Source organism: Acidocella sp., from assembly GCF_028687955.1.
Lineage (GTDB): Bacteria > Pseudomonadota > Alphaproteobacteria > Acetobacterales > Acetobacteraceae > Acidocella.
In genome coordinates this window covers 1-46,097 of the sequence record NZ_JAQTZC010000009.1, presented here as the reverse complement: position 1 = coordinate 46,097, position 46,097 = coordinate 1, and the positions used below count along the sequence as shown (strand labels likewise).

Genomic DNA, 46,097 nt, shown 5'->3' with positions numbered 1-46,097 from the left:
GCTGTCGCCCGATCTGCTGGCCCATGTCTCGCCGCTCGGATGGGAACACATCAATCTCACCGGAGAATATCGCTGGCCAAAACCTTAGCGTAGGATTTCGCCCCCTCCCGCAAACAACCCCAGCAAGATGTCCACCATCACGATGAGGATGCACAAACCAATCAGCTTGCTAACAAAGCGGTCAGCAACGCCCCTTGTGGCTGCAAATAAATAGCCTGGAAGAACAAACGGGCCTACGCATACCACGAGGTCCAAGAGAATTTTTGCCAGCTCATAGAACAAGAAGAGGACAATCGTGGGGATGACGGAAAGGACATCCAAAAATGCGAAAAGCACTGCGGCAGCAATATCTACCGCGCTGACTCCCTTGTTCGCTTGGGCAAAAACCTTCTGAGTATTTATCAGAATTTGATAGAAAGTATCCGGCCCCGTGTTGGCAGTGCCATTGCTTAGGGCTGTTCCGATGAAATCAGGAATGCCCTGGGTGAAGAACGACACTACATATTCGTTATAGAGTGTTACTGACATCAGCAGGCCGACAACAAGGCTTGTGCTGACGATCCTTGTTATGCCTGTGCGGACGCCAACATCCCCTCGCATCACCAGGATTCCGGTGACGATGATCCACAGCACCACCAATGCCGTTAACGGGCCTTGGATCGCTGACATGGCGCTTTGAATCGTCGTTGAAACGCCATTCGTAAAGGGTTGCTGAATGAACGCATCCCAATCGGCGAACGGGTCATTGGAGAGGGTGACGGCGACCATGACTTATTTCCCTGAAGTGCCGCTCGCCTGGTTGAGAGCGTGAAGAAAATCGTCAGAGCTGACTTCTTTGTCTGCTATGGCGACGTTGGCGCATAATCCTGGCGGCATAGTGGTGCCTTGCTGGGCGCAGCGTTGGTTGTCCGCCTTGAGGGCATCTTGATGCGCCTCGTACCAAGCGGGAGTTGGCACCGTCACAGAGGTTGGCGGCGGCGGCACGACCGTTACGGACGAACTGCCGCCATTTCCGTTGAAGTGGTTTCTAGCGATGATGTATCCGCCGCCGCCTAGCGCGACCAAGATAATCAAAATGCCGATGATTTTCTGGGTTCCCATTATTTTCCCTTTGTCTTTATGGCGACGCTGAATTCAGGGCAGCTAGGTAATCTGCATCACTTTGCTGATGCGCCTCTTGTTGCTGCTGGAGGTGCGAAGCCTGCTGTTCGCTGGCGAGCACTTGAAGATTTGTCGCCTGGGCCTGCTGAGCCTGGACGAATTGAGACTCCGCCGCGATCCGGCCATTGATCGCATTGACCTGCGTAATCGAGGACGCGGCGTTCAAGTCCGATTCGAGGTTCGGCAATTCCTGCAACCGGGTCTGAATCGCGGCAAGGTTGGTTGACGCAATTCCCTCGATATTCGCTATGCCCTGGGCATTGGCGGTAAGCTGGGTGGTATCGGTCGATCCGGTCGTTGGCGTGTAGATGTGGTTTTGATTGTAGAATGTCACACCCGCGCCGCTTGGCGCAGTCTGCCCCCCCGTGAGGCCGGCCAGGGCATTCGCCGCCGGCATCGGGTTTTCAAGGGTCGAATTCTCAAGGTTTGTCGCCATCCCCAGGACGTTCGTGGGTTTTGTGAACATCGCGTATGTCTGTTGAAGCTGCGTGAGCTGATTCTTCAACTGCTCGACCGTGGCAACGTCCTGCGCCAGCTCTTGAATGCTCTGGGTCAGGTTGGCGCTGTCGATTACGGGTATCTGGGCTTTGGCATTGGGCGTCAGGGCAAGGACGGCGCCCAAAACGGCCATGACTGCAAGAATCTTCCTCATGGTTGCTCTCCTCTCAATCTGTCGCTTCGCGGTAACGCCGCATGAACTCCGGTAGCCAACGGGCTGGGTCTTCGCCGTGCTGCTTACGCAGCTTCTCGGCGAACCGGACCGTATTCGCCCGGCCAGACAGGACCGCGACGAAATCGCGCATCTCACCGAGATCGAATTCACAAATGACGCTGCCCTGTTCCCGCTTCAGCAGAAACTTGCGCTTTCCGATCAGCATGTCCTCGCGCACGGCACGGAACTCGCCCTCGGTGCATTTGAGACCTTCGAGATATGTCTTCCGATCAGCCGTGGGCGACGGATACATGATCTTGGTCTGACACTGCGCGACGATTGAAGGGCCGAGCGGACTTTCAAGAATGTGCTCTGGCATTTGCAGGGCGAGGAACACCGCACCGTTGCTCTTACGCACGGTCAACAGCAGATCATCCACCACTTTCGCAAATTGCGGGTTTTGAAGGTAGAACCGGAATTCGTCGATGGACAGCACAACGCGGCGACCATCGAGGAGCTGCGTCACGCGATACAGCAGATAGGCCCCGGCGGGCGCGCACACCTCATGTTCTAGGAGCTGCGTCATGTCGAAGCCGGTGATATTGTCATCCACCCGGACTTCATCCTTGTCCCCGTCGAAGGCCCAACCCAGGGAGTTTCCCCGGCACCATTTCTCAAGGCGGGCACCGCACCCCATCGGATCGGAATGGCCGAGAAATTCTCGCAGGGCCGCGAGCGAACGCAGCTCGACCGGCATGTTCAGTTGGCGCGAAATCGCGCGGTCCAGGCGCTTTTCATCGTCAGGGCTGATCTCGCCCTTGTCGTCGCTCTGAATGAGCGCCTTGATCCATCCGCGTAGGAAATCCGCATCGGCAGACGTATTCTGGAGGCCGCGCAGGGGTGACATGCCGGAGGCTTCACCCCGGCGCAGCTCAAGGTATGTCCCGCCCGTGGCGCGGACCAGCAGTTCGCCGCCCCGGTCCTTGTCGAAGAACACGATTGACCCGCGCGAGCCGGACATGGCGTTTTCGGTAAGCATGGCCTGCTCGAACATCGCCAGGAGGAACATCAGCAGCGCCGTTTTGCCGGAGCCGATCGGGCCGAAGATGATGGTCATGGCGACATCGACCACATGGGGCACGTACTCGTAGGCGGTGCCGCCATCGGTCGGAAACCGCGCGATGGGTTTCCCCCAATGGCCGGAGGTCTGCCCCTTGGGAAAATTGTCGAAGCTCGACAGGCCCGCGAAGTTGCGGGAATTGATGTGGCCGGGCCGCGTGCGCCAGCCGAGATTTCCCGGTAACTGCGACCAGAAGGCCGCTTCCAGCCCAAGCCGTTCCTCGACCACCACAGCGCCGCAATCAGCGAGGCGGCCCCGTGCCCGGCCGGCGCGTTCCTCAACCTCCGGCAAGGAGCTGCCATAGACCGCGAGCGAAAGATGGTGCATCGCCATAACAAACTGATTGGACATGACGGCATCTGCCGCCTCATCCAGCCCGGCAATCTGCGACACTGCCTTATCCTGTGCGCCCACCATCTGCGCGGATTTCAGTGAGAGCTTGTCTTGCGCCTGAGCGCGCGTCACGAAGGCGAAGGACTGCGACAGCACCAATGGGAAGGGCGCCGAGAGCAGCGTGTTCAGCATCCCCGGCCTGGTCTTGGCGGGGTATTCTCGGAACGAGAAGATGGTGCCGAATGTGCTCTTGTCCGGCGACCGGATTTCAATGCCGCGGCGGCCACAAATCACCCGGTCAGTGTAGATGGAATCGCCCATGTGGCCGGAAACAACCGGCACCCGGAGCTGGCGGCCGGTGATGATGAGCCGCAGCGCCTCCGCGATTTCGGAGAACATGACGCCACCATGTTCATAGACGCCAAGGCGGCGGATACCGAAATTCTCAAAGCCGTTTTCGAGGATCACCCACAGATCCTCCAGCTCTCGCGCGAGGCCGTCCTGAACGTCAGGAAATTTCTTCCGAAAGCGCGCCATCTTGGTCGCAAAGCCTGCGCCAAGCACGCTGCGGGGCGACACGACCAGGCTGATATAATAGTCATTCTTGAACAGCCGGTCTTGCAGCACTACCCGGCGATAGGTGCGGTCAAGGTCAGCCGCGAATTGCGACCGGAATTGCCGTGGTGCTTCCGGCGCTTCATCCATGTGCCGGACGAGATGCGTGAAAATGGCTACGTTGTCGTCAGCCATATTCCGATAGACGGTGTTCATCAGCCGAAGGCGGGCGTTGCGCGCGGCATGGTCCGCCAGCTCAAAGGGCTGGCCTTCCACACGCGCCATGGCAAGCAGGCCGCCGGTTTCGAGCAAGGCGGCCTGGGGGCTGATATGACCCACAAACGGCAAATAGCGGTGCTGCGTAGGCGACCGCTCGCTGATTCCGCTATCACCCCACATCAATCATACCTCGCCCGCGATTTTTGACCCGGATCGGGAAGGGCGAGACCGACGACCCGCCCCATAAATGGCTGTCCACCGACCGGCCGGATGATCTGAGATAAAGGAGCATGACCCCAACCGCGTTGTAGTCGCGCGAGACCAGCTCGCGGGCGGCAAACCAGAGCGGCAGCATCACGCCGAGATAGAGTGGGTTTTTCAGCAATACGACGACGAGGCCGCAAAGCATCAAAAGGAGCGCACCCACGGCCAACGGCACGCCCATGAACATCGCCGGGCGTGTCGCAGCCAAGTAGAGAGTGTCGGTTTCCAGCGGCTCCACATCAGCCCCCGGTGAGCGTTTGGCCCAAGTAGGAGGCGCCAAACATGATGACGATGCCGCCGATAATGCCCGCGATCACGCCGAGAGATGCCCGGCCGAACATGAACAGAAAGCCGATGCCGATGATGCCGAGTACCGCAATCGTCTCGCCGAAGGGGCCGAGAATGAACGTGCAGACGTTGTTAATCATCGTCTGCGGGCTGGCGCCGCCGCTGACGGTCTGAGCATAGGCCGCGACCGGGAGCGCCAGGAGCGCGAGAGCGAGGCCCGTGCGTTGCATGAGCAATGGCATGACGGTCATACCGAACCGTCGCAGCGGCGATATTGTCGGCTGAATATAACGGTCAACGCGGGTAAGAATTTGCTTCATCATGGACTCCTCTGGGTTTGCTGGGTGGAGGGTGTGGCCTGAATTGCCGCGACCACGGTTGCAGCCGGGGACACGGGCGCCGGGGGGCCAGCCGGCGATTTCTGGGCCTGCGCGGATGCGAGCGCGGCCGGTGCGAGGGGGATGAGCCAGGGTGCCCCATGCGTCTGTGCATAGGCCGCTGTAGCCCACACGTTCCATGACGGCGGGGCGTTCGGGTCCGCGACGGCGACAGCCTGGGGCGGCGAGGCGGGCGGCTGAGCGGTCCCGCCGTTGGCGTTGGCGATCACGCGCCGCGCGTAGCCGTTCAGGATGCCCTTGAACGGCGAGCCAGTGTTGTAGCGTGACAACGCCATCAGGAGCGCCGCCTGTTGCTCGGCACTGGATTTCCCGCCGCCATAGGCCGCTTGCAGCACCGCAGCGCCCCCAGCCAACGAGGCGCAGGGGTCAAGCGCAGTGCGGGCCGTCATGCCCAGGGCGGACAGGTTCGCCGAGTTGATCTGCATGAGGCCCAAATCGACGGAATCGCCCCGGCTGATCCATTGCCAGGCATCCGACAAAGCCGCCTGTGCGGTTGCCGGCGCCTCGCTGACCTTGGTGGTGTTGTCATGCAGCGCCCAGGGATCGAGGCCGCTTTCCGTCTTTGCCACGGCCTCCAATGTCGCCACGGGCACCGCTGGCGCACAGCGGACCGCCAGGGTCGTAAAATCGGCCGTGGAGAGGGGTGCTGCCCCTGCGGCGCCCGGCACCCCACACGCCACCCAGGCCGCTCCAGCGGCGAAGAGGAGAGCGCGACGTTGCTCGAACAGCCTGACCATCATGTGTTTCCCAGCCACCGGAACACTCCGCAGGGGGCAGCGGCTTGCATAAACCGACAATCTGCCCATAATGTCAATATCGGGCGACCGAAACTATAGTTATAGGCAACCGTTTGGTGATTAGCGACACCCCCCGATACACTGGCCGGATGGCCCGGCCGAAGAAATTTGCACGGCGAATCATGGTTCGATTCGACGAAGACACCCTTGCCGCCCTTCAGCGGGTGATTGGCGAGAAGGAAGATCGTTCCGATTTTGTCAGGGCTGCCGTTGAGCTGGAGACGGCTATCCGTAGTCTCGACGTGTACGCCGACCTGAAAGCGCATCTCACGACGAGCGAGAGTATCGAGGAGTTTTGCGCGAAAGCCGTTCGCCGTGCTGTCCAGCAGCGCAAGGCGACGCTGGCCCAAGAGGACGCGCCGAATGAAGGCAAACCAAGCGCGGAATAACCGGGCCGCTGAGGCCCTGGATTTACTCTTGCCCTTCCGGCGCGGCGGTTTGGCACTTATCGCCCGGCCGGCGGCGCGTTGCACCGCGCGCTGCCGGAGGCGTGCGCGCATCGTCCTCATCATAGGCCGTGACCGGGCCAAGGTAGCCCAGGCCACGCAGCATCTTGAGAATGCGATCAAACGACCGGAAAATTCGGGGCTTCCCGGTGCGCGTCCCTTCCAGATAGGCGTAGTAGCCGCGCAGCCCCGTGATGTTGATGAAAAGGGAATAATCGAACGAGGGCGCAAACTCCGTCGAAATCGGCTTCCCGGCCCGGACGACGACGTAGGCGCCGACGATCCGTTCCCCTTCACCCAGAAATTTGGATATGTCCGCCTTCTCAAATCCTGTCCGCGCTCTGCGCGGCCGGTGAATCCTGCCCAACCGATCCCCCAATGGTGTCCCAGTAAGCGGGTATCATACCATTTTCGTTTCCGCCCGTACTTGACTTCGCATTGCATCATTTTGCCACCGCAGGTTACGCACTGGTTGCATTTCCGTGCCCCCGTTGCTTACGTGAGTCAACAAGAACCGCAGATAACGACGCACAAGGTTTTTGCCTTAATTATTTGTAATGTCCTTGAGATTCTACAAATCTGCGTTACCGGAAACGCGCTACAACCGGCGTTTCCGGTAATGGTTTCACAGAGTTTCAGTGGTGTTATCGGGGTTTGGCAGCGTCAGCCGCGCCAGCTCGGCCGCCGCCAGACCAACACGAAACTTTCATCATTCAAGCGGCTCAGCGTGCCCACGAGCGGCGCCGGGAAGGTTGGATCATCAATCCTCACTTTCAGCCCAACCCCCGCTTCCGGCCCGGCAGGCCAGGCCGTGCCGACCTCGACCCCATTGGCGACCACGACATGCGACGGGGCCATGCTCCCCTTCGATCCATACACCGGCACGAAGGCCAGCTCCGCGGTCATCGTCAGGGTCCGCAGCTCCCCCCTAAATTCCTCGCCCACAAGGCGAAATGTTCCAACCTGCATCGTAAATCTCCTTTCTCATCCTCACGCCGAAAGGCGCTCAACGCCTTTCGGCGGACGCCCCTGCGGCGAGCAGCGGGAGAGGTGGGGAAAGGGCCGGCGGGCACGGCCGGGCTGCGGAGCGTGCGGGGTTTACCCTGCGCGATACGCGGCCCTGCCGGGCTGTAGGCGGTGCTTTCGGGAGGGGAGGGCAGCGCCCTCCCCTCTATCATTGGCGCGTCTGCGCCAGATGTGCGTTTCTTAATGAGAACCGCACAAAACGATTGATATTCGACGGTTAAGGCTGTTAGCTCACGCAGATCAGAAAGGAGGATTCTTCCATGGCTGACATAAGCACTACCCAATTACTCGGCAGAATTGGCGCGGACCCGGAGTTTCGTACCACCCAAGGGGGCAAGGATTTAGCGATTTTCAGCCTCGCCACAGATACGGGCTGGTTCGATAAAGAGAGCGGTGAATGGCGGAAAAATCTGAATTGGCATCGCGTCGTTGTCTTCCCGCCGGGGTTGGTTGATCGCACCCGCCAGCGTGGCAAAAAGGGCGTGCGTGTCATCGTTGATGGCGAAATCAGCTACCACACCTACCGCAAAGACGGTGAGCAGACCGACCGGCGCGAAGCCGAGATTCACGTCAAGGGTGATGGCGGTTTGAATTTCATCGACGGCGACAAGGCGGATTAGCCATGCCTCCCCCCAATCAGCGCAGCGCCATGGACCGGCTAGAGGGCAGCGAGTCCGCCTTGAACCGGCTCCAGGCTCTTATGCAGAGCTGGACGCCTGAAGAACGCGCGGCCCAGAACAAACGGCTGCGGGAGCGTTTGCAGCCTATTGCCGACCAACTGCGCTACGCGCTGAAGGCGCAAGCCGTCTGGTATGACTGGCTTGCGACAACGCGACAGGCCGAGACACGGGATGAAAAGCCGCGATGAGTCACTACGGCCTGGCACATCTGATCGTCGCCACGATCATCAAGGGCGTGATCTACTCGACCATCTGGCACGTCATGCGCGGCCTGCCGGTGGTCGATGACGTGGTGATCGCCGGCGTCGTCATCGCGGCGGTGTGGATCTTCGGCATGAGCGGGCGTGCGCCTCGCCGCTGGCGGCCTTAGCCCGCCATGAACGATTTCGCCTTCATTGCCTTCAACCATGAGACCGGCCTGCCCTTGGCCCATGGCCGCACCGCTGCCCATGCGGCCGCGGCGGCCGACCAGCTCGCGCCGGATGCGGCGCTCTATGTGCTCGATGCGCACCATGCCGGCCCGTGGATATGGGCCGAACGAGTCGCCTTGGGGGCCGCGCTCAAATGGGACGCGATGCGGGCGCGTGATGTCGCGTAAACCCGCCCGCCGCGCCTTTGTTCATTCCGCGTTTGCTGTTCGCTTTTCCCTGGTTTTCACAGGGAGTTTCCATTCTGTCACACCGCCACGACAGGCGGACTTTCAGGGGCCTGGTACGCGCTTCGCGCTGAAAAGCGCAAACGTCGCTCGCCAGGCCGCCCCGTTTAGTGTGACAGTTCAGTATCGCCCCCCGATTCGGGAGGCGAGCCTTGATTCTTGAAGGAAAGGATACCGCTACCCAGCAGCGCCTAAGCCCATAAAAAAATCAACCCGCCAAGGGCGCCAACCCCGGCGGGACGATTTTCTGGATCGTGAAACTGAGAACACCGCGTCAACGGTGGAAAAGCGAACCCTAAGCTCTGGTTCGCACTCTCCCTCACGATCTGGAAAAAAGCAAGCCCAAACTTGCGGCGGGAAACTGCGCCCAAATTTTGGCGAGCTGGTCCTTCCAGGCGCCCCCGGTGGCTCATCAACCACTGAGGAATGAACGATGAATCACGCCTATCGACCGAGCTTCACGCCCAGGGCCGAGCACCGGCCCGTGACCTTGCCACCCCCGCCCCCGGCGGCGCTGGACGACCCGGACGCCGCCGATGGCTGGCTCAGCCAGGCCGTCAGCGATGCCGGGGAAATCCTGTATCGAGACCGGCCGGGGATGCCCCACAGGGCCGAGCATGACAGCCAGGTGCTCGCACGGGCCTACGCGGCCCGTGCGACCGCCAAAGGCTGGCTCAACAGCGTCTTGATGGCCGCCGGGCAGCTCCCCCATATCGCGGACGGGCCGGATGTTTCGGATGGCGCTGCGCGGCTTCTATACCGCCTCGCGGCCTTGCTCTCGCGCGAGGGCTGCAACGAGGGCCGATTCCGCGTCACGGTCTGCAACGCCACGCTGGCGCAGGAGCTTGGCAAGACCGAGCGCACCATTCGCCGCTATTTGGCGGAGTTGCAGGATGCAGGCTGGATTTACCGGCACTTCACAACCGGCCCGATTGGCTTGGCGCGGCCCGCCATCGACCTGGGGCCAACCGTGGAGCGGTTGGACGAGCTGGAAGACGCCATCTCGGATCGCGCCCAGGAGCGGGCTGATTTTCGCGCCGATCGCGCTCTTTGCGCGACCCTGCCGCCGGAGCCAGGAATAGTAATGTCAGGGGGGGAGGACATTTCTGCCCCCCTTAATACAGCCGATTCTAAATCTGTTTCTGAATCTGTAATTGCTAATGAGGGGTCCGTAGCTGGAAGGGTCTGTGGAAAACCCCAACAAGGTGCTGATTTGAATGGTGTTTACCATCCCGTAGGGCGGCCGAACTTCATCCCGAAGTCTGGCATGGTGCTCGATCAGTGTCCGTCACTCGCAGGATACGTGCAGAGTTTGAACCCGAGCTGGCCGGAGCTGATCGACGCGGCCTATCTGCTCGCGGCGAGCTGGGATCTGAATGATTCGGCGTGGAAGACGTTATGCGTGAATCTCGGCCGGGAATGGGCGGCAATCACGGTGGCGACGGTCGCGGAATTGCCCCCAGCCAGGTTTACAAGGTCCAGCGCGCCGAGAATCGAATTGCGCCGGGCGAGCTACGTGGCCGGAATCGCCAAAAAAATTGCCAAGGGCGAGGAGGCGAGTGTCACCGCGTCATGGTTCAGACACGTCAAGCAGCGGGCTTTGAAAGGCGCAGGGTATTCTAAAAGACTGAGCTAGACACAACAGATTTCCGGTTTTTTGTGGACGGGAATAAAGGCTGGCGGCTCGGCGAAGCCGACCGCGCTCTATTCCGCTAGGCGTAAGACGCCAAGCTCCACCGAGCCTCAAAGAGTCTCGGCCCATCCGGGTGACGATCGGCTGCCGCATCCCCACGCCGCCCCTCCGGCGCGGCCAGGCGAGGGGCACAGCCCCTGAGATCGGCGAGGAGTTGTCGCACGCTCCCGCGCGCCGGGGTGTCCCCGGCCTTCCCTCGCTCCGCTCTGTGCAGGCCAGGTGATCCCCCTCCCCGGCACCCGCCCTCGCCTATCTCGCCCCCTGCTCGCCGCGGGGCGTTCCTTCGGAAAGCGTGGGCTTTCCAAAGGAGTTTCAAAAGATGATCTATATTGCCGATATGATTCAACAGGGCGGATGCAGCTTGAGCCGTTCGGTACATACCTTCAAACCGACCCGCTTCTTTGTAAACGGGCAGCGAGTCAGCCGGGTCGTCTATGACCAGCTCGATTTGCTCGCGGAGGTGCGCGATGCCTTCTACACCCGATCATGCTCCGGCAAAGATGGCAGTGTGTACCACCAGCACGGGCACGCCGTCCGGTTCGGGTGAATTTTGGAAATCTACCCGCTATCGGATAGCGGGTAGATATTAGCTATCGTTAATTGAGCCGGTAGCACTCAGATGTTGCCGTTAAAATGTTGGCAGGCGTATTCACGGGATGGATGAGGCAGAAGAAATATTGCGCGCCGGCGTGAAGTATTACAGATGGACCGCTCCCCCCTTCAGACCCGGACAGCACTGTCGCGCCGCCTTTAATCAAATCCGTAAGAGATTGATTCACGGGTGCAAAGGTTGTTTGAACATTTTTCGCTTCTGACGATAGCTCAGGGAGCTGAGATTGCTGAGCTTTGGCGGTTCCCGCAACAAAACACAGGCCAAGGGCGAGTACGGCGAGGCGGCTAACTATCGTCATCTGATTCCTCTCTGTCGTTTCGTCGAAAAAATGGCCTCAAATCCGGGGGCGTCATCCTATGCCGGTGGCCGGAGCATCACGCGGCTTCGATCATGAAATCGACATGGATTGCGTCGTATGGAAACTTGATGCGCCCGGCTGCGTCTTTTTCAAGAACGCCCGCGTTCAGGAGGGCTTGCACATCGGCATGGATGGTCTTGATGTCCTGGCCGATGAGCCGGCCGGCGGCGCGCGTGCTCATCGTCCCCTTACCGGCCATGGCCCGGATCAATGCCCATCGGCGCGGCGTCAATGTCTTCCAAAGTTCTTCGACGGTTTCAAAGGAAATGTGTTCGCCCTGCGGCACGCCACGGAACGCTGCGGTCGCACGCTGCATCACGGCATCAAGGCTTGCTACGCCAATCGTCACAGTGCTCATTGCTTTGCCCTCCACGCTGTCACATCCGCCCTGAAATCCCGCAAGAGCTGGTCCAGATCGGTGAATGCGTAGGGCACTTCGCGTTCGCCGACATGCTTATGGTCGCCCTTTCCCGCCTCGTTGTCGTACCGCAGCACACATTCGCCGTTGACGACGAGCGCGAGGCGATACTTGAACCGATGGAGGCTGCCCGGAAGCATTCGGGGCACCTGCCAGATCACCAGCTCCACAACCGCATCGCCGCCGGAGAGCACCTGCTTGTCTCGCAGCAACAAGGTCGCTTTCATGATGGCGGCTTTACCATCATGGGCCGGTGATGGCAACTCTGCCATCAAAATCGAGGCTGGTAGGCTAAATAGGGCAGACTCGTAGAGCTAGGCTAAATGAAGCTGGGGTATTCCCATTATGAGCCTGTCCATGTATGGGTGGCTCATCAGGTATGCCCAATTTAGCCAGGGAGACACACCATGACCGAACCGACGCCGCTCCGCCCCCTTCCCCCGTCCGAACCCCAGACCATCACCCGCGAGGAGCTGCGCGCCATGTATCCCCCTCCCCGGCCGATGACCGAAGAGGAAGACGCCGCGTTGCGGCGCTTGCTCGCCATCGCCAGGTGCGACACCGGGCAAAGCCGCCGGGTGGCTGATTTTTTGCTGGCCTGGTGGAACGCGGGCGATTGCGGCGGTTTCGACCTGACCAATCTGTGGGGTGTCGATACCGCCATCTCCGATGACATGGCGACGGTGTTCAAGCTCATTGCCCGCGTCCATGAATATCCTGAGCAATACAAAGAAGATTTTGTCAGGGTTGTCGAAACGTGGAGGCCGGAGCTTGTCAAATAAGCAGGCCCGCAGCACCACGCGGGCCGGGCCATCCGGGCAACATCCTCTCAAAGTGGCGCGGGTCTATCTCCGGGTGAGCACGGGTGAGCAGGATCTTCGACGGCAGGAGAAGATTGTCAGCGATGCCCGCGCCGCCGGGTATTACATCGCCGGCGTCTATCGGGAATTTGCATCCGGGGCACGGCCCGACCGCCCGGAGCTGCTACGCATGGTCGCGGACCTGCAACCAGGCGAAGTCATCATTGCGGAGAAGATCGACAGAATCAGCCGCCTTCGATTGGAAGAGGCCGAGCGCCTGGTTGCCGCGATCAGGGAGAAAGGCGCGCGCCTTGTCGTGCCGGGCGTGGTTGATCTGTCGGAGGTGGTTTCCGAATCGTCGGGCGTGCCGCGTGTGGTGCTTGAGGCGGTGCAAGAAATGATGCTGAAGGTGGCGTTGCAAATCGCCCGTGAAGATTACGAAGACCGGCGCGAGCGGCAACGGCAGGGGATTGACCTTGCCAAGCAGGCCGGAAAATACAGGGGCTGCAGAACGGATGGGACAACCCATGCGCGCATCATCGCCTTGCGTAGTGGCGGGAATTCCATAGCCACGACCGCTCGCCTCGCAGGATGCAGCACGGCCCAGGTAAAGCGCGTGTGGCGAGAACATCAGCAGAAGGTTGTTCCAGCTCTACACGGCAAGCAGACCGTGACAGGGGCAATAATTTAGCGCGGAGGGACCACGGTTTTATGTTGACCTGGCTAGATCATCTTTGCCGCAAGGGTGTCGATTACAAGGACGGGAAAGAGCATAGTAGCGATCCGCGCCGTGCTTTCGCAGATGTCATCGGCCGGATTTTTCACGGCGCTAAGACAGGGCGAGCGCCAGTTGAAAATATGCTCGACGAAATTTTTTACACAATATTGATGTCGATTGTTGCCCCCTATCTGCCGGACGGAAGTAGCCTTCTTCTTAACGGTCAGCCCCCGGACCGGACTTTGGGAATTGTTCTGACGCGAGAAACTGCAAATCTTCTCTCTGACGCACGACCGATTGAGATTCCAGATGCCGTATGGCGCGAGCGGCTGCGCCCTCTTCAAACCGTGTATGTGGACATTCCGCATGGTGCGCTGACATTTAATACCGACGGAGATCAAGGCGAGGTCATAGAGCTACGGGCGATCCTAGCCGCGCCGTACCTACCGCCGGACATGCCGGGGCACACTCAATTCGTGGTTCAGCTCACAGATAGGGGCACCGAGCGCGGGCGCGGGCGCGTGGCAGGCGTTTTGTGCCCGGACGGCACGATCAGCCTGCAAGCTGGGGATAAGAGCGGGTTGACGGTTGATTTCACCGTGCAGGAGCCTTTCGCCCATCCGCTCTTGCATAAAGCTGTCCTGGGCCGTGCCGGGGTGTTCCTTCGGCTGGTGCTGGCCTATTACTTTTTCGGCCCGTCCGAAGCGAAGCAGCCAATTCCTGAAACCTCGCCGGAGCGCCTTCGCGCTGGCAAACCGAGAAATGGCGAAAGTCTGTTTGCGATGACTCGGCTTCACCCATCGGGGAAAGTCGGCAGACCTGCCAACACGATTCCATCGACGTGGAATCTATCGGAACGCCAGGAGGTGGCCGGGCATTTCAAACTTCAAGCCTATGGCCCGCAGTGGTCCGAACGCCGCCTGATCTGGGTTTCCGGCTATGAACGCGGCCCGGACGATATACCGCTTCGGCCCAAAGCCGTGCGGCTCTAAATCATCTAAAACACGGGGGAGAATTTAGGTCTTGAGCCGGAAACAACGCCAACATGCTCAGCACACCCGCCAGGTGGCGGCGTTTGCGAAAGCCCAAGCCGACAGGACCGCCGCTCCCGCACATGCGCGATTCAATACAATGCCCTTGAAAAAGGGGCTTCTCGGCTGTCTCATCCTTTTAGCGTTTATTTGTGTCGGCCTGAACTGGCACCTCGATGCGCAAATCCAGGCTCTCCTTGTGAAAGGCGGATTTGTCCCGTTTCCAGGGCCGGCGGACGGTGACTCACCGCTATATTGGGTTGATAAACCCGGCCACTTGCTCCGGATCGTCACTGTTCCAAACTCGGAGATCGGCGCGGCCTGCATTCTTCTCGGCTTTGCTTCGTTCATGGCATTGCTCGGCTGGTGGCAACGGGAAACCTTTTTGCCCTATCTGGTCGTCATTTTGGGCAGTGGCTTTTGCATCCTTGTGTCGGGGGCTTTTTTTGCGCGCGTGCAATTCCCGCTGGATTTCTCAATCAATGAGGATGCCGGGGTTGCCGCCTCATATACACCCATCGCCAGCCTAGCGGACATTGCCGGCGTTACGATTGACGAGCGGACGGGGGCGCGGAGCAGCCCGAGTTATTGGTTGGTCGCGCACCTGAAATCGGGGGGCACGGCGGACCTCACGGTTTTCGACACGCGGGTATCTGCGGCGGCTGTGTTGGCGCGTGTGTTGCCGGCGATTGCCAGCGCACAACGCTGAGAACGGTTGCTGAAAGTCAGGCGGAGGACTGCCCGCCAAGCTGGAGACCCGGCGGCGCGGGCGGCCGGGGGCCTTCGCGGTCAGTCTGGTCGTTCTAGTCGTCGTGGATCGGATATTCTTCGTATGCTTCCTTGATGGTGTCCACGATCAAAGGCCACCCTGGATAGGCGGCGGCGATACGATCCTCCACAGTGGGGTCGCGTTCCATCTTCTCGATAAGCATCGTTCGCCATTCGGTGGGGGCGATGCACATAAGGGCCTGGCACTCGATAAGATCAGGATCGGGAGGCAGTTTCTCAAAGACGGCGGCGACGATGGCCGGCCATAATTGGTAAAGACCTGCCTGCTGATCCCAAGTTGGAGCGGATCGCAATTTAAGGGCCAGCCATCCGAGCAGATGTTCAAAGCGGGTGGGCCAATCCATCGGCTCAAGCTCTGCGATGATCTCATCAACCAGCTTTTGAAGTCTGTCAGAGAGATTTGGGTAAAATTTTTCAGACATCTCCTTTCCCCTATTCCGCCGATTCCTTATCGCGCGAAATAGAGGGGCGCGCACCTGCATGAATTTGCATCACGCATGGCTCGCCCGTGCATCACCCAAGGTCCGCGAGCGGTGCCAGCAGCTCCGGGTTGTTGTTGCGTGGCGTGTTCACGTCGCGGCTGACCGCCCACGCCTCGACAAGCTCATCCGGGGCGGGGCGGAGAAGCGCGCCGGGATCGCCGGCCGCCTCCCCCAGCCATACGGGCCAATCCGCAGGCCGAAGAATGACAGGCATCCGGTCATGCACGCGGGCGGCCGGTGTGTTGGGGGCCGTGGTGAGGACCGCGAAGGTGCGGAGCACCTTTCCCGTTCCCTCGGCCTTCCAGCTTTCCCACAGACCCGCGAAGGCCATGGTTTGGCGGTCAGGCCGGGCGAAGGCGTAGGGCCGCTTCCCGGCGGCTGTGGTCTGCCACTCGTACCACGCATCGACAGGCACCAGGCAACGCCGTGAGGCGAACGCCCCCCGGAACATCGACGAACTGGCGACACTCTCGGCGCGGGCGTTGATCGGCCGGCGGGCTGCCTTCAAATCCTTCGTCCAATGCGGCACCAGGCCCCAAATCAGCAGATCAAGGTGCCGATCGCCGGTTTCAGGGTGGCGCCGAACGGCCAAAGCCGGTTGTGACGGCGCGACGTTCCATGACGGCCGTGCGTCTTCCGGCACCGGGTTGACGGTGCGAAAGAGGGCGCGGATAGCCTCCGGGGGCTGAAAACTCGCAAAACGGCCGCACATAGCCCCTCCCCTATACATTCCCCTTGCCCCGCTGGCATGTTCTCATTATGTTCCGCGATCCTGCGGAGGGGCTATGGTTGGGTACAATGGTGGGAACACTACGGGTTTTGTCAGTCCCGCCGGCGATAGCCTGGAGGGGCCGATTGACCTTGCCGCTATCCTCGACCTGCGACAACCGAGCCGATACCCCGTGCGCGTCCTTGGGGACGCGCTGGCGGGCCGGGGCATCCTGTCCGGGGATATTCTGATCGCCGACGCGGCCCAGCCGCCTGCGGCGGGCCATGTGGCTGTCGTGATGCTCGCCGGCGACGTGTTGGTGGCGCAGCTCGCGTTCCGGCACGGCCATTGGTGGCTGCTTTCAGGCCGCCCGGACACCGCCCCCCTTCCGGTTGAGGGCGAGGATGCGGAAATCTGGGCCGTTGTCACGGGCCTGGTCCGCACGAAGGTCTAGCGATGCCGACGTTCGCGCTGATCGACGGCAACAGCTTCTATTGTTCCGCCGAGCAGGCTTTTGCGCCGGAGCTTCGCTCGAAGCCGCTTGTTGTGCTCAGCAATAATGACGGATGCGCCATCGCCCGCTCCCCGGAGGCCAAGGCGATGGGCGTCAAAATGGGCGAGCCATGGCATCTTTTCCGCAAGCTGCCGGATGGCCGGGCCGTGGCATGGCGGTCCAGCAATTATGCCCTCTATGGAGACATGAGCCGGCGCGTTTATGACGTGCTCACCGAGCGCGTGCCCGCGGTTGAACCGTACTCGATTGACGAGATGTTTCTTGACCTCACGGGCATCGCCGACCTCGACCGCTTTTGCCGCGCCCTTCGGCGCGAGGTGCGCCAGCTCGCCAAGATACCAACCTGCATCGGCATCGGGCCGACCAAGACCCTTGCCAAACTCGCCAACCGCATCGCCAAGAACACCCCTGCCTTGGGCGGGGTGTGTGATTTACGGTGCCCGGCCGACCGGGCGGGGCACTTTACGGTGCTGCCCGTGGCGGACGTATGGGGCATTGGCGGCCGTGCAGCCGCGAAGCTGGCGGCCGTAGGCATCGAGACCATCGCCGATTTCGTCTCGCACGACCCGCAGGCGGTGCGCGACATGCTGACCGTGACCGGGGGACGGGTTCATGCCGAGCTGCGCGGGGTTTCCTGCCTGCCGCTGTCCCTCATGGCCCCGACACGCCAGGGCATCGCCGTGACGCGCACCTTCGGGGGCCTCGTTGAGACCTGGCGGGATCTCCGCGAGGCCATCACCAACTACACGGCCCGCGCGGCCGAGAAGCTGCGCGGCGAGGGCCTTGAGGCAGGCCATCTCGCCGTGTTCGCCCACACCAACCCTCATAATGGCGATCCTTGGTATTCCGGACAGCGCGCCGCCGAGATTGAGCCGACCGCCGACACCGGGGCGCTGATCGGCGAGGCCGTCCGCTTGCTGCGCGCGGTCTGGCGGCCCGGATTCCGGTATTTCAAGGCGGGCGTCATGCTGCATGACCTCGCGCCGGCCGGGCAGCAACCGGGCCTGTTTGCAACCCGCGACAAGGCGAAATCCGCAGCGGCGATGGCGGCTCTGGACGCGATCAATGCCCGGTTCGGCCGGGAAACCCTGCGGATCGCCTCAACCGGCGCAGCGCGGCCCTGGCGTGCCCGGCAACAGCAGCTCTCCCCGCGCTATACCACGCGGGCCGATGAAATGCTGATCGGGCGAGCATTTTAGTTGATGCCAACACAAAGATTACAAAGTGGTGAGGACGCAGCACCAAGAAGCATACGGGCTTGAAAGTGGTCGTTACAACGGAGACGTTAGCAATCTCCATCATAAGGAGAGAAAACGGGGTAGCGCAAAGATGGTGCCAAAAACCGAGATCGAAGATGAGCCGAAGAAAATCCTGGTCGTTGAGGATGATATTCTTATTCGTATGCTCATCGCCGACGAGCTGCGGGACTTGGGCTTTCAAGTCGTTGAGGCGCGATCCGGTGACGATGCCGTGGGCTATCTTGAGTCAGGAAGTCATGTGGACCTGATATTTTCTGATGTCCAAATGCCGGGCACCGTCGATGGCGTGCAACTCGCCCGGCGGGTTCGCGTGGCACTTCCGAAGCTCCCGGTGATTCTGACCTCTGGCGATGGTCAGCCCCCCGACATAGGGGGCGCGCTGCATTTTGTCCCCAAGCCCTACGAGATTTTTCATGTGGTTGCGCTTGTTCTGCGGTCTCTGGGCCTTGTAGGGGGTGACGACGCGCCATGACACAACCCCTCCTCCTCTTGGTCGAAGCCGACCTTTTGGTCCGTACTCCGCTTGCGGAATATCTCCGCCAGTGTGGGTTTCATGTCCTCGAAGCCTTCGATGCCGACGAGGCGCGGCAAGCCCTGGCGAAGCCGCAGGTCGCAGTTGATGTGATTCTTGCCGACGCCGAAGGGATTGGGGAGAATGGCTTTGCCTTTGCTGGCTGGGTGCGTGCCAATCATCCCAGCATTGACGTGGTGCTGACTGGCACCGTCGCCCGGACAGCAGAGAAAGCCGGCGAAATCTGCGCGGATGGTCCGGCCTTGACGAAACCCTATGAGCATCGGCTTGTTTTACAGGAAATCCAAAGGCTGCTTGCGGCACGCGACCGGCGCCGGAAGGGCGATATTTAGCTGTGGCCTTCTAAGCGGTGGCCAGCTCGTAAGCTAGGCGGGTTTCCAGCGGCGCCGGGCTTCGGGCGCGATCAATTCCGGGGCTAGGGTTCCGCACCATTCGATGTGTAGGCTGTTTTTCCCGCTACGCTTGGCCGCATACATGAGCATGTCTGCTTGATGCAATAAATCGGCCTCAGAGTCCGTGTTGTCCGGCGGGATCACGAGCGCCCCCATGCTGCACGTTACCGGGATTGGCCCGTTGCTGAGGACTTCGGATAATCGCGCATGGAGGACGGTGGCGAGCGGTTTGGCTTCCTCCGAACTGTGGAGGACCATCAGCACCGCGAATTCGTCACCTCCGAGACGGCCAAAATCATCGTGCCGCCGGATGATTGAGACGGCCGCACGGGAGAAACCTCGCAGTACGGAATCACCCGCCGAATGACCATGATTGCTGTTCACGTCTTTGAAGTCGTCAAAATCCAGCATCGCCAGTAACAAGAACTCCCCCTTGTTGCGGGCCATGGCGAGTGTGGCGCGGGCCTGCTCACGGAAACATTCATGGTTCAGTGCGCCAGTCATGCGGTCCCGTCGCGCAAGGTAACGCTCTCGATTATAGGCTTGCCGAAAGCTAGTGATGAGGCGCGCGACATAAACAAAGCTGACGATGCTGATAATAAACTTGCCCAGCATTATGGGGATCGCGCGGTCGTCGAAACTGCCGGACGTTAAAATGGTCATCAGCACGGCGGCGCCGGCGGCGGTGATGTAGCCGGGGCGCGCACCAAGCCGCCAGCTCGCTATGCAGATCACGGGGACGTACAGGGGTGAGAACTCGATGCCGGGCACCAGCCTTTCGGCGGCCGTGATCGCCGCGGTTGCCGCCAGCACGGCAAGCCAGGTTTGCTCTCTCGTTAGGCGTTCAAGACAGCCGACCAGGCGGCCGACAGGAAGGTGGCTGTACAAAAAAGATCACCCGCGTCCAACTGTCCTTTGGCTGCATTTGTAACAAGTTGCGGACAGCCAGCGGCACACCTCCGATTGAGGGGGCGTGCCGGTTCCAGAACCGGGTGTTGGAAACCTGAATAGAGTCAGGCGCGGACGTCTTTGGCCGGGTGGCTTGGACATACACGTCCGCCACCCGGTCGCAGAACTCGACCGGCTCTCTATTCAGGAGGTTTCCACGCCTCCACCCGCCTCTCGGCGGGCAACCCTAGATAGCCCAAATGGGCTATCAGGATCAACAAGTGACAATCTTGTCACTTCTACCGCCGTGGTAATGACATCGCCGGCCGGTGAAGGGTTTCAAGTCCGGGGCTGGCGCCGACCAGCGATGCGAACCTGGCTGACGGACAAGGCCCACCCCCGCCGATCATAACCTCACAGGTTTATGCCCAGGTCTCCCCTCCGGGGAGACCCTTGCGAGGGGACACCCCTCCAGCGGCATCAAGCACGGCCGAAGGGGTATCCCCAGCCTTCCTCCACTCCGCTGCGCTCCGCTCCGTGCAGGCCGGGTGATCCCCCTCCCCTTCGGCCGCGCTTGACCCCGCTGCCCCGCGCTCGCCGCTGGGCGCTTCCAAGGAAGCTGTCGCTTCCTTGGAAAGATTTTCAGGGAAAGCAAAGGCCCTGATGGAGAGCGGAACAATGAAGAGCCATGAGATTTGCGAGCGGATTACCAAGGCGGTTGTGGCCGAGCTTGAGCGTGGTGTCATGCCATGGTCGCAGCCCTGGACGGTTGCGGGGCAAGCCTCGCGTCCGGTCATGCCGAGACGGCACAGCGGCCCGCGTTATCGGGGCATCAATGTGCTGATCCTTTGGGCGGAAGCGCAGGAAGCGGGCTATCGCTCCCCCTACTGGATGACCTTCAAACAAGCCCTTGAATACGGGGCATGTGTCCGAAAGGGCGAGCATAGCACGCAGATCGTCTATGCCAATCGTGTCAGCCGCACCGAAACTAATGCGGAAGGTGAAGACGTAGAGCGGAGTTTCGCTTTTCTCAAAGCCTATTCCGTTTTCAACGCCGAGCAGATCGGGGGCTTGCCAGAGCGGTTCTATGTGCCTGCGCCGAAGCCGGTTGAAGCCCCGGAGGCGCGCGATTGGTCCGCTTATGCGGATGCGTCCGCGTGGTTTGACGCGATCCCGGCAGATGTTCGCCATGGTGGCGCGCGAGCGTTTTACATGCCGAGCACCGACCGGATTGAACTACCAGAGCGTGACAATTTCCGTAGCCCGGAAGCCTACTTTTCCACACGCGCCCATGAAACCGTGCATTGGACGAGGCACGAGACGCGGCTTGCGCGCGATTTTGGCCGCGTGAGTTGGGGCGATGAAGGCTACGCGATGGAAGAATTGGTCGCGGAACTTGGCGCAGCTTTCAGCATGGCGGAAATCGGATTGCAGCCGGAAATCCGCGAGGATCACGCTCCCTATATTGCACACTGGTTAACGGTCTTGAAGCAAAACAGCCGAGCTTTGCTCACGGCAGCCGCCAAGGCCAGCGATGCGCTCGAATACCTCTGCGCGTTCCACCCCGAAACCCAGGCCGACACGGCAGAGGCAGAAGCCGCTTAGGCGGCCCCCATTCCCACTTTAACAAGGAGAGAGAACAATGACGACCGATACACTTGAAATGATACCTGTTTCCAAACTTGTGCAGGCCCCGGAGAACGTCCGCAGGACGAACACCGATGCCGGGCATGAAGGCATGAAGGCGTCCATCCTCTGCGATGGCATCCTTCAAAATCTCATTGTCTATGTCACGGACAAGGAGAAATTCGCGGTTGCGGGTGGCGAGCGCCGCAGGAAGGCCCTCGCCGCCTTGGTGAAGCAGAGGAAAATTCCCAAGAGCTATGAGGTTCCGGTTTTGGTGAAACCGCGCGAGGAAGCGGTTGCCCTCAGCCTCGCGGAAAATGTGCAGCGGGAGAACATGCACCCGGCGGACGAGTTTGCGGCGTTCGCGGCCATGATCGACCAGGGTAAGAGCATCGAGGACGTGGCCGCCCGCTTTGGCGTGATGCCCGCCGTGGTGACGCGGCGGATGAAGCTGGGGAAGGTTGCCCCGGTCATCCTCGCGGCGTTTCGTGAGGATGAAATCAGCCTTGAAGCCGTCATGGGCTTTACGGTGACGGACGATCATGCCGAGCAGGCGCAGGTTTTCGCGGACCTTACGGCGCGTGGGGTTCAGATGCAGCGGCAGACCGTCATTCGGATGCTGACTCACCAGAAAGTGGGCACGGACGATGCCCGTTTCATCTATGTGGGCGAGGATGCCTACGTTGCGGCGGGTGGCACGATCAGCCGCGACCTGTTCGACACGGAGGGGGGTGGCTACGCGGACGACAGCGCGTTGCTGGACCGCCTCACGGTGGAAATGCTGGCGGCGGAGGTTCCGGCCATCCTCGCGGAAGGCTGGAAATGGATTGCGCCGGTGGCCGAGCATGATGACGCGATGGCGCGCGGCTTCGCGCGTATTCACCTGCGTTATCAGCCTCTTAGCGGTGAAGATGAGGCCCGGCGCGCTGTGATTTCCACGCGCCTGGATGAAATCGCGGAGGAAACAGGGGGGGATGAGCCGGAGGATGGTCCGCTGGCCGAAGAACACGCGGCCCTGACTGCGGAGCTTGATGCCATCGAAAGCCGGGAACATGCGTTCGACCGGGACGAGCAGGCCCTTGCCGGGGGCTGGATTACGCTGGACGAGGACGGCAACCCGACCGCCGTTCTTGGCTATGTCAAGCGCGAGGACATCCCCGCCCTCGATGCCCTGCGGCAGCGTGGCGATGCCGCCATGGAGGACGAGGAAGGCGTTGAGACCCCGGAGGGGGCGGAAGGTGAGGACGAGGGGGACGGCGAGGCCGAAGGCGAAGGCGAGGCCCTGCCCCCCTCCCCTGCCCCGGTTTCCACTGCCGGGCTGTCCGATGCGGTGTTGACCGATCTTCACGCCGCCCGGACGATTGCGCTGCGCCTGGAACTGGCAAAACGCCCGGATATTGCCTTGCGGGCCGTGGCCCATGCCCTTGCCGCGCGGATTATGGCCCATGAAACCGGCGCGCTGACCGTGAGCGTTCACGAGGTTTATATTCCGGCCATCTCGAAAACGCATTGCCCGGATGACGATGCCCTGAAATCCCGTATCGGCCATTGGCGGTTGCGGCTTCCGGGTAAGTCTGGCGAGCTTTGGGGCGCGATCTTGGCCCTTTCCGACGAGGATTTGCTTGACCTCATCGCGGTGTGCGCGGCGGTGTCTATCGACGCCACCCACCAGAAGCACGGTGATTTCGCTTTCCGGCAGCGCATGACCCATGCCGGGCAGCTTGCCACCACCCTGCAACTGGACATGGCGAAGCACTGGCAGCCCACGGCGGACGGCTTCTTTTCCCGCATCAGCAAGACCAGCATCCTCGATGCGGTGGAAGACGCGGCGGGTGCCAAGGCGGCGGGCCGGTTGGACGGCTTGAAGAAAGGCGTCATGGCTGTTGAGGCCGTGACGGCGGTTGCCGGGACAGGCTGGGTGCCGGGCGTGCTGCGGACTCAGGGGCTGCCGACCCCGGAGCCGGAAGCGGAAGCCGAAGCCGCTTAACCCGGCCCCTGCCCTCGCCACTCAAGAGCCACCCGCAAGGGTGGCTCTTTCTGCTATCTGATAGCGGAAAGATAGCAGATATTAGGCAGATTTCAGATAGTGGGTTGTTATCGGTTATCGGGTTGGTAGTGGTTATTGGAAAGATATTTGATATTGCAAAGTTATCTGATATTAGGTAGATATTGGTTATCGTCCTGATAGTAGATATTGGAAGGAGCGGCGCCAGTGCCAACCATCGTGTTCGCGTCAAGCAAGGGCGGCGTCGGCAAGACGACCTCGGCCCTTGCCTTGGCTTTCGTGTTCACCCAGGCGGGTGCAGCCACCACGCTGATCGACGCCGACCCCAACGCCCCGCTGGCGCGTTGGGCTGCCCGGTTTCCCGATAGCATCCCGGCAGGGCTGACCGTGACGGGGGCCGTGGGCAATGCCGCTGCGCGCGCCATTGACGACGCGGCGCTACGCGATCCGTTTGTCATCGTGGACCTTGAGGGCACGAAAAACGTGGAAGTATCCGTTGGCCTGGGCAGGGCGGACCTCGCCTTGATCCCGATGCAAGGTTCCCAGCTTGATGCCGACGAGGCGGCGAGTGTGGTGAAGCTGATCCAAACCCAGGAAGAGGTATTCCGGCGGACCATCCCGTTCCGGGTGTTTTTCACCCGGACCTCGCCGGTCATCGAGAGCAAGGGGATGCGCGACATTCACGCGCAGTTGCGCGAATTGGGCATCCCGTTGCTGCGGACATCCATCATGGAGCGCGAGGCGTTCAAGGTGCCGTTCCGCGTCGGGGCGAGCTTTTACGACCAGACTCGGAGTGACGTTCGCAATCCCCGCGCGGCCATCGAGAACGCCGAAGCGTTCGCGGCAGAAGTGCGGGACATTCTGATGAGCGAGGGTGAGGCAGGGCAGGGGAGGGTAGAGGCCAATGGCTGAGGAACGGAAAACGGCGCGGCTGGACCTTGCAGGTTTCAAGCCCAAGGCCGCGCCACCAGTGGCCCCGGAACAGGACCGCGCGGCAGTGGCGGCGGGCAAGCAACACGGCTTTTCCAGCCGGGCAGAGGCCGAGAAGATCGACGGGCGCACGCTCCGCCGCAAGGGCAAGGCGCAGATGAACATGCGGGTTAGCTTGGGCGTTCAGAACGATTTCAAGCAGGTAGTGGCGGAGTTTCCTGACGCGGATGCGTGCCTTGCCCATTTGATCGACCTCTACCGCCGGTCCCGCGCGAGTTAGCCACTATCTAATATCAGAATGATAGCAGATAGCACCTTGTCGGAATACGCCATCCTGGCCGCGTCCTTCACCGCTTATCTCGGATGCGGGGCTGGCGCGCTCTGGCTTGGCAGGCAGCGCCGGGCCGGGGATGACCGGGCAACCCGGCATGGCAACAGCGGCGAGCAGCGCGTTGCGCGGACCTTGGAACGGGCTGGCTATACGATGCTGACCGATTTGACGGTGCAGCAGGGCAGGGGGACGCACCAGATCGACCATGTGGTGTGCGGCCAGGACCGGCTTTTTGTGCTGGAAACCAAGACGTGGCGGGGCCGGATCGAGGGCCGGGCAGGGGACCGGGAATGGACCCTCCGTAGGCCGCGCAGCCGCGAGGCCATCCGGGCCTATAACCCCCTCCACCAGAACCAGACCCATGCCCAGGTCATCGGCGGGATATGCCATGTCCCTGTCACCCCGCTTGTGGTCTCGGCGGGCTTCCTACAGGTGCCCCCGGAACTGGCCGACCGGGTGATGCCGCTTGCCAGCCTCCCGGCCTTCCTGGGGCCGCCAGGGCCGCCCACGGGGCGCATTGCGCGGGCTTTCGAGGAATTGGCCCGGCGCAAGGCCGCCTGGGGTCAGGCGGCCCTTAGCGCCCAGCATCGGCGCTGGATGGCCCATGGGCGGCGTTTCGACCCGGTGCGCGCGTTATGGGTGGGCAGTGTGGTCAGCCTCGCTTGCGCCCTGTTGACGGCCCAGAGGCTTCTATCCGGCTGATTTTCCAGGCCAGTCGCGGGGCGAGCGATGCCCGGAAAACTTGCAATATTCGAGAAAATCGGCTATATATCAGGAACTTACTGAAAGGAAAGGCATCGTGGATCAGGTCGTATCCAGCAAGCCGCTGATCTCTGAGGCGGAACGTGACCGGCGCCGGGCGGCCATCAATTATGGCCGTGGGAGCGTGCGGCTTGAAGGCTTCGTGGTGTCGCCGGAGGCTGAGGCGCTGAATCAGCGTTACATCGACGGCGAGCTGACGCGCGAGGAACTGACCCAAGCCATTCTGAGGCTCCATCGCGCGTGAGCCTGGATGAAGATGACGCATCTTCATGGGACGTGGGACCAGCCCAAGAACGCAAAGAGGCTGATCTTGTCTCGAACCGGCTCAGCGAACTCTATGAAAAACCGCTAACCGGAAAATTTGACGCGGCGCATCTGCAAGCCATCCATGGCTACATTTTTCAGGATGTGCCGCGTCATCAGCCCGGCGTCGTTCGGGGCGATTCGGACCTATGGGCCAAAAACCGGGCGCTGGAGGACAGGGCAGGGGTCTATGAGGTGCGCTATCTCGCGGAGGGGGTAACGGCGAAACTCAAGGCGATTTTGGACGATTTTGGCGGGCCTGGCGCTTTGCGCGGGCTTTCGGCCGATGATGCCGCCACCAAACTCGCCCGGCTGTATGGCGACCTAGACCATACCCATGGGTTTTATGAGGGGAACAGCCGGACTTTGCGGGAGTTTACCCGAACGCTCGCGGCGGAGGCCGGCTTCTCGCTTGATTGGACGGGCACCAATGTCACGGCGGAGCATCGGAACGCGCTCTATGCCGCGCGTGATGTCGAAGTCCTCAGCCGCCATTATCCCGGCGTAACACCGGAAAATGCCGGGACGCGCGACGCCTACGAGGCCGCGCTACAGGTCGAGAGCTTCCGCAAGGGGCTGGGAGACCAACCGCTGCGGGACTTGATCCGTGCGGCCTTGACGGAAAGCAGGACGCTCACCCCGGCCCAGGAACAACGGCCGAAGGCCGATACGGCCGAGAGCTATTGGGCGGGCGTGGCGCGGAAAGGGCAGGGCGGCGATGCCGGTTCCCCCGATGCCACGATTGAGCAGGATGCCGCGAAACAGGCCACGCGCGGGCCGCGCCTGAAATGATGTCGCTTGCCGCGCCGGAAGCGGCGGGCTGTGCCCGCCGCCCCTGGCCGTTCTGACCGGCCACGCAGGCGGGTCAGGGGCACTCCCCTTGCCGAAACCAGCCAGGAAGGCGCCACAGGGCCGGGGAGGGCCGATCAAGCCGAGTACCGGAAAACGCCCAGCCAGGGCGTAGCGGCCTCTCCCAGAGCCGCATAGCCCCGTTTCGCGCGCTTGGACCCCCGATAGCCGGGGCAGGGCAGGCGTGTGGTTGGGCAGGAAGGCCAGCGCCAGACGCAAAGGGCTGGGCATCCCCGCCGTCGATGCCGAACCCCGGCCAAGGTCAGCCGTCGCCAGGACGGGCACTCCGTTCATTGCCGGGGCCACCATCTGGCCTCTCTCACGGGCACGATTGCCGAGAGCCGGGACCGGGGCAACCTCGCCGGCGATTATTTTCCCCTGGCCGCAAGGCGGCCATTCCTCGCGGGACAAAATAACCGCCGCCTTCGGCCCTCCGCTTCGCTGCGGCCGCAAGCGGTGCCCCGGACCCGTCCCCCGGCGGGCATCGTGCCATCGAGGCCGATTGGCGGCCCGAACAGCACGGAGATTGAAACCATGGCGACCATCGGCACCTTCACCGAGAAAGACGGCAAACTCATTGGGAAGATCCAGACCCTCAGCCTCAATTCATCGCTGGCCTTCCTGCCCAACCAGAACCAGACCAGCCCCGATGCCCCGGCCTACCGGGTGTTCGCAGGCCGGACGGAGGTAGGCGCGGCCTGGGAAAAGACCTCTGAAAACACCGGCCGGACCTACTATTCGGTGCGGCTCGATGATCCGACCTTCGCGGCCCCGTTCTTCGCCAACCTGATCGAACAGGATGAAGGCGGGTTCGCGCTCATCTGGTCCCGCCCACAACGCCGGGACTGAGGCGGCCGGGGGCGGCGGGCATAGCCCGCCGCTACCGCGCTGCGCGCGGCAGGGCCAACCGTCCAGCTCGCCCCCCAGCTTCACAAAAGGCGGCAGGCCGACATCTGCCGTTGTTCCCGACCGTAGGGCCGCAGGGCACGGCTAAGGGTGCGGCGCAGGCTCGGACACCGCCATAGCGGCGGCTCCCCGTCATGGCAGCTCCTTTGGGCAACAGGAAATCCATGGTGCGAAGGGTGCCAGCCCGTCGCGGCCCCGCAACCTGGCTGCGCCAGGTTCTCCACTGCGTTTCGACCCTCCGGGTGCAGGGCCGCTCTTCCGGGCCGGCACTTATCCTCCGCGGATTTCCCGCCACCCAAAGGAGGACACGTCATGACTATCTCAAACGCCGCCGTAAAGCTGCTCGCCCACCTGCGCCGCACCCTTAGCCGCACCCTGCGGCGGATCGCCGTTGCCAGCGTCACCCTCACGATCAGCCTGCCGCCTTTTGTGAAGCTCGAAATCAAGACGGAGCCGGTTCGGCCCAAGCACCGCCATTAGGCGGTGCAAGGCCGCCTTCGGGCGGCCTTTCCCGGCCCTGACGGCCCTCTTTTCAGGAAACCGCGTGTTTCCGGTGAGGGAAAATTCTGAATTTCCCGCGTCTTTTATCACCGTGGCGTATGGGCGTGCCCTTCACTTCGCTCAGGGCGCTACGTCGGGCTGCGCCCCAAGCCCCTCCGGGTCTTGGCCCTCCGGGCTTCCATCGCTCACGCCTCCGGGCCTGACGGCCCTGCGCGCTCCGCTTGCCCCCCACCCCCCCTTTAGGGGGGATAGCCGGGGAGGGAAGGGCGCCGCCCATCCCCTCCCTCGAAAACGCCGCCTACAGCACGGCAGGCCGCGTGTCGCGCAGGGCAAGCCCCGCCCGCTCCGCAGCCCGGCCGCGCCCGCCCGCATTTTCCCCCTCCTCTCCCGCTGCTCGCCGCAGGGGCGTCCGCCGAAAGGCGTTGAGCGCCTTTCAGCAAGAGGAGAGAAAAATGCGAGACAGTACCATTGAAGTTTTGAAGGTGGCGGCCCGGCTTGCACACCACGCGGATGCGGCCTGGGCCATCGCCGCGAACGCAACACCAGGGATCGACCGGCTCTATTGGTCCAAGGTGGGCCAGGATTATGCCGATATGGCGGGCACGCTCCGGGCGGCCGTCCTGATCGACAATCCCGATATGGTGGAGATCGCGGCATGAGCGAGGACCGCGAACCTACGGCCGCGATGCGGCTTTTCACCCCGGAACAGCGCGCGGCGCTGATCGAAAATGGCAGGCGTAGCCGCGAGGGCCACGAAATCGACCCGTTCCCTGTGGTCAAGCTGTTCCTGCCCGGCAGCGACATGACGTGGTTGCTGACCGAGCTGGACCCGGAGGATGACGACCTGGCCTTTGGCTTGGGCGACCTTGGCATGGGATGCCCCGAACTCGGCTATGTCAGCCTTGGCGAGATCACCAGCGTCAAAACCGCGCTGGGCCTGACCGTGGAGCGGGACCAGTTTTTCCAGGCGGATAAGGCCCTCTCCGCCTATGCCACGGCGGCACAACGGGCCGGATACATCGTCGCGTGATCCAGACACCGGCGGCCCTCCCATCGTGGGAGGGCCGCTATTTCGGGGTAGGGGTCGAATCTCTGCGAAAGCGGCGGGCCGTTATCAAGAGCACGCGCCTGTCCTCAATCGCGCAGGTCCGGTACAGCCGGATAAGCAGTTGCTCATCTTCTGAGATTGACCCCTCATCGCCGCCGATGAGGTATCCCACGGATGTTTTCAAGACCTTCGCCAACCGCTCCATGTGGTCGCGGACCTGGCCGGTGCGGTTTGATTCCCATTGCGCGATGGCCGATCTTGAAACGCCGAGTAGGGCCGCCAGCACATCTTGGGTCATATTTGCCGCGATGCGCCGGGTTCTAATCCGGTCGCCAACGGTATCTTCCGAGAGCCGTAGTTTTGCGCTCAAGCCTCTGATCTCTGTTTGTTTGTGTCTTGCGGCCCGAGACGGGCGAACATGTTATCCCAGCCCTTATCCTGGCAAAGATGCGCGACGGCAGCGGCTTCAAAAGGTTCGTCGATACGGGTGAATTCCGAAGCACCGGACGGATTGCGGCTTGGGTGCAGCGGCGCCCAGGCGGCTTCGATGATTTCAAAATCACCGATCTTTGCAGCGCAGTGGCGGCAATGATTCAACCAATACGGGCGTTGATGCCATTTGCTGCTATCGCAGAAATAGCGTGGTGCGAGCTGTGGCAAGCGGTTCAAGACTGAATCGGTTAAGCGTTCGATGTAGGCTAGGATTGCGGGCCTTGTTCCGTCCTGCCAGGGATCGACGGTATTGCGCCGGGTAAAGGGCGGATCGACACCGAGCACATAAACATCGGTTTCATGGCCGCAATGCCAGCAGCGGCAGGCACCGGCCACGACAAAAAAGGAAGACGCGCGGACATTGACCGGCGGCAAAGCCGGTTCGGCGGAGTAGCTCGGGCGAAGGGGACGGCTAGGCCGAAGCATCCGATTGCGACTTGTCCGCCGCCAGGAGAGCGGCAAAGGCCATCTCGACCTCCGCAAGCTCGCCCGGAAAGATCGGATTCCGAAGGCGTTGAACTACAGATTTCGGCAGCCCGAGCGTGCGCGCCATGTCAGCATCCGACACCCCGGCATCGAGCATCGCATTGTGCAAACGTACTTTCGCGGCTTCCAGCGGAGCCACGGAGATAACCGGGCGGCCACGGGCCGGAGACGGCAGGGGGATGCGCTCTCCGGCATCGACATACCCGGCCAGGACGATAATCAGCGCATCAGCGGCGCGGATCAGGGCGTCAGATTCATCGTGACCCCATGTTTTGCCCGGCAAACTGCCGAAAAGCACGGCAATCTGCCCGCTCTCTTCGGCAGTTAGGTCCACGGGATACTGCAAAATCATTCTACGTCCGGTATAGGTTGTGTCTGCGGTGCGCCCCCGCTGACAATTCCTGACCCCTGATCGGGGAGGTAGAAAAACCGAACTTAGCCGGTCCCTGTGACCTTTAGTTTCGCGGGAAACCTGGACATACGCCACAGGCTCCCCGACCCACATGAGTCAAGGAAGATGGTGCCCTGTCGGCGGGCACCAACCGCTAAGTTAGGGGTTTCTACGCCCCAGGGCAGCGCGTACTGCCCCAGGCTGCGTTATATCAGAACGGTAATTTTCGGAAAGAAGGCGGCCTTTTAGCCACCCGTGCCGGTCATTGTCCGGGAACGGCTTTTGTCGCCGGATCAAGCCACACCGGCATTGAGCAGTACCGGCGGCCTTGAGCATCGGCGGCGACCGATTTCTTGCAGGCGGTGAGGGCTTGCACCGGGTCATTGTCCGCCATGAGAGTTGCCCAGGCAGAGGCGGCGCCAGGTCCGGCGGCCATGGCCGCCGATATGGTGTGTGCAGAGATTTCCCCCTGTGACCGGCCGGAGGCAAAGCCGGCCGCGTAGGAGACGCCGGCGATGAGGGCAAGACCGATCACGAGACCGGCCGCGCCGCCAAGAATGACGCGCAGCCGGGCGGTTTGCAGGCGGGTGCGGGTGCTCTTTTCGACCATGACCGCGAGGCGGGGGGCGAGCTGGTCGATGATGCCGACCCCGGAGGCGTGAACACGCTCGATTGCGTCATTCGCCACCGTATCGGCCTGGGTGCGGAGCTTTTCGGCAATTTCGAGCTGAGTGTCTGCGCTGGACTCGTAAATCTCGCCAAGTGCCCCGATGGATTCCGCCAGGGCGTGGAGCTGTTCTGCGAGCGGATCACCTTTCAGTACGGACGCGGAGGCGGCGCGGTGCATTGCACCGATCGCCGCTTCCAGTTTCGCCCGTAACTCCCCCCGGCGACCCGTGGCCGTTACGGTATCCATGAGCTGATACCCGCGCAGCGCCGGTCCATGGCATCCAACCAGGCGCGAAGCCGTGCCCCGTCAAACATGCCGAGTGGCGGTGTCACCCTGCCGTCGCGCGCATCGAAAAACCGGCATTGCCGGGCTTCGATGGCTTCCGCCGCGAATAACCGGGGCATCCAGACGGGGACACTCGTTTTCGCCAGCTCGATGAAGCCCGGCAGCCCGGTCAGGCGGCCAAAGGCGTCCGTGCGCGTGGTGCCCGCGTCAATGGCAACCTCGTTCAGTACGAGGGCTTGCGCCTTCGGCGCGAAGCCGCGTGCGCTCAAGGTGAGGGCGGGGGTCAGATCCTCGGCTTGCGTGCCGAGCAGGTAGAGCATGACCGGCGCTACCCCGGCCGCTTCCATGGCGGCGGCCAGGCCGGGCATCTCTGTTGCCAGTGTCCGCAGCGTCGTGTCACCGCCGCCCAGGTCCACAATGGCCGATTGGCGTTCCGAGACGCAGTGCTCGATAAGCTGTTGAAGCCAGCGTGCGACCCCGGCCGGATTGTCGGTTTCCGGGCGAGCTACGTCCTCGAAATAGCGGGAAAAACTCGCGTTGCTTGGGTCAATGTCGGCCAAAATTGGGGTGCTGGCCCGCTGGAATGAGGTTTCCGCGATCCAGCGCAGGAGGGTGGTTTTCCCGGTTTTCCCGCGACCGGCCGCGAAGACGATCTTGGTTTTACCCGCGAGATCGACGCCCTTGGTAATCGCGGGTTCGGGTTCGGTCTGGGGTGCCAGCCCGCCAAAATCGACATCCTTACCCGCGTAGGACGTGGCGCCAGGCTTGAAGGTTGCGGGCTTCGGCTTCTCCGCTTTCGGGGTGGAGGGTTGCGGCGTGTTGTCGGCCATCGGTTTTCCTTTCATCCGTAGATTTTTTTATGCACTGCCTCTCTCTCCTGTTCCTCGGCTGATGTTAGGGGGCGTGGGGGTTCATAGGGCTTCAATGAAGCCGGTTTGAACCTGGGAACGGGAGCCGCACTTGGCGGCGGGAAAGAAGCTGGCGCCGGGCTGCCCGCCGCTACCTGCGGCGTGGTGGCTTCTCCTGGCGCTGAAACTTGAGCAGCCGGGGAGGGGGCTTTGCCCTCCCTGCCCCGGCTTTTGAGCGGGATGCTCGCGCGGACTATCTCACGGCGAAGGCCCTCAGCCGACCAGCCGCGACCCGTGCGCCAGGTGATGCCCGCGCGAGTCAGGGCATCCGCGACCGCCGCCCATGACCAGTCATCGTTCACCAGCTCGCGGAACATCGCATGGTGTCTCCGTAGCCATGGCCGCATCACGTTCCCGTCGCGCCAGAGCGCGCGGAAGCGTTCTGCCAAGGCGTCAAGTTCGGCTTCAGATGGCTGACGTTTGATCGGCATGGGCAGATGCAGGTTGCCTCAGAGCGGGCTTTTGGTCAAGAAATCGCCGCTCATTTCGCGTCCCATTTCGCCGCTCTTATAGGGGCGCTTTTCGCGGCTCTTTTCGCCGCTCATTTCCTGGGTCAGACCCCACCGTCTTCGCGGTTTTGAAAAGGGGTCATCTGTAGCAGACCAAGGCACCCAAGGGTGCTTTGTTGCGGTGCCCCGCTGTTCCCGCTACGGTGCCCGCAGCGAGCAGTTGAGGACAGCGCCCGACCCCGGAGACCCCATGGCCGATTCATCGCCAGCCGATCATACCACAGCCCGCCTCGCTGCGCTTGAATCCGGGCAGACGGCGATGAACCAGGCCCTCGGCCTCATGCTCGACACCCTGCAACAGCAGACGAACTTGCTGCGCGAGATCGCCGCGGCCGTGAAGGACGATCCCGGCCCCTCACCCATCATTCAAAGCCTGGACGAGCTGACCGGCGCCGTGGTGCAAATGGGTGCCGGCATCGAGGCGCTGCGCTCGGAGGTCAGTGACCTGCCCGACGCCATCAGCGCCGCCATGGATGGCAGCGCGCCGCCGGAGGCCCGCACAGCGGGCGAAGAGTCCTGACATGCTGACCTACCGCACCGGGGCCGCAGGGGCACCACGGGCGGCCAGGAGTATGGCGGAACACCTATTGCAGCAAACCTTGCCGCCCGAGATGGCGGTGATGGCGGAGTATTATGAGCAAGGCGTGACACCGCCGACGCCGGCGGAAGCGGCATATAGCCGCTATAGCCGCCTTGCCCCGGACGGTCAGTTGCCGGGTGGCGCTGCGCTTGATGAGCTGGTGAAATCCGAAGCGGCCCGGCTGGGCGAAAGCGCCCTTGCCCCGGACGGGTCCGCGCTCGACGCCGGCGAGCTGCACCTTCGCGCCGTCGCGGCCTTCATCGGCGCCGGGCTTCTTTCCCGCGAAGACGGGAGCGCGAGCCTGGAACGGTTGGGAATACAAACAAACAAAGTGGCGAGTCCCACATTCCCCGAGCTGCTTGAAGCCGCCATCGCCGACGCGACGACGGCGCGCGACTATAGCAGCGCGGCCGCTACGCCACGGCGAAACATGGACCCTGCCCTTGCCCGGCGGTTGGGCATCGACCCAAATCGGGGGCTGACCCAAAGTGAGATTGCGTTCCTGTTGAACGGGCAGCGCGCAGATGGCCGAGAGATCGAAGGCAAGCAGACACAGGCCGCCACCCTGCCGCTGACGCAGATTTTCGGCCTTGAGGCGGACCAGAAGCCCGACCGGGCGCAGCTTGAACGGATGCTGGCCGGCCAGACGGCCGCCGGCGAGGCGCTGCCAGAGAAGGCCGCCAAGGGGGCGGTGCGGCGCTTGGAAAAGGCGCTTGGCGTTACGGGCAAGGAAATGTCGGCCGAGCAGCGCGAGCATATCCTGTCCGGCCGCCTGGCTGATGGAAAGGAGGTCTCTGACCGGGCCTATATGGCCGCGCTGGAAACCTCCAAATCGCGTATCGGCTATATCGACCTCACCTTTTCCGCGCCGAAATCACTGTCCGTCGCCTGGGCCTTCGCGCCGACGAACGCGGAGCGCGCCATTCTGCATCAGGCCCACGCCGACGCGATCGAGAGCGTCATGGGCACCATTGAGCAGGAGATTGGCCGGGCGCGGAAAGGCAAGGGCGGCAAAGATGGGCATGAGCCGGGCGCGATTGGCTGGGTTTCCTTCGACCACTACGCGGCCCGGCCGACCGTCGCGGTCATCACCAAGGACGAGGATGGCCGTGATGCCACCGAACTGCATAGCCTCGCTGGCACGGGCGGGCGCGTGCCCGGCGACATGCAGGTGCATACCCATGTCGCGGTGTTCAACGTGGTGGAGACCGCGACCGGGCGTGTCGGCGGCCTCGACCTCGCCCAGCTCGACGGCCGCGTGCATGAATGGGGCGCGCTTTATCAGGCGTTCCTTGCTGAAAATCTCCGCCGCCATGGTGTCGAAATCGGCTTGGACTCACGCAATGAAATGATGCGGCTGGGGTCCGTGCCGGAGTGGGTTGTTGATTATTTCAGCAAGCGGACCATGGGCGGCACCGAAGCCGCCCGCGCCTATGCCCAATCCCTCGGCCTTGATTGGGACGGCATGGATGCCGAGCATAAGATTCGCCTTCTTAAATCTGGCGTACAAGATCCACGGGGGGCGAAGTCCGATGACGTAAGCGACCTGGCGTTCTGGCTGAAGATGGCGGAGGCCATCGGCTACCGGCATCGCAGCGTCCTGCGGCCAGACGAGCGCAACCGGGAGCTGTCCCACGAGGAACGGCTTGACCGTGCCTACCGGGCTGCCATGCCCTTGCTCGACAAGCAGTTTGACCGGCGGGCGGTCATCGACGGGGCCGATGCCCGCGTAGCCGCAGCAAAGGGGCTGATCCTTGCCGGCATTGAGTCGGCCGATGATGTAAGCAAGGTGACGCGGGCCTTCCGCGAACGCGGCGTTCAGCGCCGCGGCGAGGATGCCGCGCTGATCTGGGGCACCGTCTCCAGCACCCAGGGCCGCGAGCGTACCGCCGTTACCACCAGCTTAGACGAACGCGAGGAAAAGACCCTGATTGCCACGGCCCGCGCGGGTGGCCGGGATCGCAGTGCCGCGCTGACGCCGGCGAAGATTGAAACGGCCGTCCGGGCGTTTCCAGAGCTGGAATTCTCAAGCGAGCACGGCCAGGCGCAACGCGCCGTCATCGACAAATTGGGCACTGGCGGACGGATCGGGCTTGCGATCGGCGTTGCCGGGTCCGGCAAGACCACCCTGCTCAAACCCCTTGTGCGCGCGTGGCAGGACGATGGGCGAACCGTTCACGGCATCGCCCTGGCTTGGCGGCAGTCTGACGACCTGGCTGAAGCCGGCATCGAGGGCCGCACGCGCGCCGTGGCGTCATTTCTCAAAGCCGTTGAGCGCGGCAAGATCGCGCTGGACGCGAAATCTGTAGTCGTAGTGGACGAAGTTGGCTTGCTGGGCACACGCCAGCTCAATGACATCCTCGCCCTGCAGAAGCGCACCGGATTCCAGCTTATGATGCTGGGCGACCCCAAACAGATGCAATCCGTAGAGGCCGGGCCGGTCATCGCGCTGTTGCGGCAGGCCCTCGGCACTGAGGCCGTGCCGGAGCTGGGCAGCTCAGTGCGCCAGAAGGATGCCGACGAGCGGGAAACAACCCTGATGTTCCGCAACGGCCAGACGAAGGAAGCGATGGACCGAAAGGCCATCAACGGCACGTTTCAGGCCGCGCCGGGCGGCTACCGCGAGGCAATCGACCGGGTGGCCGAACTTTGGCAGGAGCGCCGGGAGGCCAACCGCGACCGTCCGGGCTTCACGGTGACAGTCAGCGCACCGACGAACGCCGAAGCGCATGACATCAGCATTGCCATCCGGGGGCGGCGGCGAGACGCCGGCGAGATCGGCGAGGATAAGACCACCCTGGCCGCCAGTGACGGCCAGGGGACGCGGAGCTACAGCTTGGCGCTGGCCGAAGGCGACCGGGTGCGGCTGTTCGATAAGGTGAACGCGGCTTTCACAAACGGCACGCATGGGAACATCGGCCGAAACGGGTCCGTCTTGGACGTGGTGAAGATTCAGGGTGACGGCCTGGTGCTGCGAAATCACAATGGCAAAGAGGGCTTTGTGCCTTGGGATCGGCTTCAGGATGATGCCGGCCGGTTCCGCCTTGCCTACGGCGAGGCCCTGACCACGCATACGGCCCAGGGGTCAACCGTCACCGAGCATATCCATGCCATGCCGAGCGGGAGCCGCCTGGTCACAGCCTTTGGCGCTTACACCTCTGGCAGCCGGCACCGCGAGCAGAGCTTCATCGTGACATCGGACGGCGCCGAGCGCGCGGAAGTTGCCGGCCGGCGGCCACTCGGCGATCGGCGGGAGATCACGCCCGGCGATGTGCTGGCGAACGTCACCCGGAATTTCTCGCGCCAGGACGAGAAGGAAAGCGCCGTTTCCATGCTTGAACGGGCGGCCAATGTGCGGCGGGGTACGATCCGCGCCGTGCAAGCGTCCCTACAGCCCATGGAGGCTCGCACAGCGGCCCAGGAGCCGACCACCAGCCTGCCGGAGCGCCTGGACCGGCGCAGGATTACCCGCGCCCTGGAGAGCCGGTTGCCGGGCTTGGCCGAGCGCCTACGGCGTCATGGTGAATCCGTCGCCCAGCTCGCCCGCGCCGGCGCGGCACTCGCCGAACGGCTGGCCGCCATCGCCCGCGCGAAGCGGGCCGAGCGGCACACCGAGCGGGATTATTGGCAGGACGTGGCCGAACGCGCCTCAAAAACGCCCGAGCAGACACAAACCCAGAGCCAGGCGCGGCGACCTGGCCGGGGGCGATAGGTTTGGCTTGAGGCGGGGTTAGCGCCCTGCCTGGACACGATAATCTCGCCCGGATACTTCGCCGATATTGCCGCGAACATGCGGCGACCACCAGAAGACGCCGCTTTTCCGAACCTTGAAATGCCCCCTCACCAGGGCGGCTCGAAGATCGGAAGGAGCGTTTGGAATTCCGGCCCGGCGTGCCGCGCGGAGACGGCGTGTAATGTCAAGAATGACCGGGCGCAGTGGCAGCAAAGGCGGTTCGCCCTTCCTTGTCCTTGCCCGATTGATGGCTTCTAAGTCCGGCTCTTCTCCGGTCTCCGTCGCGTTGCGGCTATTCAGCAACAGCAAAATAGCCACGAGTTCCTGACACAATCGGGAAGCTTCGCCATAGGCTTCATCACGGGGGTTGATGGCGTTCCCAAACGACCCGTGCTCGATCGAATGAGGTTCGATACGATCAGCCAACTCGTGAAGGGCAACAATGTCATTGGGCGAGAGGTCTTTGACCAGACGTTGGTAATCAGGATCAGTTAGAAGCGATCCGCTTGGCAAGCGTTGAAAAAGCTTGGTGAAGAAGCGCCCCACCTTCGAGATTGTGAGAACCTGCCTCTTGAATTTCTTGGCGGCTTGAAGCTCGGCTTCACTAAAAGATACGCCAGTGCGGGGGCCGGATACAGTCCGGAGAATCATGCCGATGCCAGCAGCAATCAGCACCTCATCCGACTCAAGGCCGAACAGGACCGCGCTATATGTGTCGCAGTCTTCCTCGACGATCAACCAACCGCGGCGGCGAATCTCGGCAGTTGGCTCCATGAGCCATTCCAGCCATGTTACCGGAAAAGGGGGACGGGCAAGATGGAACGCACTGAGTACGGTGCTAGGCCGCGTTTTGATGACTTCATGGGCGGCTTCCACAACGTCTTGGCCTATTTCCATGCGACCACACGATGCGGTGGCGACGAGGCCGGACGCATAGGCGGCCCAGAAATCCTCGGGCCGGTCTTGAGGGGTGGCACCGGGCTTGAGCGGTTCAAAATACCGAAGGGCGTTGACGAGGCGCATAATCTTCCTCTCTTCCCTAGATGAGTCTGCAATACCCCTTGGCGGCTAAAATCTTCCGAATGTCCGGATCGTGCTCAGGGGCCAAATTCCTGGCCGCCATATTGCGAATTGACGGATGAGCGCGTGCCGGACGGGGCGCTTGAGCATTGATTCAGAAAATTGGCCCGTTCGGAGAGCGTGTCCCCCGGCTTGAAATCGCCTCCCTTGAAGACGCGGATGGAAAAATACGAGGTGAGATAGCCCGTGCAGCTTGAACCGCCGCCCTGGCCGGCTGCCTCGCCGGCGAGGCAGAGGACCGCGCCGCACGCGGAATCACTATCGGCGCGGGCCGGGTGGGAGAGCGCAAGAACGGTCCCCAGGGCGAGGACCGATAAAACGGCGAGGCGCATGGAAATCTCCTTGGGCTGATTATCGGGTCAAACGGGGGGGCTTCAGGACATCGAGGGGCGGTGCCTCCATTGTGTCTAGCGTGGGTTGCTTGGCACTATCGGGGATACGTGCTTCAGCGCGTGCATCCCGCAGCAGGTTGGCGGCCTGTTGCAAGGCGTCCGACTTTCCCGTGCCGACCTTGTTGGCAACGGACATCCAGTAGGATGCCGCTGCCCGGTCCAGATCAGATTCGATTTCCGACATGGCTTTTCTCCTATCGCGTGCGGCCAGGTGGCCGCGTGAGATCCTGGGATTCGACGGCGCCAGAGGCGCGCGCCTGGGATGCGCCGGAGGCCACCTTCTCCCAATACGACTGAGCTTCGACACCGGCTTGCCGGTTTTCTTCGGCAGCGGTGTTGTACTCTTTTCGATATTGAGGGTCAGTCGCCATCCGCACATTATGGTCCGCGTTGAAAGCCCGCTGGTAGTTTTGGCTTGGCTCCAGTCCGGCCACGCGGCGGGCCTCTTCCTGAATTCTCGCATCGCCCCAATAGGGGCTACCGGCGTGCTTGGCGGTCAGCTCTTTCGCAATCTCTTCCGTCCGTGCGGGGATGTTGGCCCTGTCTTGTTGGGCACGTTCCTGCCAGACTGCCGAAGCCTGCTCGAATGTGAGCGTAGCGGCACCCACCGCGGCCTGTTCACGGAACAGCTCGCCTTTGGTTTTGGCGTCCATGATGTAGGAATCGCCACGGGTTGCACCCTCATAGGCTGTAGCCAAGTCTTTGACGGGGCCACGCCAGAACGGTTCAGGATCATGCCCGGCTTCCATCTCGGTTCTACGCCAGGTGGCGAAATAAAATTGCCCTGACGTTGTTCCCTTACCCAGCTCGATAGATTTGAGGTCATAGCCGTCATCAAGCGTTTTCCAGCCACCCTTGAAGATGGTGGAAACCTTCTCGTTCTCCCCTTGATATTCACCGCTCATTGGGCCGCTCCCTTATAGAAACGATTGGCCGCGACCTGGGCAACCAACTCAGGGCGGCGGAAATAGATGGCCCGTCCGCAGCGCATCGGCGGCGTGCTGCGCGCGAGAACGAACAATTCATCAGCCCGCGTGTCGTGCATCAGCTCCGCCTTGCGGAGCAACGGCCGGGCAATTTCGTGATAGCTGATATTAGAGCCATGGGAGCGAGAGGACGATTCCAGCGCCTTGCCCGCACTGCCGGAATTCGTGCCTTCGGAACTTGCCATGACGCCGTAGGTTCCGAAGGTGCTTTCCAGCTCCGTCGCTGTATCGAGGTCTTGCACCGCAGCGTAGCACCGGAAGGAGACCCCCTCATACCAGGCGCGCTTGCCCTGTTCGCCCCACTGATCGACGATTTGCCCGATCGACTGATAGAGGAGCTGCATGGTGATGTTGTATTTCCGGCCGGCATCGCGGGCAGTTTCGAGGATCTTCATGTACCCCAGGCGCGCGGCCTCATCGAGCAGGTAGAGCACCCGTCCGCTGACATTGCCATCGGCCTCATAGGCGGCGTTCAGCAGCGCGCCAATGACCGTGCGGCTGACCCCCGGCGTGGTTTCCAGCACCTTAAGAGGCATCTTCAAGAACAGGGTCATCCGGCCTTGCAGCAGCTCGGCCGTGGTGAAGCTGTCCCCGGATACGAGCGTCGCATAGGCGTCGTTACCCAGCCAGGTGGTCAGCTCGGCCGCGGCGCCGACGACCCCGCTGAAGGTTTCGTCCACCAGGCCGCACAATGGCCCGGCGAGCTGCCGGGCATAGGAGCTGGGGCTGTTCTCGTAGATGGACCGCAGGACGGTGCGGATTTGTTCGGTTGGCATGGCAATCGCGCGACGCACGGTGCGGAGGGTTTTCAGCTTTTCCGGGGCATCGGGGTCATAAAGGACGTGAGCGACGAAACAGCGCACCACGTTGCGCCCCATGCTCTCGAAAAAGTCCTCATTTTTGTTGACGCCCGGCTTTTGATCGCCGCAGACCCAGGTTACGACCGAGTCAATGTTTGTGGATGAGACCGGCGATTTTGTGTCGATCCAGTCCAACACGTTGAAGCCAACACCTGCCGCCGGGTCCAGCTCATAGACCTTGTGCCCCATGGCGGCGCGCGCCTCGCGCAGCATCGGGGCGATTTCTCCGGCTGGATCGAGGACCACGGCCGAGCCGGTCCAATGAAGAAGCGTTGAAACCGCAGTTGTCGTCTTGTAGCCGCCGCTGCCTACGATAACGAGGGAATGGGTGGGGCCTTCCTTGCATGGGTCAATTAGCAGAGGGGCCTTGCCCCCCTTGCCCCAGCTTTTCGGGTTCTCCGGGTCAAACCGATCGTTGGCAACCTTGTCCTGATCTACCCGGTAGGCTTCCCCAACGACGATGCCGCCATAGAGAGGGTCCGGACCAGGGAACCGCTTCAGGGCGGCATCCATGCTGATCCATTCGGCGCGGCCGTGATTATCGGTGACAGCAAGCGGCGATTTCACGATGCCGCCAAACAGGGGGCGGCGCAGGCGCGGGCCTGTGACCTGGCGCGAGCGAACAATGAGGCCGATCGCCAGCAATACGGGTGGGACGGCGCCAGCTACCGCGCCGATTTTGAGCCAGAGGGACACACGCGCGTTGCCAGTGTCCTGTAGCGCGTAAAGCCACCATTGGTAGAACGGGTGCGGGAAATCATGCAGCAGGCCAGTGCCGAACAGGAACACCAGGGAGGCCACCATCGTCCAGGCGACAAAGGCCATGATAAAGCTGAAACCGACCTTGATGATGAGCTGGCCCATGGCATCGGTCATTCGTCCGATCCTTCCTTACCGTGCAGGGCAATCATCGTCAGTTGAACGAACTTCATGAACACGACGATCAGCGCCAGGGCGCAGGCAGAACTTATTGCTGCGGCGTTCAGATGGTCCATTAACCCTAAAAGAAAAAGGAGGCAGCATATCCCTAAAAGAATCCAAAAATACCGTTTGAGTTTAAGGGCTTTCTCAAACCGGGCTTGAGTGCGGCGTTTGTCCCATTCGAGATAAGCGGACGCCTTGCCTTCAACCCAGGTAGAAATCTTGTCAGGATTGATTTTCATGCTGCCCTCAACAGGTTCGCGGCGGTCTCACCCCGCCTTGCCGCATCGGCGGCGAACCAGACTTCGCGGATTTCATAGAGTGCGCCTTCGTTATGGAACGGGATAATCACGTCCACCGCCGATGCCAGGAAATCCATAAGTGTGCGGTCATCCCACTTGCCGCCCTGGGGGCTGCCCTTCACCAGCGCGAAGAGCTTCTTGAAGGCATCTTCCGGGTTCTTCCCGTGGATGGTGGTAATAGAGCCAGGGTGGCCGCTTACGACCTCATTTACATAGGTCCAGGCGGCGTCATCCCGCAGCTCTTGCAGGAGTACGCGGTCTGGCCGCATCCGCAAGCTCGCTTGGAGAAGCGATTCCGCCGTGACGTTGGACTGCCCGATGTTATCCTTGCTGTAGAGCAGCCGGACATGGTTCGGTTGCGGGATCACCAGCTCAAGCGTGTCTTCGATGGTGATGATGCGGTCTGCTACGGGAATCGCCCCGATGAGCGTCTTGCTCATCGTGGTTTTGCCAGAGCCGGTTGCCCCGCAATTCAGGATCGTCAGGCGGGATGCCACACATTTTTCTAGGAACGCTTCGAGATTTCCCGAATCGTAGAGCGCCAGCAGTTCGCTGAAGTCGCGGCGTTCAGCTTCCTTCCGGGTCTCCCATTGGTTCCACCTCGTAGTAGCATACCGGCCCGCAACGGACTTGATCGGCGATACCGAACCGCCAGGTTTGCGAATCGTCAGGCTGACCGTGCCGGCCGGCACGGCTGGCGGGACGCAAATCTGCAACCGCTCGCCGCCGGGCAGCTCCGTCGCGCAAAGCGGATTACGGGGGCCAACATCCTGCTTTCGGAGCGCGCCGGCGAGCGTGGATATATCTTCAAGGTCTGCCAGATCGAAGGCTATGGGTTCGGCCTTGAAAATGCCGCGCTGGCGGATAAACACCTCACCGGGGCGGTTGATGCAGATTTCCTCCGTGGCAGGATCTTCCAGCCATGGCGCAAGCGGCTTCATCAAGTAGTTCAGTTGAAGCGCGGCTTCACCCACCATTGTCCAGGCTCACCGGCTGGCCGTTGTTGAAAGATGAATTATTGACCTGCAATTTATAAACATTCGAGAAATCGAGATCATGCGCGACGATCAAACCGACCGTATCACCCTGATTTTTTGTCAGAGTCGGGGGTATGTTGATGGTGTTCTGCAAGGCCGTGTTGGCAACCGCCTGGCCGTTCGATTGTGCCGAATAGACGAAACCAAGGGCGGCCTGCTGCGATGTCGAATTGCTGCTACCATTTCCGGCCGCCAGGACCGTTCCCGCGTCAAGCCCGCCTTGAACGAGCGTCAGCATGAGGGCACCGCCGAACCTATCCCAAAAATGGTTGTTGACTGCGCCCGGAAGGCCGGAACGGCCCAGCTCATCGGTGCCAGGCGAGTCGAGCGTGATGATGACATGATCCGGCGTTTCCGCGCGGGTCCAATCGACGAACACGCGGTTTTGCCCCTGGAGCAGCCCGCTTTGGATTTGGCCGACGATCTTGGTCCCACGGTCGAGCAGGACCACATTGCCCGTGGTCCCGCGAATGTCGATCGGCACCACGCAGGTCACGAGGCCGGGAAGCTGGCTATCAATCGCGGTCTGGAGGCTGCATGGGATCATCGTGCCTTCGGTGATCGTCATGTTCGGGTTGGCGAGAATGGCGGCCTGTTCCCCATCCAGAGGCGTGGCTTTCAGCCGTGCGCCAAGCGGGGAGCTATCCGGTGCCGGCGGTGGAGCGGGCGGGCTGCCCCCGCCCGATGCAGGCGCCGCAGCGGCCGACAGGCTGGGCAGAAGGCTTCCCTGGCCTGAATAGGCCATGATCGGCGCCGTGGCCGGGGTCTGTTGGTTACTCCCGGTTCCCAAGAAGGATGTTGGCGCGGCAGGCGCCGGTTGAGGCAGGGCGGGCGGCGGAGGCGGCTTCGCAGTTGTCGGGGGCGGCTGGGTGAATTGTTGACCGCCCCCTGTATAGGCCGTTTGCGAGGCCGCCGGCTGGGCTTTCTGCCGATGGCTGTAGAGGGCGTTGAACCACACGAAGCCAAGCGCCAACGCCCCGACAAGGCCGAGAATGCCGAGCTTGGTCCCCATCGACATTTGACGGCCGCCCTCGCCGGCAACGGGAGATTTACCCTGTTCGACGGGCGATTGATTGTTTTCGCTCATGGCACGGTCCCCGCTGCGCTGGAAAGGGTGCGGGTAACGTCCGGGCTGACCGTGCCGGTGCCGGGGTTGTTGCCCACGGTGTTGTAGCCAAGGTTGTAAATGTTCAGCACCGTCCCGCCGTAGCGTAGGCGGACTTCCCGCGTGGTTTGGTCAATCTCCACCGTATTGCCATGCACCGAATAGGTGGCCGTCGCTTCCTTGCCATCCGGGTTGATGATAAAAATAGAGGGAATGGCGGTGTTCCCTGGGAAGGTCAGCACCGTGGAATAGCCATTGTCCCAGACAGAGACCGGGGCAAGAGAATGATCGCCCTGCGCGACATATCTGTAATTTCGCGGCCCGACATAGGGGTTGTTCCGCTCACTATCCATGATGTCATTGGTAGCCTGAGTCTGGGCCTCCGCTTCGGCCTGGGCGTTCAGCTTGGCGACCTGTGCCGCTTCGGCCGCTGCTTTCGCTGCCGCCGCTGCGGCTTCCTGGGCGGGATAGGTGAATTGCACCGCGTAATAGACACCATCGGCACCGTTTGCCGTGGACGGGTCACTGACGGTCTCAATCTCAAACACGTAGCGGCGGAGCTGGCCGTCAGGCAGTTGCGTCAAGACGATGACCGGCTGAAGGGCCAGTGGGGCACTCGGCTTCAAGAACAGATAATTGCCCTTGGGAACCGCGGCCAGGTGGATAGTGTCAGTCTCGGCAACCGCCGTCACGGTTTCATTCGAGCCGAACGACACGACCATGGTTGCGCCGACAATCGTTGAGAGATGCACAACCTGCCCCGAATTATAGGCAACAAGCCGCATCCTCGTATCGTAGCGGTCCCCAATGGGGGTTTGATCGGCGTGCGCCAGGCGCGGCCCCAGGCCCGCCAGCACCACGCCAGAAAAAAGCAAAGCCCTCCAGCCTTTCATGGCGCGGTATCCTCTTCACTCTGGTAGCTCGTAACAATGACGCCGCCTGGGTTCGTCAGGCGATCGGATGCTGGGATGGAAGCGACCTGCTGAAATTGCAGGGTCGCGGTCCACGTCGTCGTCAGCGGGGCATCCGTCCCCATGGTAAGCTCGCGCTCATAGCGGACCTGCGCGACATTCGGGCCGATGAGGGCAACCGAGATCGGCTGCGTTGTGATGACGCCGTTCTTGCCGACCATCACCTGGGGCGATTGAGGGTTGGGGTAGTTGAACCACGCTTGATAGATCGTGCGCGTGTTCGCATCGGACATGCCGGAAACGATGTCGTAGCGGTATTGGGCGGTGTCATACGTGTAGCCCTCCCGCATCTGGACATACTGCCAAAGCGCGGCGCGGATGACGGCCTCGCTGCTGGACGCAGGGAGCGAGGATAGCGATACGGATGTGTCAATCGTGCCATCTGGCCGCACCAATAGATACACGGGCACCAGCTTGGTGAGTGGTAGCATCGAGGCAATCGACCAAGCCAAGCCGACATTGGCAAAAAGGGAAAAAGCGAGCGCGACAACGAGACCGCGTGAGATGTACCGGCTTAGCCGGGCGCGGAGCTTCTGAAAGGAGGCTACTTCATGGTAGTGAGCCTCAAGTTGCGGCGCGGCCAGCGGAAACGCGGTGTCGCGGTCGTTCATTGTGCCCCCCTTAGTTGTGCGTGACAGGAGGCGGCGCCGACAAATCCTGCGGCGTCGGCTGCCAGTGGCCTGCGTTGAGCGGATAGAGCGGTCCGGATGCGACCGCGAGCGGATCAGGGTTGGCGCACCCGGAGAGCAGGAGGCCAAGAGTGGCGCACACAACACACACCCGTAACAGCTTGCCAGGTAGCCAGAAGATCGCGCGGAATATCCGTGGGGCCTTCTTTTTCAGGCCAAACTCGAATATGGCGATGAAAATCCAGAAGAGGATTGCAGCCCACTCAAAGTCCATGAGGGCCTGCCGAGTATATAAGAAGTTCATTTTTTCCCTCCGAGACCTGCTCCAGCCGAAGCGGCTTTTGCTACAGCGTTGACGACTTGCATGGGGCTGACAGACACTCCACCGCCGATGAAGCTGGCGATACCCGGAATGAAAGTCATGGTCGCGGCCGACAAGAACAAGAACACCACAAGCTGTATGCACATAAACAAAGTGGCGGCGATGTCTTCGGTTGTTCCAAACCACCCGGAGGACTGACCGGAGGAAATCATGGAAACCACGTCACCGCAGTATGTGTTGATCGCGCCATCTATAATTGACAGCAAGATGTCCACCATCACGATGAGGATGCACAAACCAATCAGCTTGCTAACAAAGCGGTCAGCAACGCCCCTTGTGGCTGCAAATAAATAGCCTGGAAGAACAAACGGGCCTACGCATACCACG

60 protein-coding genes and 1 pseudogene are annotated in these 46,097 nt (G+C 62.0%); 29 read left to right on the top strand and 32 right to left on the bottom strand.

Going from position 1 to position 46,097, the window contains the following annotated elements:
• A pseudogene (locus PHE40_RS11005) lies at nt 1-146 on the top strand (hypothetical protein); the annotation flags it as partial.
• Here the strand turns inward: PHE40_RS11005 and PHE40_RS02315 are convergent.
• Genes PHE40_RS02315 through PHE40_RS02285 form a run of 7 tightly spaced genes read right to left on the bottom strand, consistent with a single transcriptional unit; the run spans nt 85 to nt 5,727 of the window.
• Nucleotides 85-768 carry a type IV secretion system protein gene (locus tag PHE40_RS02315; protein ID WP_299957430.1) on the bottom strand — a complete coding sequence of 228 codons (684 nt, stop codon included), beginning with the start codon at nt 766-768 and terminating at the stop codon, nt 85-87. The pseudogene PHE40_RS11005 and the gene PHE40_RS02315 overlap by 62 nt on opposite strands.
• 3 nt (nt 769-771) lie before the next feature.
• Nucleotides 772-1,101 (bottom strand): hypothetical protein, encoded by a 330-nt coding sequence (locus PHE40_RS02310; RefSeq protein ID WP_299957427.1) that lies wholly within the window; start codon nt 1,099-1,101, stop codon nt 772-774.
• Nucleotides 1,102-1,117: 16 nt separating this feature from the next.
• Nucleotides 1,118-1,813: a type IV secretion system protein gene (locus tag PHE40_RS02305; protein ID WP_299957425.1), complete on the bottom strand. Its 696-nt coding sequence runs from the start codon at nt 1,811-1,813 to the stop codon at nt 1,118-1,120.
• 13 nt (nt 1,814-1,826) lie between these two features.
• Nucleotides 1,827-4,220 carry a VirB4 family type IV secretion/conjugal transfer ATPase gene (locus PHE40_RS02300; protein ID WP_299957422.1) on the bottom strand — a complete coding sequence of 798 codons (2,394 nt, stop codon included), beginning with the start codon at nt 4,218-4,220 and terminating at the stop codon, nt 1,827-1,829.
• Nucleotides 4,210-4,542, bottom strand: coding sequence for a type IV secretion system protein VirB3 (locus tag PHE40_RS02295; RefSeq protein ID WP_299957419.1), 333 nt, complete (start codon nt 4,540-4,542; stop codon nt 4,210-4,212). The genes PHE40_RS02300 and PHE40_RS02295 overlap by 11 nt, the downstream gene beginning before the upstream one ends.
• Before the next feature lies 1 nt (nt 4,543).
• Nucleotides 4,544-4,915: a pilin major subunit VirB2 gene (gene virB2 / locus PHE40_RS02290; protein WP_299957416.1), complete on the bottom strand. Its 372-nt coding sequence runs from the start codon at nt 4,913-4,915 to the stop codon at nt 4,544-4,546.
• Nucleotides 4,912-5,727: a lytic transglycosylase domain-containing protein gene (locus PHE40_RS02285; RefSeq protein WP_299957433.1), complete on the bottom strand. Its 816-nt coding sequence runs from the start codon at nt 5,725-5,727 to the stop codon at nt 4,912-4,914. The genes virB2 and PHE40_RS02285 overlap by 4 nt, the downstream gene beginning before the upstream one ends.
• 182 nt (nt 5,728-5,909) lie before the next feature.
• Here PHE40_RS02285 and PHE40_RS02280 point away from each other — a divergent pair, with 182 nt between their 5' ends.
• Nucleotides 5,910-6,176 carry a hypothetical protein gene (locus tag PHE40_RS02280; RefSeq protein WP_299957413.1) on the top strand — a complete coding sequence of 89 codons (267 nt, stop codon included), beginning with the start codon at nt 5,910-5,912 and terminating at the stop codon, nt 6,174-6,176.
• A gap of 22 nt (nt 6,177-6,198) precedes the next feature.
• On the opposite strand, the gene PHE40_RS02275 is transcribed toward PHE40_RS02280, so the two are convergent.
• Complete coding sequence (locus PHE40_RS02275) at nt 6,199-6,612, bottom strand: hypothetical protein (protein ID WP_299957410.1); 414 nt, start codon at nt 6,610-6,612, stop codon at nt 6,199-6,201.
• 284 nt (nt 6,613-6,896) lie between these two features.
• Nucleotides 6,897-7,202 (bottom strand): DUF736 domain-containing protein, encoded by a 306-nt coding sequence (locus PHE40_RS02270; RefSeq protein ID WP_299957408.1) that lies wholly within the window; start codon nt 7,200-7,202, stop codon nt 6,897-6,899.
• Nucleotides 7,203-7,519: 317 nt separating this feature from the next.
• On the opposite strand from PHE40_RS02270, the gene PHE40_RS02265 reads away from it, so the two are divergent.
• From PHE40_RS02265 to PHE40_RS02240, 6 genes are all read left to right on the top strand, one after another.
• The gene (locus PHE40_RS02265) at nt 7,520-7,879 is read left to right on the top strand and encodes a single-stranded DNA-binding protein (protein ID WP_299957405.1); all 360 of its coding nucleotides are present in this window, start codon (nt 7,520-7,522) and stop codon (nt 7,877-7,879) included.
• Nucleotides 7,880-7,881: 2 nt separating this feature from the next.
• Entirely contained in the window at nt 7,882-8,127 is a 246-nt protein-coding gene (locus PHE40_RS02260) for a hypothetical protein (protein ID WP_299957402.1), read from the top strand.
• Nucleotides 8,124-8,309 (top strand): hypothetical protein, encoded by a 186-nt coding sequence (locus PHE40_RS02255; protein WP_299957399.1) that lies wholly within the window; start codon nt 8,124-8,126, stop codon nt 8,307-8,309. Before PHE40_RS02260 ends, PHE40_RS02255 begins: the two co-directional genes overlap by 4 nt.
• Nucleotides 8,310-8,315: 6 nt before the next feature.
• Nucleotides 8,316-8,537: a hypothetical protein gene (locus PHE40_RS02250; protein ID WP_299957396.1), complete on the top strand. Its 222-nt coding sequence runs from the start codon at nt 8,316-8,318 to the stop codon at nt 8,535-8,537.
• A gap of 490 nt (nt 8,538-9,027) precedes the next feature.
• The gene (gene repC / locus PHE40_RS02245; protein ID WP_299957393.1) at nt 9,028-10,230 is read left to right on the top strand and encodes a replication initiation protein RepC; all 1,203 of its coding nucleotides are present in this window, start codon (nt 9,028-9,030) and stop codon (nt 10,228-10,230) included.
• A 376-nt stretch (nt 10,231-10,606) separates the two neighbouring features.
• Entirely contained in the window at nt 10,607-10,834 is a 228-nt protein-coding gene (locus tag PHE40_RS02240; protein ID WP_299957391.1) for a hypothetical protein, read from the top strand.
• A 49-nt stretch (nt 10,835-10,883) separates the two neighbouring features.
• Here PHE40_RS02240 and PHE40_RS02235 read toward each other — a convergent pair whose 3' ends face one another.
• The 3 genes from PHE40_RS02235 to PHE40_RS02225 all read right to left on the bottom strand — a co-directional run bounded on the left by PHE40_RS02235 (nt 10,884) and on the right by PHE40_RS02225 (nt 11,948).
• Nucleotides 10,884-11,198: a hypothetical protein gene (locus PHE40_RS02235; RefSeq protein ID WP_299957388.1), complete on the bottom strand. Its 315-nt coding sequence runs from the start codon at nt 11,196-11,198 to the stop codon at nt 10,884-10,886.
• Nucleotides 11,199-11,274: 76 nt separating this feature from the next.
• Complete coding sequence (locus tag PHE40_RS02230) at nt 11,275-11,616, bottom strand: transcriptional regulator (protein WP_299957386.1); 342 nt, start codon at nt 11,614-11,616, stop codon at nt 11,275-11,277.
• Entirely contained in the window at nt 11,613-11,948 is a 336-nt protein-coding gene (locus PHE40_RS02225; protein ID WP_299957383.1) for a DUF6516 family protein, read from the bottom strand. Before PHE40_RS02225 ends, PHE40_RS02230 begins: the two co-directional genes overlap by 4 nt.
• Nucleotides 11,949-12,083: 135 nt before the next feature.
• Between PHE40_RS02225 and PHE40_RS02220 the strand changes: the two genes are divergently transcribed.
• The 4 genes from PHE40_RS02220 to PHE40_RS02205 all read left to right on the top strand — a co-directional run bounded on the left by PHE40_RS02220 (nt 12,084) and on the right by PHE40_RS02205 (nt 14,934).
• Nucleotides 12,084-12,458, top strand: coding sequence for a hypothetical protein (locus tag PHE40_RS02220; RefSeq protein WP_299957381.1), 375 nt, complete (start codon nt 12,084-12,086; stop codon nt 12,456-12,458).
• 52 nt (nt 12,459-12,510) lie between these two features.
• The gene (locus PHE40_RS02215) at nt 12,511-13,167 is read left to right on the top strand and encodes a recombinase family protein (protein WP_366523568.1); all 657 of its coding nucleotides are present in this window, start codon (nt 12,511-12,513) and stop codon (nt 13,165-13,167) included.
• Between the two features lie 20 nt (nt 13,168-13,187).
• Nucleotides 13,188-14,186, top strand: a complete 999-nt coding sequence (locus PHE40_RS02210) for a hypothetical protein (protein WP_299957378.1) — start codon at nt 13,188-13,190, stop codon at nt 14,184-14,186.
• Nucleotides 14,187-14,325: 139 nt separating this feature from the next.
• Nucleotides 14,326-14,934 (top strand): hypothetical protein, encoded by a 609-nt coding sequence (locus tag PHE40_RS02205; RefSeq protein ID WP_299957375.1) that lies wholly within the window; start codon nt 14,326-14,328, stop codon nt 14,932-14,934.
• Between the two features lie 94 nt (nt 14,935-15,028).
• Here PHE40_RS02205 and PHE40_RS02200 read toward each other — a convergent pair whose 3' ends face one another.
• Nucleotides 15,029-15,436, bottom strand: coding sequence for a hypothetical protein (locus PHE40_RS02200; RefSeq protein WP_299957372.1), 408 nt, complete (start codon nt 15,434-15,436; stop codon nt 15,029-15,031).
• 91 nt (nt 15,437-15,527) lie between these two features.
• Entirely contained in the window at nt 15,528-16,208 is a 681-nt protein-coding gene (locus tag PHE40_RS02195; protein WP_299957369.1) for an SOS response-associated peptidase, read from the bottom strand.
• 73 nt (nt 16,209-16,281) lie between these two features.
• Between PHE40_RS02195 and PHE40_RS02190 the strand changes: the two genes are divergently transcribed.
• The 4 genes from PHE40_RS02190 to PHE40_RS02175 all read left to right on the top strand — a co-directional run bounded on the left by PHE40_RS02190 (nt 16,282) and on the right by PHE40_RS02175 (nt 18,842).
• Entirely contained in the window at nt 16,282-16,659 is a 378-nt protein-coding gene (locus tag PHE40_RS02190; RefSeq protein ID WP_299957366.1) for a LexA family transcriptional regulator, read from the top strand.
• Nucleotides 16,660-16,661: 2 nt separating this feature from the next.
• Complete coding sequence (locus tag PHE40_RS02185; RefSeq protein WP_299957363.1) at nt 16,662-17,918, top strand: Y-family DNA polymerase; 1,257 nt, start codon at nt 16,662-16,664, stop codon at nt 17,916-17,918.
• A gap of 130 nt (nt 17,919-18,048) precedes the next feature.
• Complete coding sequence (locus PHE40_RS02180; protein WP_299957360.1) at nt 18,049-18,450, top strand: response regulator; 402 nt, start codon at nt 18,049-18,051, stop codon at nt 18,448-18,450.
• Nucleotides 18,447-18,842, top strand: coding sequence for a hypothetical protein (locus PHE40_RS02175; RefSeq protein WP_299957357.1), 396 nt, complete (start codon nt 18,447-18,449; stop codon nt 18,840-18,842). Before PHE40_RS02180 ends, PHE40_RS02175 begins: the two co-directional genes overlap by 4 nt.
• A gap of 33 nt (nt 18,843-18,875) precedes the next feature.
• On the opposite strand, the gene PHE40_RS02170 is transcribed toward PHE40_RS02175, so the two are convergent.
• Nucleotides 18,876-19,790, bottom strand: a complete 915-nt coding sequence (locus PHE40_RS02170) for a GGDEF domain-containing protein (protein WP_299957354.1) — start codon at nt 19,788-19,790, stop codon at nt 18,876-18,878.
• A 678-nt stretch (nt 19,791-20,468) separates the two neighbouring features.
• Between PHE40_RS02170 and PHE40_RS02165 the strand changes: the two genes are divergently transcribed.
• The 11 genes from PHE40_RS02165 (at nt 20,469) to PHE40_RS02115 (ending at nt 29,033) form a co-directional block, all read left to right on the top strand.
• Nucleotides 20,469-21,395, top strand: coding sequence for an ArdC family protein (locus PHE40_RS02165; protein WP_299957351.1), 927 nt, complete (start codon nt 20,469-20,471; stop codon nt 21,393-21,395).
• A gap of 37 nt (nt 21,396-21,432) precedes the next feature.
• Nucleotides 21,433-23,403, top strand: a complete 1,971-nt coding sequence (locus PHE40_RS02160) for a ParB/RepB/Spo0J family partition protein (protein ID WP_299957348.1) — start codon at nt 21,433-21,435, stop codon at nt 23,401-23,403.
• A 225-nt stretch (nt 23,404-23,628) separates the two neighbouring features.
• Entirely contained in the window at nt 23,629-24,333 is a 705-nt protein-coding gene (locus tag PHE40_RS02155) for a ParA family protein (RefSeq protein ID WP_299957345.1), read from the top strand.
• Complete coding sequence (locus PHE40_RS02150) at nt 24,326-24,631, top strand: hypothetical protein (RefSeq protein WP_299957342.1); 306 nt, start codon at nt 24,326-24,328, stop codon at nt 24,629-24,631. The genes PHE40_RS02155 and PHE40_RS02150 overlap by 8 nt, the downstream gene beginning before the upstream one ends.
• 18 nt (nt 24,632-24,649) lie before the next feature.
• Nucleotides 24,650-25,384 (top strand): nuclease-related domain-containing protein, encoded by a 735-nt coding sequence (locus tag PHE40_RS02145; RefSeq protein WP_299957339.1) that lies wholly within the window; start codon nt 24,650-24,652, stop codon nt 25,382-25,384.
• 97 nt (nt 25,385-25,481) lie between these two features.
• Entirely contained in the window at nt 25,482-25,688 is a 207-nt protein-coding gene (locus tag PHE40_RS02140; RefSeq protein ID WP_299957336.1) for an antitoxin VbhA family protein, read from the top strand.
• Nucleotides 25,685-26,539, top strand: a complete 855-nt coding sequence (locus PHE40_RS02135; RefSeq protein ID WP_299957333.1) for a Fic family protein — start codon at nt 25,685-25,687, stop codon at nt 26,537-26,539. Before PHE40_RS02140 ends, PHE40_RS02135 begins: the two co-directional genes overlap by 4 nt.
• Nucleotides 26,540-27,130: 591 nt before the next feature.
• Nucleotides 27,131-27,445 (top strand): DUF736 domain-containing protein, encoded by a 315-nt coding sequence (locus PHE40_RS02130; RefSeq protein ID WP_299957330.1) that lies wholly within the window; start codon nt 27,131-27,133, stop codon nt 27,443-27,445.
• 369 nt (nt 27,446-27,814) lie between these two features.
• Nucleotides 27,815-27,982 carry a hypothetical protein gene (locus tag PHE40_RS02125; protein WP_299957327.1) on the top strand — a complete coding sequence of 56 codons (168 nt, stop codon included), beginning with the start codon at nt 27,815-27,817 and terminating at the stop codon, nt 27,980-27,982.
• Nucleotides 27,983-28,455: 473 nt separating this feature from the next.
• Complete coding sequence (locus PHE40_RS02120; protein WP_299957324.1) at nt 28,456-28,662, top strand: hypothetical protein; 207 nt, start codon at nt 28,456-28,458, stop codon at nt 28,660-28,662.
• Nucleotides 28,659-29,033 carry a DUF2958 domain-containing protein gene (locus tag PHE40_RS02115; protein WP_299957321.1) on the top strand — a complete coding sequence of 125 codons (375 nt, stop codon included), beginning with the start codon at nt 28,659-28,661 and terminating at the stop codon, nt 29,031-29,033. Before PHE40_RS02120 ends, PHE40_RS02115 begins: the two co-directional genes overlap by 4 nt.
• 37 nt (nt 29,034-29,070) lie before the next feature.
• Here the strand turns inward: PHE40_RS02115 and PHE40_RS02110 are convergent, their stop codons facing one another.
• From PHE40_RS02110 to PHE40_RS02090, 5 genes are all read right to left on the bottom strand, one after another.
• Entirely contained in the window at nt 29,071-29,421 is a 351-nt protein-coding gene (locus PHE40_RS02110) for a helix-turn-helix domain-containing protein (RefSeq protein WP_299957318.1), read from the bottom strand.
• On the bottom strand, nt 29,418-29,918 hold the full coding sequence (locus tag PHE40_RS02105) for a hypothetical protein (protein WP_299957315.1): 501 nt from the start codon (nt 29,916-29,918) through the stop codon (nt 29,418-29,420). The genes PHE40_RS02110 and PHE40_RS02105 overlap by 4 nt, the downstream gene beginning before the upstream one ends.
• Nucleotides 29,919-29,955: 37 nt before the next feature.
• On the bottom strand, nt 29,956-30,363 hold the full coding sequence (locus PHE40_RS02100) for a type II toxin-antitoxin system HicB family antitoxin (RefSeq protein WP_299957312.1): 408 nt from the start codon (nt 30,361-30,363) through the stop codon (nt 29,956-29,958).
• 319 nt (nt 30,364-30,682) lie between these two features.
• Complete coding sequence (locus PHE40_RS02095; RefSeq protein WP_299957309.1) at nt 30,683-31,336, bottom strand: hypothetical protein; 654 nt, start codon at nt 31,334-31,336, stop codon at nt 30,683-30,685.
• The gene (locus PHE40_RS02090) at nt 31,324-32,205 is read right to left on the bottom strand and encodes a hypothetical protein (RefSeq protein WP_299957306.1); all 882 of its coding nucleotides are present in this window, start codon (nt 32,203-32,205) and stop codon (nt 31,324-31,326) included. The genes PHE40_RS02095 and PHE40_RS02090 overlap by 13 nt, the downstream gene beginning before the upstream one ends.
• Before the next feature lie 777 nt (nt 32,206-32,982).
• Between PHE40_RS02090 and PHE40_RS02085 the strand changes: the two genes are divergently transcribed.
• Both PHE40_RS02085 and mobF read left to right on the top strand, forming a co-directional pair.
• On the top strand, nt 32,983-33,312 hold the full coding sequence (locus PHE40_RS02085) for a hypothetical protein (protein WP_299957304.1): 330 nt from the start codon (nt 32,983-32,985) through the stop codon (nt 33,310-33,312).
• 52 nt (nt 33,313-33,364) lie between these two features.
• Entirely contained in the window at nt 33,365-37,084 is a 3,720-nt protein-coding gene (mobF, locus tag PHE40_RS02080; protein WP_299957301.1) for a MobF family relaxase, read from the top strand.
• 18 nt (nt 37,085-37,102) lie between these two features.
• On the opposite strand, the gene PHE40_RS02075 is transcribed toward mobF, so the two are convergent.
• The 12 genes from PHE40_RS02075 to PHE40_RS02020 form a co-directional block, all read right to left on the bottom strand.
• Nucleotides 37,103-38,128 carry a hypothetical protein gene (locus PHE40_RS02075; protein WP_299957298.1) on the bottom strand — a complete coding sequence of 342 codons (1,026 nt, stop codon included), beginning with the start codon at nt 38,126-38,128 and terminating at the stop codon, nt 37,103-37,105.
• 74 nt (nt 38,129-38,202) lie between these two features.
• Nucleotides 38,203-38,517 (bottom strand): TrbM/KikA/MpfK family conjugal transfer protein, encoded by a 315-nt coding sequence (locus PHE40_RS02070; protein ID WP_299957295.1) that lies wholly within the window; start codon nt 38,515-38,517, stop codon nt 38,203-38,205.
• 19 nt (nt 38,518-38,536) lie between these two features.
• Nucleotides 38,537-38,761 (bottom strand): hypothetical protein, encoded by a 225-nt coding sequence (locus PHE40_RS02065; RefSeq protein WP_299957293.1) that lies wholly within the window; start codon nt 38,759-38,761, stop codon nt 38,537-38,539.
• Nucleotides 38,762-38,771: 10 nt separating this feature from the next.
• The gene (locus PHE40_RS02060) at nt 38,772-39,482 is read right to left on the bottom strand and encodes a hypothetical protein (protein ID WP_299957291.1); all 711 of its coding nucleotides are present in this window, start codon (nt 39,480-39,482) and stop codon (nt 38,772-38,774) included.
• Entirely contained in the window at nt 39,479-41,299 is a 1,821-nt protein-coding gene (locus tag PHE40_RS02055; protein WP_299957289.1) for a type IV secretory system conjugative DNA transfer family protein, read from the bottom strand. Before PHE40_RS02055 ends, PHE40_RS02060 begins: the two co-directional genes overlap by 4 nt.
• Nucleotides 41,296-41,586 carry a hypothetical protein gene (locus PHE40_RS02050; RefSeq protein WP_299957286.1) on the bottom strand — a complete coding sequence of 97 codons (291 nt, stop codon included), beginning with the start codon at nt 41,584-41,586 and terminating at the stop codon, nt 41,296-41,298. The genes PHE40_RS02055 and PHE40_RS02050 overlap by 4 nt, the downstream gene beginning before the upstream one ends.
• A complete protein-coding gene (gene virB11, locus PHE40_RS02045; RefSeq protein WP_299957283.1) occupies nt 41,583-42,623 on the bottom strand; it encodes a P-type DNA transfer ATPase VirB11 in 1,041 nt (346 codons plus the stop codon). Before virB11 ends, PHE40_RS02050 begins: the two co-directional genes overlap by 4 nt.
• A complete protein-coding gene (gene virB10, locus PHE40_RS02040) occupies nt 42,613-43,770 on the bottom strand; it encodes a type IV secretion system protein VirB10 (protein WP_299957280.1) in 1,158 nt (385 codons plus the stop codon). The genes virB11 and virB10 overlap by 11 nt, the downstream gene beginning before the upstream one ends.
• A complete protein-coding gene (locus PHE40_RS02035) occupies nt 43,767-44,681 on the bottom strand; it encodes a TrbG/VirB9 family P-type conjugative transfer protein (RefSeq protein WP_299957277.1) in 915 nt (304 codons plus the stop codon). The genes virB10 and PHE40_RS02035 overlap by 4 nt, the downstream gene beginning before the upstream one ends.
• Nucleotides 44,678-45,370, bottom strand: coding sequence for a type IV secretion system protein VirB8 (locus PHE40_RS02030; RefSeq protein ID WP_299957275.1), 693 nt, complete (start codon nt 45,368-45,370; stop codon nt 44,678-44,680). Before PHE40_RS02030 ends, PHE40_RS02035 begins: the two co-directional genes overlap by 4 nt.
• Before the next feature lie 10 nt (nt 45,371-45,380).
• Nucleotides 45,381-45,692 (bottom strand): type IV secretion system lipoprotein VirB7, encoded by a 312-nt coding sequence (locus tag PHE40_RS02025; RefSeq protein WP_299957272.1) that lies wholly within the window; start codon nt 45,690-45,692, stop codon nt 45,381-45,383.
• The coding region (locus PHE40_RS02020) for a hypothetical protein (RefSeq protein WP_299957270.1) at nt 45,689-46,097 on the bottom strand (409 nt) is incomplete at its 5' end. The genes PHE40_RS02020 and PHE40_RS02025, both read right to left, overlap by 4 nt.

What these genes read in the sequence shown, in the direction of transcription:
- PHE40_RS02055 (WP_299957289.1), bottom strand. Translation starts at nt 41,299, where the DNA reads ATGACCGATGCCATGGGCCAGCTCATCATCAAGGTCGGTTTCAGCTTT.
- PHE40_RS02260 (WP_299957402.1), top strand. Translation starts at nt 7,882, where the DNA reads ATGCCTCCCCCCAATCAGCGCAGCGCCATGGACCGGCTAGAGGGCAGC.
- PHE40_RS02185 (WP_299957363.1), top strand. Translation starts at nt 16,662, where the DNA reads ATGCCGACGTTCGCGCTGATCGACGGCAACAGCTTCTATTGTTCCGCC.
- PHE40_RS02115 (WP_299957321.1), top strand. Translation starts at nt 28,659, where the DNA reads ATGAGCGAGGACCGCGAACCTACGGCCGCGATGCGGCTTTTCACCCCG.
- PHE40_RS02250 (WP_299957396.1), top strand. Translation starts at nt 8,316, where the DNA reads ATGAACGATTTCGCCTTCATTGCCTTCAACCATGAGACCGGCCTGCCC.
- PHE40_RS02050 (WP_299957286.1), bottom strand. Translation starts at nt 41,586, where the DNA reads ATGAAAATCAATCCTGACAAGATTTCTACCTGGGTTGAAGGCAAGGCG.
- virB2 (WP_299957416.1), bottom strand. Translation starts at nt 4,915, where the DNA reads ATGATGAAGCAAATTCTTACCCGCGTTGACCGTTATATTCAGCCGACA.
- virB11 (WP_299957283.1), bottom strand. Translation starts at nt 42,623, where the DNA reads ATGGTGGGTGAAGCCGCGCTTCAACTGAACTACTTGATGAAGCCGCTT.
- PHE40_RS02120 (WP_299957324.1), top strand. Translation starts at nt 28,456, where the DNA reads ATGCGAGACAGTACCATTGAAGTTTTGAAGGTGGCGGCCCGGCTTGCA.
- PHE40_RS02300 (WP_299957422.1), bottom strand. Translation starts at nt 4,220, where the DNA reads ATGTGGGGTGATAGCGGAATCAGCGAGCGGTCGCCTACGCAGCACCGC.
- PHE40_RS02195 (WP_299957369.1), bottom strand. Translation starts at nt 16,208, where the DNA reads ATGTGCGGCCGTTTTGCGAGTTTTCAGCCCCCGGAGGCTATCCGCGCC.
- PHE40_RS02130 (WP_299957330.1), top strand. Translation starts at nt 27,131, where the DNA reads ATGGCGACCATCGGCACCTTCACCGAGAAAGACGGCAAACTCATTGGG.
- PHE40_RS02145 (WP_299957339.1), top strand. Translation starts at nt 24,650, where the DNA reads ATGATAGCAGATAGCACCTTGTCGGAATACGCCATCCTGGCCGCGTCC.
- PHE40_RS02280 (WP_299957413.1), top strand. Translation starts at nt 5,910, where the DNA reads ATGGTTCGATTCGACGAAGACACCCTTGCCGCCCTTCAGCGGGTGATT.
- PHE40_RS02095 (WP_299957309.1), bottom strand. Translation starts at nt 31,336, where the DNA reads ATGGATACCGTAACGGCCACGGGTCGCCGGGGGGAGTTACGGGCGAAA.
- PHE40_RS02150 (WP_299957342.1), top strand. Translation starts at nt 24,326, where the DNA reads ATGGCTGAGGAACGGAAAACGGCGCGGCTGGACCTTGCAGGTTTCAAG.
- PHE40_RS02240 (WP_299957391.1), top strand. Translation starts at nt 10,607, where the DNA reads ATGATCTATATTGCCGATATGATTCAACAGGGCGGATGCAGCTTGAGC.
- PHE40_RS02285 (WP_299957433.1), bottom strand. Translation starts at nt 5,727, where the DNA reads ATGGTCAGGCTGTTCGAGCAACGTCGCGCTCTCCTCTTCGCCGCTGGA.
- PHE40_RS02310 (WP_299957427.1), bottom strand. Translation starts at nt 1,101, where the DNA reads ATGGGAACCCAGAAAATCATCGGCATTTTGATTATCTTGGTCGCGCTA.
- PHE40_RS02255 (WP_299957399.1), top strand. Translation starts at nt 8,124, where the DNA reads ATGAGTCACTACGGCCTGGCACATCTGATCGTCGCCACGATCATCAAG.
- PHE40_RS02165 (WP_299957351.1), top strand. Translation starts at nt 20,469, where the DNA reads ATGAAGAGCCATGAGATTTGCGAGCGGATTACCAAGGCGGTTGTGGCC.
- PHE40_RS02205 (WP_299957375.1), top strand. Translation starts at nt 14,326, where the DNA reads ATGCCCTTGAAAAAGGGGCTTCTCGGCTGTCTCATCCTTTTAGCGTTT.
- PHE40_RS02210 (WP_299957378.1), top strand. Translation starts at nt 13,188, where the DNA reads ATGTTGACCTGGCTAGATCATCTTTGCCGCAAGGGTGTCGATTACAAG.
- PHE40_RS02160 (WP_299957348.1), top strand. Translation starts at nt 21,433, where the DNA reads ATGACGACCGATACACTTGAAATGATACCTGTTTCCAAACTTGTGCAG.
- repC (WP_299957393.1), top strand. Translation starts at nt 9,028, where the DNA reads ATGAATCACGCCTATCGACCGAGCTTCACGCCCAGGGCCGAGCACCGG.
- PHE40_RS02085 (WP_299957304.1), top strand. Translation starts at nt 32,983, where the DNA reads ATGGCCGATTCATCGCCAGCCGATCATACCACAGCCCGCCTCGCTGCG.
- PHE40_RS02025 (WP_299957272.1), bottom strand. Translation starts at nt 45,692, where the DNA reads ATGAACTTCTTATATACTCGGCAGGCCCTCATGGACTTTGAGTGGGCT.
- virB10 (WP_299957280.1), bottom strand. Translation starts at nt 43,770, where the DNA reads ATGAGCGAAAACAATCAATCGCCCGTCGAACAGGGTAAATCTCCCGTT.
- PHE40_RS02220 (WP_299957381.1), top strand. Translation starts at nt 12,084, where the DNA reads ATGACCGAACCGACGCCGCTCCGCCCCCTTCCCCCGTCCGAACCCCAG.
- PHE40_RS02270 (WP_299957408.1), bottom strand. Translation starts at nt 7,202, where the DNA reads ATGCAGGTTGGAACATTTCGCCTTGTGGGCGAGGAATTTAGGGGGGAG.
- PHE40_RS02070 (WP_299957295.1), bottom strand. Translation starts at nt 38,517, where the DNA reads ATGCGCCTCGCCGTTTTATCGGTCCTCGCCCTGGGGACCGTTCTTGCG.
- PHE40_RS02190 (WP_299957366.1), top strand. Translation starts at nt 16,282, where the DNA reads ATGGTTGGGTACAATGGTGGGAACACTACGGGTTTTGTCAGTCCCGCC.
- PHE40_RS02035 (WP_299957277.1), bottom strand. Translation starts at nt 44,681, where the DNA reads ATGAAAGGCTGGAGGGCTTTGCTTTTTTCTGGCGTGGTGCTGGCGGGC.
- PHE40_RS02225 (WP_299957383.1), bottom strand. Translation starts at nt 11,948, where the DNA reads ATGGCAGAGTTGCCATCACCGGCCCATGATGGTAAAGCCGCCATCATG.
- PHE40_RS02125 (WP_299957327.1), top strand. Translation starts at nt 27,815, where the DNA reads ATGACTATCTCAAACGCCGCCGTAAAGCTGCTCGCCCACCTGCGCCGC.
- PHE40_RS02180 (WP_299957360.1), top strand. Translation starts at nt 18,049, where the DNA reads ATGGTGCCAAAAACCGAGATCGAAGATGAGCCGAAGAAAATCCTGGTC.
- PHE40_RS02305 (WP_299957425.1), bottom strand. Translation starts at nt 1,813, where the DNA reads ATGAGGAAGATTCTTGCAGTCATGGCCGTTTTGGGCGCCGTCCTTGCC.
- PHE40_RS02315 (WP_299957430.1), bottom strand. Translation starts at nt 768, where the DNA reads ATGGTCGCCGTCACCCTCTCCAATGACCCGTTCGCCGATTGGGATGCG.
- PHE40_RS02090 (WP_299957306.1), bottom strand. Translation starts at nt 32,205, where the DNA reads ATGGCCGACAACACGCCGCAACCCTCCACCCCGAAAGCGGAGAAGCCG.
- PHE40_RS02265 (WP_299957405.1), top strand. Translation starts at nt 7,520, where the DNA reads ATGGCTGACATAAGCACTACCCAATTACTCGGCAGAATTGGCGCGGAC.
- mobF (WP_299957301.1), top strand. Translation starts at nt 33,365, where the DNA reads ATGGCGGAACACCTATTGCAGCAAACCTTGCCGCCCGAGATGGCGGTG.
- PHE40_RS02200 (WP_299957372.1), bottom strand. Translation starts at nt 15,436, where the DNA reads ATGTCTGAAAAATTTTACCCAAATCTCTCTGACAGACTTCAAAAGCTG.
- PHE40_RS02065 (WP_299957293.1), bottom strand. Translation starts at nt 38,761, where the DNA reads ATGTCGGAAATCGAATCTGATCTGGACCGGGCAGCGGCATCCTACTGG.
- PHE40_RS02060 (WP_299957291.1), bottom strand. Translation starts at nt 39,482, where the DNA reads ATGAGCGGTGAATATCAAGGGGAGAACGAGAAGGTTTCCACCATCTTC.
- PHE40_RS02075 (WP_299957298.1), bottom strand. Translation starts at nt 38,128, where the DNA reads ATGCGCCTCGTCAACGCCCTTCGGTATTTTGAACCGCTCAAGCCCGGT.
- PHE40_RS02030 (WP_299957275.1), bottom strand. Translation starts at nt 45,370, where the DNA reads ATGAACGACCGCGACACCGCGTTTCCGCTGGCCGCGCCGCAACTTGAG.
- PHE40_RS02235 (WP_299957388.1), bottom strand. Translation starts at nt 11,198, where the DNA reads ATGACGATAGTTAGCCGCCTCGCCGTACTCGCCCTTGGCCTGTGTTTT.
- PHE40_RS02230 (WP_299957386.1), bottom strand. Translation starts at nt 11,616, where the DNA reads ATGAGCACTGTGACGATTGGCGTAGCAAGCCTTGATGCCGTGATGCAG.
- PHE40_RS02175 (WP_299957357.1), top strand. Translation starts at nt 18,447, where the DNA reads ATGACACAACCCCTCCTCCTCTTGGTCGAAGCCGACCTTTTGGTCCGT.